Origin of the sequence: Saccharopolyspora cebuensis (assembly GCF_039542665.1) — a bacterium.
Classification (GTDB): domain Bacteria; phylum Actinomycetota; class Actinomycetes; order Mycobacteriales; family Pseudonocardiaceae; genus Saccharopolyspora; species Saccharopolyspora cebuensis.
Map to the genome: position 1 here is coordinate 329446 of NZ_BAABII010000003.1, position 57671 is coordinate 387116.

Genomic DNA, 57671 nt, shown 5'->3' on the forward strand with positions numbered 1-57671 from the left:
CCTCGGCGAGGTGGCGAGCAACCTCAACGACCACGAGCGGACGGTGGAACGGGTGCTCCAGAACATGCCGCACAAGCTGGAGACCATCGGCCGCACCGCCAGCCACGGGTCGTGGTTCAACTTCTACCTGTGCGAGGCGGGCGGCACGGTCGGCGTGGGCGAGCTGAACGTCCGGCTGCCGTTGGCGCCCGTGACCCAGCCGAGGTGTCAGCGATGAAGTCGTTCTCCCAGCGCGATCCGCTCACCATCGGCATCGTCGGCATCCTGGTGCTGGCGCTCGGCTTCGCCTTCGCGATGAACTTCGAGCGGCTGCCGCTGTTCGGCGGCACCGTCTACCAGGCGCACTTCACCGAGGCCGCCGGGCTGCGCGCCGACGACGAGGTGCGGGTGGCCGGGGTCAAGGTCGGCTCGGTGTCCGACGTGGAGCTCGACGGCGGTCACGTGCTGGTGAGCTTCCGGGTCCAGGACGCGTGGCTGGGCGACCGGACCACGGCCGCGATCAAGATCAAGACGCTGCTCGGGCAGAAGTACCTGGCGCTGGACCCGCAGGGCGGCCGGGAGCTGGACCCGTCCGCGCCGATCCCGGTGCAGCGGACGCTGTCGCCCTACGACGTGATCGAGGCGTTCAGCGACCTGTCGACCACGGTGGACCGGATCGACTCCGAGCAGCTCGCGCGGAGCTTCCGCACCCTGTCCGACACCTTCGCGGGCACCCCCGACGACGTGCGCGGCGCGCTCGACGGCCTGTCCGCGCTGTCCGACACGATCGCCAAGCGGGACGCCGAGCTGGACGAGCTGCTGGAGCACACCGCGAAGCTGTCCGGGACCGTGGCCGACCGCAACGCCGAGTTCGAGCGGCTGCTCGCCGACGGCAACCTGCTGCTGCGCGAGGTCCGGGAGCGGCGCGACTCCATCGCCCGGCTCCTCGACGGCACCCGCGCGCTGTCGGCGGAGCTGCGCGGGCTGGTGGCCGACAACGCCGCCCAGCTCGGGCCGACGCTCCAGCAGCTCGACAAGGTCACGTCGATGCTCCAGCGCAACCAGGACAACCTCGACCGCAGCATCGAGATGTTCGCGCCCTTCACCCGGCTGTTCGCCAACGTGCTGGGCAACGGGCACTGGTTCGACACCTACATCTGCGGGCTGCTGCCGCCCGCCGTCGGGCCGATCAACCGGGAGGGGTGCCAGCCGTCATGACCGCGGTCCGCAGCGCGACCCGTCCGCTGGCGCTGGCCATCGTGCTGGTGCTGGCCGCGACCCTCGCCGTGTGGTGGGTGTTCAGCGGCGCCGCCGAGCGCCGGGTCACCGCCTACTTCGGCGCGGCGGTCGGCATCTACCCCGGTGGTGACGTGCGGGTGCTCGGCGTGCCGGTGGGCACCGTCGAGGAGGTGGTGCCCGAGGGCACCCTGGTGCGCGTCGAGCTGGCGCTGGACCCCGAGGTGGAGGTGCCCGCCGACGCCGGGGCGGTGTCGGTGTCGCCCAGCGTGGTCAGCGACCGCTACGTGCAGCTCGCGCCGGTCTACCGGGGCGGTCCGCAGCTCGCCGACGGCGCGGTGATCCCCAAGGAGCGCACCGCCACCCCGGTGGAGATCGACCAGGTCTACCGCAGCCTCAACGACATCACCGCCGCGCTGGGGCCCGAGGGCGCCAACTCCGAGGGGGCGCTGTCCGAGCTGCTCAAGACCGGCGCGGCGAACCTGGAGGGCAACGGGGAGGCGTTGTCCGAGACCATCCGCAACCTGGGCGAGGTGGGCACCACGCTGTCCGGCAACGACGAGCAGCTGTTCGCCACCGTCGACAACCTCCAGCGGTTCACCTCGATGCTGCGGGACAACGACGCGCAGGTGCGGGAGTTCAGCGGTCAGCTGCGCGAGGTCAGCTCCTTCCTGGCGGACGAGCGCGAGGACCTCACCGCCTCGATGGCGGAGCTGGCCATCGCGCTGGGCGAGGTGGAGACCTTCGTGCGGGACAACCGGGAACTGCTGAAGTCCAACGTGGACCAGCTCAACTCGGTCGCCGAGGTCCTGGTGCGCCAGCAGGAGGCGCTGGACGAGTCGCTGCGCAACGCCCCGCTGGCGCTGGGCAACCTGAACAACGCCTACAACGGCGCCAGCGGCACCCTGGACACCCGGGCGAACATCAACGAGCTGAACCAGCCGCCGCTGGTGGCGGTGTGCAAGCTGCTCGACCAGACCAACCCGGTGGACGTGCCCGACGAGCTCGCGGGCACCTGCGACTCGCTGCGCCCGGTGCTGGAGGGCGCGGTCCCGCTGCCCACCCCGGCCGAGACCATCGGCGCGCTGCAGAACGGCGAGCTGCCCGAGATGCCGCTGCCGCTGACCCCCGGAGGTGCGCGATGAGGATGAGAGGTGGGGGTCGGTTCGTTTTGCGGAGCGGTGCGGGTGGCGGAACCTCAGCGGCCTTCTCGCTCCGGGCGCCCTTCTTGATGTATGCCAATACACGGCATCAGGGCGTCCTCGCGAGAAGGCCGCTGAGAACCCGCGGCGGTGCCGGTGGCGAGGGTGGCGGAGCGGCTGCGGCGCTTCCCGGCGGGCGACCTCGGCGGTTCCGGCGGTTCGCCTCGCTCGCGGTGGCGGGGTTGCTGCTGCTCACCGGCTGCGGTTCGCGCGGCGTCTACGACCTGCCGCTGCCCGGCGGCGCCGACCTCGGCGACGACCCGTACCAGGTGACGGTCCGGTTCGCCGACGTGCTCGACCTGGTGCCCAACGCCGGGGTGCGGGTCAACGACGTGCCGGTCGGCCGGGTCTCGGACATCAGGCTGGCCGGGGACTCCTGGCAGGCCGAGGTGGTGGTGCAGGTCAACGGGGACGTCGAGCTGCCCGCCAACGCCACCGCCCGGCTGCGCCAGTCCAGCCTGCTCGGCGAGAAGTTCGTCCAGCTGGCCGAACCGGCGCCGCCGGAGCAGCCGACCGGCAGGCTCGCCGACGGCGCGGTCATCGACGCGTCCCGCACCGGCCGCACCCCCGAGGTGGAGGAGGTGCTCGGCGCGCTGTCGCTGCTGCTCAACGGCGGCGGCGTCGCGCAGATCCAGAGCATCACCCAGGAGCTCAACGCCGCGGTGGACGGCCGCGAGTCCGACATCCGCAGCCTGCTGTCCAACGTGGACGAGCTGGTCGCCGGGCTGGACGCGCAGCGCGGCGACATCGTCCGCGCGCTGGACGCGGTGAACCGGCTCAGCGCCGAGCTCAACGCGCAGCGGGACAGCATCGACGTGGCGCTGCGCGACCTGGAACCGGGGTTGAAGGTGCTCGACGAGCAGCGCGGCCAGCTCGTCACCATGCTCGAATCCCTCGACGAGCTCTCCGGCGTGGCCACCGACGTGGTGGTGCGGTCGCGGGAGGACCTGGTGCACAACCTCAACCAGCTCGCCCCCACGCTGCGCCAGCTCGCCGCCGCCGGGGAGAACCTGCCCAAGTCGCTGGAGCTGCTGCTGACCTTCCCGTTCCCGGACAACGCGGTCGAGGGCATCGGCGGCAGCGACTACACCAACCTCTACGCCAACGTCGACCTCAACCTGACCAACATCCTGGACAACCTCGGCCGCAGCAGGCAGCCGATCGTCCGGCTGCCGGACGCGGTGCGCGAGCCCCCGCTGCCGCTGCCGCTCACCCCGCCGGAACGACCGGCGCCACCGCCGCCGGAGCAGACCCCCGAGCCGGAGCAGGGCGACTCGGGCGGGCTGCTCGACTGGTTGGGAGGCCGCTGATGCTCGTGCGCAGAGTCCGCGTCCAGATCCTCGCCTTCGTGCTGATCGCGCTGGTCGGGGTGAGCTACGCGGGGTTCCGGTACGCGGAGCTGGACCGGCTGTTCGGCTCGCGCGGCTACGAGGTGACGCTGCGGCTCGCCGACTCCGGCGGCATCTTCCAGAACGCCGAGGTGACCTACCGGGGCGTGCCGGTGGGCCGGGTCGGCGAGCTGTCGCTGACCCGCGACGGCATCGAGGTGCCGCTGGACATCGAGGACGCGGCGGAGCCGATCCCCGCCGACGTGGAGGCGGTCGTGACCAACCGGTCGGCGGTCGGCGAGCAGTACGTCGACCTGCGCCCGCGCCGCGACGGCGGGCCGTTCCTGTCCGGCGGCTCGGTGATCGAGCAGGAGGACGCCCGGACGCCGCTGCCGGTGGAGGAGCTGATGCTCAACCTGGACGCCTTCGCCAAGTCGGTGCCCGAGGACGCGCTGCGCACCGTGGTCGGCGAGCTCGGCACCGCGTTCCGGGGCAACGGCGGCAACCTCCAGACCATCCTGGACACCACCCAGGAGTTCACCGCGACCGCGCAGCAGCACCTGCCGCAGACCCTCCGGCTGCTGGAGGACGGCCGGCAGGTGCTGGCCACCCAGAACGAGCAGGGCTCGGCGATCCGGTCGTTCAGCGCCGACCTGGAACTGCTGTCGGCCGAGCTGGCCCGCTCCGACGGCGACCTGCGCGCCCTGATCGAGCGGGCGCCCCCGGCCGCGCGGCAGGTCAGCGGGTTCCTCCGGGAGAACGACCAGCTCGGGCCGCTGCTGGCCAACCTGACCAGCACCTCGCGGGTGCTCTCGGACAACCAGGCGGGCATCGAGCAGCTCATGACCCTGTACCCGGCGGTGGTCGCGGCCAGTGGCACCGTCGTCCCCGGCGACGGGACCGCGCACTTCGGGCTCGTGCTCAACGTGTTCGACCCGATGCCGTGCACCGCGGGCTACGAGGGCACCGAACGCAGGGCCGGCAACGACATGGTGCCGGTGCCGCTGAACACCGAGGCGCACTGCGCCGAACCGCCGGGCAGCGACACGTCGGTGCGCGGCGCGCAGCACGCACCCGGGCAGTGAGGAGGAGACATGCCGACCGCGAGGACCGGCGGCATCGCGACCAGGGCGGTCGCGGTGCTGTTCACGCTGAGCCTGGCCGCCTGCCTGGTGCTCGGGTTCTCCTGGTGGCGGGCGGCCGGTGACCCGGAGGTGGCCTACGCCGCCGAGCGGGACCGGGCGCTGCACGACGGCAGGGCCGCGATCATCAGCTTCAACACCCTGGACCACCGCGACGTGCCGGGCGGGCTGGACCGCTGGGAGCGCGACTCCACCGGCCCGCTGCGGGAGGAGATCAAGCAGGGCCGCCAGCGCTACGCCGAGCAGATCGAGCGGGCCGGGAGCACCACCGAGGCGCAGGTGGTCGACGCCGGGCTGACCCAGCTCGACGCGCGGGCCGGCAAGGCCGAGATGCTCGCCGTCGTGCGGGTCACCGTCACCGTCCAGGGCCAGCCGCCGTCGACCAAGCAGGACCGCTACCACGCCGAGCTGACCCGCGAGGGCGCCGTGTGGAAGCTCAGCAACCTGCAGGCCGTGCCGGTCGGCTGACCGAACCGAGGAGTGGGAGAACCAGTGCCCAGCAACCGCCCGAGCCGCCCCGCCACGCGGCGCACGCGCGTGGCCGGACTGCGCAACCGCGACCAGCGGCCGGTGACCCCCGAGGCGAGCACCACCATCGCCACCGAGGCGAGCACCACCGACGCGACCGAGGTGGACGCGGTCGTGGCCTCCGAATCGGACACTGCCGCCGCCACTGAGACGGGCGCCGCCGATGCGACAGAGGCGAGCGCCGCCGATGCGACCGGGACGAGCACCGCCCTGAACTCCGAGGCGGGCACGGCCGCCGCCGAGACGGACACCGGCGCCGCTTCCGAGTCGGGCTCCGCCGCGACCCGCGAGACGGGCACGACCGCCGCCCCCGAGGCGGCCACGACCGTCGCCTCCGAGCCGAGCACCGCCGCGACTCCCGATGCGGGCACCGGGGACGCGACCGAATCGGGCACCGCGGACAGCGCCCGCACCGAGGAGTCGGAGTACGCCAAGCGGTTGTTCGGTACCGCGAATGGTTCCTCGACCACGCGGATCCCCGTCCCCGTGGTGCAGACCGGTCCCGAGCCCGCCGAGCCGGACGGCCGGTCGTGGGGGCCACGACCGTCCCGCGGCCTCCTCGGCCTGCTGCTGGTGGGAACGGTGCTGTGCACCGCGCTGGCCGGGTGGTTCGGCTACGAGTGGTACGCGGTGCAGCACACCGGCCCGGCCGCCAACCAGGCGCTCGCCTCCGCGGGCACCACCAGCGAGGTCAACGGCCAGATCAGCGACGCCGTGGAGCGCCTGTTCTCCTACGACCACCGCGACACCGCGGCCACCGAGCGGGCCGCCGACGAACTGCTGGTCGGCGACGCGGTGCGCCAGAAGTACGACGAGCTGTTCGCGCCGGTGAAGCAGCAGGCCCCGGTCCAGCAGATCGTCGTCACGGCCACGGTGAAGAACAGCGCGGTCACCTTCCTCCAGGACGACCGCGCCGAGGTGCTGCTGTTCGTCGACCAGCACGCCAAGCGCGCCGCCGACCCGGAACCCAGCATCATCCCCGCCCAGGTCGCCATCGGAGCCGAGAAGCACGGCGACACCTGGAAGGTCCACCGCATCACCCTCCGCTGACCCCACGAGCGCCCCAGCCGAAGCCCCCGCTCACCCGGACGAGCGCTGAGTGAGGGGCACCCTTGCCCAAGTAACTTGGGCAAGGGTGCCCCTCACCTGGGACGCATCACCCGGAAGTGATGGACGACGGTGATCACGGCGTGGTGCCGACGGCTCAGGGTGCGGGGATGGCCGACCGGTGGGCGCGATCCCGTGCGGTGCTTGTGGTCGGTGTTCGTCGTGCGGCGTCGAGGTAGGCGGTGATCAGCGGGATTTCGTCGGTGGTCCAGGTCGACGGGGGCGGCAGCGGTCGTGCGGTTTCGGCGGGTTTGGGTGGGCCGGTGGCGTTCGTGGCTTGGTAGAACTCGCGCTCGGTGCCGCGGGTGGCGACGCAGGATTCGCAGGGCACGTGCTCTCCGGGACGGATCGCGTCGAGCCGAGTGGTGCGCGCCCAGTCGCCCCGGAGCGGGTGTCCGCACACCGCCAAGCCGGGTGTCGTGCTCAGGTGGCACCGCGTCTGGTCCGGCGAGATCACCCAGTACGCGGCTACTCGTTCCGGTTGGGCCACGTGCCCGGATGCCGGTGCGACACTGGGCGGGGGCTGGTCTGGGAGGTGGTGCTCGGTCATGCCCAGCACGAGCGCGATCAGCAGCAGTAGCCCGTCGAAGACGACCAGGCCGCTCATGGCCGTACCGGGTTGCTGTCGATGACCAGCGGGGCGCCGGTTCCGGCGGCCTCGTGCAGCCGGGCCGCCAAGAGTTCGGCGGTGCGGGCCTGTTCGGTGAGTTGCGCCGCGGTGGGCCGGTAGCCGCATTCGAGGTTCTGGGCCATCGCCCCGAGCCCGATCACGGCCGCCTGCATCGTCAGCAACAACCTCCGGAGGTCGTCGCTCATCGCGCACCCGCCCACCGCGACACCACCGCCGGGCCGCTGCCGGGCATCGGCACCCCGGCCAGTTCGTGCGCCTTCACGTCGCACCGCGGGCAGGTCCACCACAACCACGCCTGCGCCGAATCGACCGCCTCCACACCCGCCCCGCACAACGCCACGACCCGCTCGCCGTGGCGCCACCCCGGCGCCGCCGTCGCATGCCGCTGCCCCGCAGCAGGAACCCAGCTGAACGGATAAGGCCGCCACGTTGCGCCCGACGTATTCCAAACCATGCCTGGCACCTCCGCGTGCAGACCGGGACGCGCTTTTTGCGCACGCCTCAACACTGTTCGGACCGGCAGCACGTGCCGATACAGAAGACGGGTCATCCGGAGTCATCGCGGGGCATCACGGGGCAGGACCGACGAAGGTGTCCCTCCTGGTGAATACACTCCGCGCATACGAGGAGGCTTTCCGTGGCCATACCGAACGAGCTTCTCCGCGCGGCACGCGAGTCGTCGCCGTCTCGTATCCTGCCCGGGGAACCGATGTCCCGTTCCGAGCTCGCGGATGCTGCGAACGAGTACCTGTTCACTACGACAGGCGAGCGCTACGACCTCGACCGTCACCAGATCGCGCGCTACGAACGTGGCGAAGTGCGGTGGCCTAGTGCCCCCTACCGGACCGCTCTGCGCGCCGTGCTCGGTGCTGACAACGATGCTTCCCTCGGCTTTACTCGCGGTAGCCGCTCGTCAGCCTCAACAGTCGCCCTGCCAGGCGGGGCAACATCGGAGGGTTGGGAAGCTGCGAGCGTCATCGCGACCGCCGAGGAAATGACGAGGCACGACGTGACGCTTTCCCGACGCCAGGCAATCACCGCCGCCGGTGGATTCGCCGCGGGTGCGGCCCTCACCGACCCGCTGCAAGCGTGGTTGACGCCCCGCGTCGCAGTGGCCAGGGGCACGGTCCGTCTCAACCCTGTCGAAGTCGCGACGTGGGAGGAGATCGTCACCCGCCTCCGTCGTTGGAGCGCGGAACCTGCCGGAATGCTGTTGCGGAAAGCAGCGATAGCGCAGCTCAGCGACGTCAATGACCAACTCCGCGAGGTGGGTTCCGGTCCGGAGGCACGACGAGGATTCCGGGTTGCGGCGGAGTTGGCCAGTATCACCGGCTCGATGTCCTGGGACGCCGGATTGCATCCTGCTGCCCAGCGCTACTACACACTGGCCGTCCAGTACGCGAAGGTCGCCGATGACCCGGCCCTCGCTGCGAGGTGCCTGGCCGCGTTCGCCCGCCAGTGCTTCGACCTCGGACACCCCGATGACGGGCTCGAACTCGTCCAGCTAGCCCAGTATGGAACCCGCAAGGTCGCGGACCCGGGGCTGCGTGCACTCCTGGCAACACGCGAGGCGTGGGCGTACGCCCAGCTTGGACAGCACGCACCATTCCGCCGCGCCGTTCTCCTCGCTGAAGACCACTTCGCGGAGTACACCGAATCCACCGGCGAACGTTCCGCCTACGGGCTCGACCGGGCCGAGCTACACGGCGTGATTGGTGCCCGGTACCGCGACCTTGCCAAACACGAACCCACGCATGCCGAAGAGGCACGCCGCCACATCACGGCCGCCCTGGAACTCCGTGACTCCGGGAGACCACGCAACAGGGCCTTCGATCTGATCGCTCTGGCGCGTGTTCACCTGATCACCGCAGAGCCCGAGCACGCCTGCGAACTGATTCACCAGACCTTGGCGTTGGCCTCGGACTGGTCGAAGGGCAGGGTGGGTACGAAGCTGCGTGACTTCCACGGGGAAGCTGCGCACTTCGGCGCGCTCCCCGCCGTGCGGGAAACCCGCGACCGCATCGCCGCCGTCCTGACCGCCTGACCTGGAGGGAATCCGTTGCCCCGCATCGCCATCACCGGGCACAGCAACCTCACCCCGGACACCGCCGGGCTCGTGCGCGCGGCGCTGGGCCGGGAGCTGGGCCGGTACGACCCGGGTGGGCTCGTCGGCGTCACGTGCTTGGCGCGCGGGGCCGACCAGGTCTTCGCCCGCGCCGTGCTGGACCTGGGCGGTGCGGTCGAGGTGGTGCTGCCCGCCGCCGACTACCGGGCGCGCAAGGTCGGGGCCGACAACGCCGTCGAGTTCGACGCGCTGCTCGGCGCCGCGGCCTCGGTCGTCACCCTGCCGTTCCCCGAGTCGAACCGGGACGCCTACCTGGCGGCGAGCGAGCACGTCCTCGACAGCGCCGAGGCCGTGCTCGCCGTCTGGGACGGCCGACCCGCCGACGGGCGCGGCGGCACCGGTGACGTCGTCGAGGCCGCCCGCGCCCGCGGGCTGCCGGTCACCGTGGTCTGGCCCGAGGGCGCCGAGCGGGGCTAGCCGTCACGGGCCGACGTGGACGTGCCCGGCCCAGCGGGTCGGATCGCCCGGGAACTCGGCGCGCACCCGCTGCGCCGCGCCGTGCAGCGCGAAGGCCGAGCCGTCGGTCTCGAACCCGTCGGAGCCGAACACCTCGGCGTAGACGTCGGCGTGGACCTGCGCCCCGCAGTCCTGCTCGACGTCCCACAGGCTGCCGATGACGTGGGTGAACCCGGCGAAGCCGAGGACGGCGGCCAGCGTGGTCGCCGCGGCCGAGGGCGTCTCGGCGGCGGTCGCGCACCGGCCGAGGTAGGCGAACTCGGAGCGGTCCAGCGCCACCTGCCCCAGCTCCACCGCGCCGACCGAGCGCTGCGGCGGCTCCCGGTCCAGCACCAGCCCGGCGGCCGGGCGGGACGGGAACTGCGAGCTCGGTTCGCAGACGTGCAGCCACGGGTGCTCCGGCATCATCCGCAGCAGCTCCAGGGCGTGCGTGCTCTCCACCGAGGCGATCTCGGCGCCCGGCCAGCGCTGCGCGAGCACCTGGTTCTGCCGGGGCAGCTCCCAGGACACCGCGTTCGCCGACCCGGCGGCCACCAGCGGGCTGCCGCCGTCGGGCAGCGGGCGCGACCGGGCCCGCAGCAGGCAGCTCAGCGTCGGGGTCGACGAGGACACCACCCGGTCCAGCGCCCCCTCGCCGCCGCGCGGGGCCGCGGCGTGCAGCGGCAGGAACGCGGCTTCGCCGAAGGCGCTCCACCACACCCGCGGCCAGCGCTCCCGGGGCGTCCCGAGGTAACCCATCCGGTCCAGCACCGGCCGCACCACGCTCCGCCAGGTCCAGTCGAGCACGTCGGTCGCGGTGCGGGCGTCGCCCTGCTGCGCGGCGGTGAGCAGCGCGGCGGACTGCTCGGCGGCCGACTCGGGGCTCGCGCCCGGCAGCGGCACCAGCAGCACCCGGCCGCCGATCACCACCAGCGCATCGCTGCGGTACCGGCTCAGGTTGAGCAGCACCGCCAAGCCGTCCTCGGCCCCGCCCGCCAGGTCGGCGAACGCGGTGCGGCGCAGGTGGTCCGGTTGCACCGCGCGGGCCTCGGCCAGCAGCGCCTCCCACGCGCGGACCAGCCGGACCCGGTCCGCGCCGTCGCCCGGCTCGCCGACCGGCCGGTCCAGCAACCGGCGCAACCGGACCGCCTCGTCGGCGAGGTCGGGGTGGGTGCGGTGCAGGATGCCCAGCTCCCCACCGGTGGGCAGGTAGTCGGCGAGGATGGCCTCCCGCCCCTGCTCCACCAGCTCCACCGCCCGCTCCGGGTCGCCGCTCTCCACCGCGCAGGCCGCCGCGTCGGCGGTGATCGCCGCCCAGCGCTGCTGCTGCGCCGCCGAGGCGACCACCCGCTTGCCCCGGGTGACCAGGGGCAGCAGGCCGACCGCGGTGCCCAGCGACTCGGTGGCCTCGGCCCAGCGCTGGCCCTGCGCGGCGAGCCGACCGGCCAGCGCCGCCGCCCGCAACCGCTGGTCGGCGGGGGCGGTGGCCTGCTCGGCGGCCTCGGTGAGGACCTTGCGCGCCCACCGGTAGTAGCGGCGCCGCCCGGTCCGGTGGTGCACCGCGCGCAGCGCGCGGCCGAGCTGGATCGCCGCCGGGGCGCGTTCCGGGGCCGACTCCGGCAGCGCCTCCAGCGTCCGGTCCAGCAGTTCGATCGCGGCGTCGAGCTCCCGGGAGCGGCCGGTGGCCTCGTGCCGGTGCACCGCGACGATCCCGCGCTGGGCGTCGGCGGCGAGCCGCAGCGGCGAACCCGCCGGGACGTGCCCGGACACCTGCTCGCAGAGCTCGGCGGCCTGCTCCAGGTCGGCGACCTCGCCGGCGACGCCGAACCGGTCGACGAGCGAACCGGCCAGCGCGCACAGCGCCCGGCCCCGGTCCTCGCCCGCGGGGTCGGCGCCCAGCGCGGACTGCCCGGCGCGGACCGCGGCGTCCAGCGCCTGCGCCCCGCCGCCGTGCTGGTAGTGCCTGCGCAGCAGGGTCCCGTAGGCGGAGAGGGCGACCGCCCGCTCCTCGTCGTCGGCGGTCAGCGCGCGGACCGCCGGGGCGATCGGGCGCAGCACCCGGCGCAGCTGCGTCGGCTCGCCGGTGGCGTCGACGTGCGCGGTGGTGGCGACCGCCAGGTGCCGCACCGCCCGGCCGAGCAGCGGGTGCCCGGCGTCGAGCACCCCGAGCACGCCGAGCAGCTCGCCGATCGCCGCCTCCAGGTCGGCCAGGTCGCCGCTGTGCTCGAAGCGCAGCCGCTGCGCGTGCGCGAGCCGGCACAGCGCGTCCCGCCGGGGTTCGCCGTCGGCCAGCGCGTCGGCGCCCGAGCCGAGGTGCTTGATCGCGTCGTCGAGGTCCTCGGCCCGGCCGTCGCGCTCGTACCGGCGCAGCAGCGCGCCGCCGAGGTTGATCAGCAGGTCGCTGGTGCCGGGCTCGCGGGCGGGGGAGAGCCGGACCGCCTCGCGCAGCACGTCGATGGACTCCTCGTCGGAGGCCGTGTCGGCGGCCAGCCGGGCGTGCTGGGACAGCGCGGTGGCCAGCCGGATCAGCGCCATCACCCGCCGCGGGTCGCGCGCGGACGTGCCGCGGACGGCTTCCCGGGCCACCCGCGCGCTCTCCAGCGCCGCGCCGCGCTGATCGGTCTTGGCGGCCAGGTCGCCCAGCGCGAGGGCCAGGTTGCACCGGTAGAGGACGAGGTCGCGGTCCTCCTCGCGGGCGCCGGTGGCCGCCGAGCGGTAGTAGGCGATGGCGTCGTCGAGGTCCTCCAGGTCGCCGGTGCGCAGGTGGCTGAGCTGGGCGGCGCTGCCGAGGTTGTTGAGCACCCCGGCGCGGGCCGGGTCGCCTTCGGGCAGCACCCCGGCGGTCACCCGGAAGACCTCGGTGACCCACGGCAGCCGGGTGAAGTCGAGGGTGGCGACGATCTCGTTCATCGCCGCGATGGCGTCGGCGTAGCGCTGCTCGGCGGACGGGCGCTGCCCGCCCTGCTGCGGGGGCGGTGGCGGGGTCCCCTGCTGCGGGGCGGGCGGCTCGGGGGCGTCCTGGCCGGGGACCGGCTCCTGCTCGCCGGAGAACCAGCTCGACCCGGAGCTCCCCCGGTCCTGGCCCGACGTCCGGCGCTGGAGCCCGCCGAACCGCTCGCCTGCGCGGCTCGCGTCGTCTGTCATCAGTGGCTCTCCATGACTTCCTGGCGGCACGTGGGTGGCGGTCGGCGGCGGGCGCGGGTGCGGACCGGGCGGTCCCGCGCGCCGCCGGCGGACGCCGACCGGATCTTCCGGTAGCGCCAAGTTACTCCTCGGTCGCGCACCGAATCACCGGATCGCTACTCCCGGCCGAACCGGGCGGCCGAATGGATCAACGGTATTCGCAAGATCATTTCGCGATTCGCCGATCCCGCGGTAGCCGAATGCGACGGATCGTGCCGATTCGGCCACCCGGAGTCGTGGTCGGTCCAGAATCGTCGCGGCGCGCGGGCCGGTCGAATTCCTCCCGCGAATCCGGTTCCGGAGAGGCTCCCCGGAGGTGTGACGCGGTCGACCCGGGGCGCCGCCGAGCGGCCCCCGAGGGGCCCGCCGAAGGGTCTAGCGCGCCTCCCGGGAGTTGTCCAGATCCCGTCCGAAGTTACCTTCTGGTAGTGCTCTGACCAGGTGTTCCGACCCCGTCCGGGGGGTGCTCCGAAGATCGTGTCTTGCGCCACGAGAGTGATCGGAGCCGGATCTCTTGACTGTCGGCTCCAGCGGGGTCACTCTGGTCGTCGACGCGAGGTCGGACCTCCATCGGAGGGTCCCCTCGACAGTCGGCGCGGTTCCGGCTAGACTGCTACTTTGCGCTGCCCTCATACCGTCTGCCCGTGGCGAGCGATCAGCGTCGGGACGGACGGGCTGTGGGCGCCATTGCACCCTTGACAGCCGTGTTAGCGGACCGGCTGGCCTGCCCGTTTCAGGCTCGTCCGCCTCTGACTCGGTTGTAGCCAGTTCAGAGTCCCGGAAGGACGCATCTTGGCAGTCTCCCGCGCGACCAAGGTCTCTGCAGCTTCCAACCACACGTCGGGCATCGCAGGAGCTCCCCGGCGGGTTTCCTTCGCGAACATCCGCGAGCCGTTGGAAGTGCCGAATCTGCTCGACCTGCAGATCCAGTCCTTCGAATGGCTCGTCGGAAACGAGACCTGGTTCCAGCGCCGGGTCGACGCCGGCGAAGAGAACCCCGTAGGCGGCCTCGAAGAGGTCCTGGGGGAGATCTCCCCGATCGAGGACTTCTCCGGGTCCATGTCGCTGTCCTTCTCCGATCCGCGCTACGACGAGGTCAAGGCCTCGGTCGAAGAGTGCAAGGACAAGGACATGACCTACGCGGCCCCGCTGTTCGTGACCGCGGAGTTCACCAACAACACCACCGGCGAGATCAAGAGCCAGACGGTGTTCATGGGTGACTTCCCGATGATGACGGACAAGGGCACCTTCATCATCAACGGCACCGAGCGCGTCGTCGTGTCGCAGCTCGTCCGCTCGCCGGGCGTGTACTTCGACCAGTCGATCGACAAGACCACCGACAAGGACGTCTACAGCGTCAAGATCATCCCCAGCCGCGGTGCGTGGCTGGAGTTCGACGTGGACAAGCGCGACACCGTCGGCGTCCGCATCGACCGCAAGCGCCGCCAGCCGGTCACCGTGCTGCTCAAGGCGCTGGGCTGGACGGCGGAGGCGATCCGCGAGCGGTTCGGCTTCTCCGAGACGCTGATGGCGACCCTGGAGAAGGACCACACCGCCGGGCAGGACGAGGCGCTGCTGGACATCTACCGCAAGCTGCGTCCGGGCGAGCCGCCGACCAAGGAGAGCGCGCAGACCCTCCTGGAGAACCTGTTCTTCAAGGAGAAGCGCTACGACCTCGCGCGCGTCGGCCGCTACAAGCTGAACAAGAAGCTGGGCCTCGGCCAGGCCTACGAGACGGGCACGCTGACCGAGGACGACATCGTCACCACGATCGAGTACCTGGTCCGGCTGCACGCCGCCGAGGACGAGATGCCCGCCCGCGGCGTCGGCGAGGGCGAGACCGTGCCGGTCGAGGTCGACGACATCGACCACTTCGGCAACCGCCGCCTGCGCACCGTCGGCGAGCTGATCCAGAACCAGGTCCGCGTCGGCCTGTCCCGGATGGAGCGCGTCGTCCGCGAGCGGATGACCACCCAGGACGTCGAGGCGATCACGCCGCAGACCCTGATCAACATCCGGCCGATCACCGCGGCGATCCGCGAGTTCTTCGGCACCTCGCAGCTCTCGCAGTTCATGGACCAGACCAACCCGATCGCCGGGCTGACGCACAAGCGCCGGCTCTCCGCGCTCGGGCCGGGCGGTCTGTCCCGGGAGCGCGCGGGCATGGAGGTCCGCGACGTCCACCCGTCGCACTACGGCCGGATGTGCCCGATCGAGACGCCGGAAGGCCCGAACATCGGCCTGATCGGCTCGCTGGCCACGTTCGCCCGGGTCAACCCGTTCGGCTTCATCGAGACGCCGTACCGGAAGGTCGCCGACGGCGTGGTCACCGACCAGATCGACTACCTGACCGCCGACGAGGAGGACCGCTTCGTCAAGGCGCAGGCCAACACCCCGATCGACGAGGAGGGCAACTTCCTCGAGGACCGGGTGCTGGGTCGGCGCAAGGGCGGCGAGGTCGAGCTGCTGGCGCCCACCGAGATCGACTACATGGACGTCTCGCCGCGCCAGATGGTCTCCGCCGCCACGGCGATGATCCCCTTCCTGGAGCACGACGACGCCAACCGCGCGCTGATGGGCGCCAACATGCAGCGCCAGGCGGTGCCGCTGCTGCGCAGCGAGTCCCCGCTGGTGGGCACCGGCATGGAGCTGCGGGCCGCGGTCGACGCGGGCGAGGTCATCACCGCCGACAAGGCCGGTGTGGTCGAGGAGCTGACCGCCGACTTCGTCACGATCATGGCCGACGACGGCACCCGCCGCTCGTACCGGATGGAGAAGTTCTCCCGGTCCAACCACGGCACCTGCATCAACCAGAAGCCGATCGTCAACGAGGGCGACCGGATCGAGGCCGGGCAGGTCATCGCGGACGGCCCGTGCACCCAGAACGGTGAGATGGCGCTGGGCAAGAACCTGCTCGTCGCGATCACCCCGTGGGAGGGGCACAACTACGAGGACGCGATCATCCTGTCCCAGCGCCTGGTGCAGGACGACGTGCTCACCTCGATCCACATCGAGGAGCACGAGGTCGACGCCCGGGACACCAAGCTCGGCGCCGAGGAGATCACCCGGGACATCCCGAACGTCTCCGACGACGTGCTGGCCGACCTCGACGAGCGCGGCATCATCCGGATCGGCGCCGAGGTGCAGGGCGGCGACATCCTGGTCGGCAAGGTCACCCCGAAGGGCGAGACCGAGCTGACCCCGGAGGAGCGGCTGCTGCGCGCGATCTTCGGCGAGAAGGCCCGCGAGGTCCGCGACACCTCGCTGAAGGTGCCGCACGGCGAGACCGGCAAGGTCATCGGCGTCCGGGTGTTCAACCGCGAGGACGACGACGAGCTGCCGCCCGGCGTCAACCAGCTCGTCCGGGTCTACGTCGCGCAGAAGCGCAAGATCCAGGACGGTGACAAGCTCGCCGGCCGCCACGGCAACAAGGGCGTCATCGGCAAGATCCTGCCGGCCGAGGACATGCCGTTCCTCCCGGACGGGACGCCGGTCGACATCATGCTCAACACCCACGGCGTGCCGCGGCGGATGAACATCGGCCAGGTGCTGGAGACCCACCTCGGGTGGATCGCCTCGCAGGGCTGGTCGATCGACGGGGACCCGGACTGGGCCAAGCGGCTGCCCGCCGAGCTCTACGACGTGGAGGCCGGCACGAACACCGCCAGCCCGGTGTTCGACGGTGCCCGCGAGGAGGAGATCACCGGCCTGCTGGCGTCGACGCGGCCGAACCGCGACGGCGAGCGGATGGTCGGCGGCAACGGCAAGGCGCAGCTGTTCGACGGCCGCAGCGGTGAGCCGTACCCGTACCCGATCGCGGTCGGCTACATGTACATCCTGAAGCTGTCGCACCTGGTGGACGACAAGATCCACGCCCGGTCGACCGGCCCGTACTCGATGATCACCCAGCAGCCGCTGGGCGGTAAGGCGCAGTTCGGCGGTCAGCGCTTCGGCGAGATGGAGTGCTGGGCCATGCAGGCCTACGGCGCCGCGTACACGCTGCAGGAACTGCTGACGATCAAGTCCGACGACGTGGTGGGCCGCGTGAAGGTCTACGAAGCGATCGTCAAGGGCGAGAACATCCCCGAGCCGGGCATCCCGGAGTCGTTCAAGGTGCTCCTCAAGGAGCTCCAGTCGCTGTGCCTGAACGTCGAGGTGCTCTCCAGCGACGGTGCGGCGATCGAGATGCGCGACGGGGAGGACGAGGACCTGGAGCGGGCCGCCGCCAACCTCGGCATCAACCTGTCCCGCAACGAATCGCCGTCGGTGGACGACATCGCGCACTGACGCTCGCCGCCGGGCCGCGGGAGCGATCCCGCGGCCCGGCCGACCCAACCTGGCACCCCTGCCGGTCACCCGGCAGACCTTCCGACCAAGGGAGAAGACCCGACGTGCTTGACGTCAACTTCTTCGATGAACTCCGCATCGGCCTGGCCACGGCCGACGACATCCGCCAGTGGTCGTACGGCGAGGTCAAGAAGCCCGAGACCATCAACTACCGGACCCTGAAGCCGGAGAAGGACGGGCTGTTCTGCGAGAAGATCTTCGGCCCGACCCGCGACTGGGAGTGCTACTGCGGTAAGTACAAGCGGGTCCGGTTCAAGGGCATCATCTGCGAGCGCTGCGGCGTCGAGGTGACCCGGGCCAAGGTCCGCCGCGAGCGGATGGGGCACATCGAGCTGGCCGCCGCGGTGACCCACATCTGGTACTTCAAGGGCGTCCCGAGCCGGTTGGGCTACCTGCTCGACCTGGCCCCCAAGGACCTCGAGAAGATCATCTACTTCGCCGCGTACGTGATCACCTCGGTGAACACCGAGATGCGGCACAACGACCTGTCGACGCTGGAAGCCGAGATCACCGCCGAGAAGAAGCGGCTCTCCGACCAGCGCGACTCGGACCTGGAGCAGCGGGCCCAGAAGCAGGAGGCCGACCTCGCCGAGCTGGAGGCCGAGGGCGCCAAGAGCGACGTGCGGCGCAAGGTCAAGGAGGGCGGCGAGCGCGAGATGCGCCAGCTCCGCGACCGCGCGCAGCGCGAGCTGGACAAGCTCGACGAGATCTGGGAGACCTTCACCAAGCTGGAGCCCCGCCAGCTCATCGCCGACGAGGTGCTCTACCGCGAGCTCTACGACCGCTACGGCGAGTACTTCACCGGCGGCATGGGCGCCGAGGCCATCCAGGCGCTGCTGACGAACTTCGACATCGGCGCCGAGGCCGAGGGCCTGCGGGAGACCATCCGGTCCGGCAAGGGCCAGAAGAAGCTCCGCGCGCTCAAGCGGCTGAAGGTCGTCGCGGCGTTCCAGACCACCGGCAACGACCCGAGCGGCATGGTGCTCAACTGCGTGCCGGTCATCCCGCCGGACCTGCGTCCGATGGTGCAGCTCGACGGCGGTCGCTTCGCGACCTCCGACCTCAACGACCTGTACCGCCGGGTGATCAACCGGAACAACCGCCTCAAGCGGCTGATCGACCTCGGCGCGCCCGAGATCATCATCAACAACGAGAAGCGGATGCTCCAGGAGTCCGTGGACGCGCTGTTCGACAACGGCCGTCGCGGGCGTCCGGTCACCGGCCCGGGCAACCGGCCGCTGAAGTCGCTGTCCGACCTGCTCAAGGGCAAGCAGGGCCGGTTCCGGCAGAACCTGCTGGGCAAGCGCGTCGACTACTCCGGCCGTTCGGTCATCGTGGTCGGCCCGCAGCTCAAGCTGCACCAGTGCGGCCTGCCCAAGGAGATGGCGGTCGAGCTGTTCAAGCCGTTCGTCATGAAGCGGCTGGTGGACCTCAACCACGCGCAGAACATCAAGTCCGCCAAGCGGATGGTGGAGCGCCAGCGCCCGCAGGTGTGGGACGTGCTGGAAGAGGTCATCACCGAGCACCCGGTGCTGCTCAACCGCGCGCCCACGCTGCACCGCCTCGGCATCCAGGCGTTCGAGCCGCAGCTCGTCGAGGGCAAGGCGATCCAGCTGCACCCGCTGGTCTGCGAGGCGTTCAACGCCGACTTCGACGGCGACCAGATGGCGGTGCACCTGCCGCTGTCCGCCGAGGCGCAGGCCGAGGCCCGCGTGCTGATGCTGTCCAGCAACAACATCCTCTCGCCCGCCTCCGGGCGGCCGCTGGCGATGCCGCGGCTGGACATGGTCACCGGCCTCTACCACCTGACCCGCCAGGTGGACGGCGCCGAGGGCGAGGGCCAGGCGTACTCCTCGGTCGGCGAGGCCATCATGGCCTACGACCGCGGTGCGCTGGACCTGCAGGCGAAGATCCGGATCCGGCTGCGCGACGTGGTGCCGCCCCGGGAGGCCACGCCGGAGGGCTGGGAGCCCGGTCAGCCGTGGCTGGCCGAGACCACCCTGGGCCGGGTCTGGTTCAACGAGCTGCTGCCCGAGGACTACCCGTTCGTCGACGACCTGCTGCCGAAGAAGAAGCAGGCCGCGATCGTCAACGACCTCGCCGAGCGGTACCCGATGGTCACCGTCGCCCAGACGCTGGACAAGCTGAAGGACGCCGGTTTCCACTGGGCCACCCGGTCCGGCGTGACCGTGTCGATCAGCGACGTGGTCGTCCCGCCGAACAAGACCGAGATCCTGGACTCCTACGAGGGCAAGGCCGACCAGGTCGAGAAGCGCTACCGCCGCGGTGCGCTGTCCTACCAGGAGCGCAACGCCGAGCTGGTCAAGGTCTGGACCGCCGCGAAGGAGGAGGTCGCCGCCGCGATGGAGGCGAACTTCCCCGACGACAACTCGATCAGCGTGATCGTGAAGTCCGGTGCGGCCGGCAACATGACGCAGGTCGTCCAGCTCGCCGGGATGCGCGGTCTGGTGTCCAACCCCAAGGGCGAGTACATCCCGCGGCCGATCAAGGCGAACTTCCGCGAGGGCCTGTCCGTGCTGGAGTACTTCATCTCCAACCACGGCGCCCGCAAGGGTCTCGCCGACACCGCGCTGCGGACCGCCGACTCGGGTTACCTGACCCGGCGTCTGGTGGACGTCTCGCAGGACGTCATCGTCCGCGAGGGCGACTGCGGCACCGAGCGCGGCATCAAGATGCCGGTCGCCGAGCGGCTCTACGACGGCGGCTACGTGCGGCACCCGCACGTGGAGACCAGCATCTACGCGCGGACCGCCGCCGAGGACGTGCTCGACCAGGACGGCAACATCATCGTGGCCCGCGGTGCCGACCTCGGTGACCCGGCGATCGAGCGGCTGCTCGGCGCCAACGTCACCAAGGTCAAGGTGCGCAGCGTCCTGACCTGCGAGTCGGCCTACGGCGTCTGCGCGGTCTGCTACGGCCGCTCGATGGCCACCGGCAAGCTGGTGGACGTCGGCGAGGCCGTCGGCATCGTCGCCGCGCAGTCCATCGGTGAGCCCGGTACGCAGCTGACCATGCGGACCTTCCACCAGGGCGGCGTCGCCGGGGACGACATCACCACCGGTCTGCCGCGCGTCCAGGAGCTGTTCGAGGCCCGCGTCCCGAAGGGCAAGGCGCCCATCGCCGACACCTCGGGCCGCGTCCGGCTGGAGGACAACGACCGCTACTGGAAGATCACCATCATCCCGGACGACGGGAGCGAGGAGATCGTCTACGACAAGCTGTCCAAGCGGCAGCGGCTCGCGGCGATCTCGGTGGAGGGCACCGAGCGGCAGATCTCCGACGGCGACCACGTCGAGGTCGGTCAGCGGCTGCTGGAAGGCGCCGTCGACCCGCACGAGGTGCTGCGCGTGATGGGTCCGCGCGAGGCCCAGCTCCACCTGGTGAACGAGGTCCAGGAGGTGTACCGGTCGCAGGGCGTGGGCATCCACGACAAGCACGTCGAGGTGATCGTCCGGCAGATGCTGCGCCGGGTCATCATCATCGACTCGGGTGCCACCGAGTTCCTGCCCGGTTCGCCGGTCGAGCGCTCGCAGTTCGAGGGCGAGAACCGGCGCGTGGTGGCCGAGGGCGGTGACCCCGCCTCCGGTCGTCCGGTGCTGATGGGCATCACGAAGGCGTCGCTGGCCACCGAGTCGTGGCTGTCGGCGGCCTCCTTCCAGGAGACGACCCGCATCCTCACCAACGCCGCGATCGAGGGCGCGAGCGACAAGCTGGTCGGCCTGAAGGAGAACGTGATCATCGGTAAGTTGATCCCGGCCGGTACCGGCATCAACCGCTACCGCAACATCCAGGTGCAGCCGACGGAGGAGGCTCGGGCCGCGGCCTACGCGATCCCGTCCTACGACGACAGCTACTACACCCCGGATGTGTTCGGCGCCGGAACCGGCGCCGCGGTGCCGCTGGACGACTACGACTTCGGCCGCGACTACCGCTGATCCACCCGCTGAAGGCCCCTGACCGGTACCCCCGGCCAGGGGCCTTCACCTTTTTCGGGGCAGGCCCACCCCAGGCGCCCGCGCCGGGCCGCACCACCCGTTCGTGAACTGAGTGAGGGGCACCCTGTACCAAGTGACTTGGTACAAGGTGCCCCTCACCTGTTGAGGAATCACCCGAACGGGGCGGTGGGGGTGTGCGGGCCGTGCCTTCTCGTTCGGCGGAGGAGGGACGCGTGGTGCTCGACGCGCGCGGCGTGGCTCGGCTCGTGGGTGGCCCGATTCGCGGGCGCGGAGCGGCGGGGACGTGGCGCGGTCCGCGGTGCTCGACGCGCGTGGCGTGGGCCTGGTCCGCGGGCGGACGTGAGCGGCGGGTGCGTGGTGGTCCGCGGGTGGGCGCGAGGCGGTGGTGCGTGACCCTGCTCCCGGTGGCCCGGTTCGCGGTGCGGCTCGTGGGTGGCCCGGGGTGCTGGTGCGCTGCGGGGATGGTGGTGGTGGACCGGTTCGGTGGTTGCCGCGCCGCTGCCGGGTCTGGGAGTCTCGCCGCGGACCCGCGTCCCCGCGCAGTGCTCGGCAATGCTGGTCCTCGGGCGGACGTGCCGTGCCGACGAGGGGCCGGCACGGCACGTCGCGCCGGGTCAGTTCTCCAGTTCCGCCAGCGCCTTGCGGACCCGCTCGACCTCGGCTTCGAGCTCGGCGAGCTTGGCCTCGTGCTGCTCGCGGGCCTGGGTGATCACGGTGTCGATGGTCTCCGAGATCTCCGGGTGCAGTTCGGCGGCGGCCTTGGCCACCGCGGCGGCGGGCACGGACAGGCCCTGCACCACGCGCTTGCCGGAGTGCATCAGGTCGGCCTGCCACTCGCCCTCGGCGGTGCCGGTGACGGTCAGCGTGAGCTCCACCGTGCGGGTCTTGCGCGCGGTGCTCTTGGTGCGCTTCTTCTTCGGCGCGGCGTCCTCGGCCGAGGCGCCGTCAGCGGCGGGCGCCGCGGTGCCGGTCGCCTCCTCGGCCGGGGCGTCGGTGCCGGTGGCCTCGGTCGTGCCGGCGTTGTCCTCGGTGCTCGTTCCGGGTTCGGTCAATGTCGTCTCCTCGCGATGTGTCGCCGGTACTACAAGAATAGAACAGGTGTTCCCCGCGCGTCCGTTCCGGGAAGTCCGCCTCCGGTGCCGCGCGCCCGGCTCGAGGACCGCGGGCCCGACCGTTCGATCACCAACCTAACGCCTCGCCGCGCGCGCCCCTCCGGCCGCTCGTCCGGGTTCAGCGCCGTTCCAGCACCTCGACGAGCGCGCGCAACCCGGGCCGGAACGCGTGCTCGGGCGGCGCGGCGTAGCCGATCACCGCGCCCGGCGCACCGGCGCCCGGGTCGATCCAGAACCGGCCGAGCAGTTCCAGCCCGACCGACGCGCGCTCGGCGCGGACCCGCACCTCCCGCTCGCTCGGACCGGCCGGGTCGAGCTGGATCGCCAGGTGCAGCCCGGCGGCGACACCCGCCGGGTAGGGCCGGTGCCGCGCGCGCATCCCGGCCAACGCGTCGAGCACGATCTCCCGGCGCCTGCGGTAGAGCGCCCGGGAGCGGCGGATGTGCTGGTCGTAGTCGCCGGAGCGGATCAGCTCGGCGAGGGTGAGCTGCTCGAACAGCGGCGCGTGCAGGCCGCTGTGCTCCTGCGCGGTGCGCACCGGTTCGACCAGGTCCGGTGGCAGCGCCAGCCACGCCAGCCGCAGCGCCGGGGCGAGCGTCTTGCTCGCGGTGCCGGCGTAGGCGACCCGGTCGGGCGCGAGCCCTTGCAGCGCGCCGACCGGTCGGCGGTCGAACCGGAACTCGCCGTCGTAGTCGTCCTCGACGATCACCGCCCCGGACTCCCTGGCCCACCGCACGAGTTCGGTGCGGCGGCCGGAGGCCAGGGTGCCGCCGAGCGGGAACTGGTGCGCCGGGGTCACCACGGCGGCCGGGCCGCGCAGCGCGGCGACGTCGATGCCCTCGCCGTCGACCGGGACGCCGCGCACGGTCAGCCCGAGCCCGGCCGGGATGGCGCGCAGTTGCGGCAGCGACGGGTCCTCGAAGTCGATCGACGTCGCGCCGCGTTCCACCAGGGCCTTGCTGAGCAGCGCCAACGCCTGGCTGTAGCCGTTGCAGATGACGATCCGGGCGGGGTCGACGGCCACCGCGCGGGCCCGGGCCAGGTAGTCGGCGAGGGCCTCGCGCAGCGCCGGGTGCCCCTGCGGATCGCCGTAGTCGAGGTCACCCGCGCGCAGTTCGCCCAGGGCGCGGCGCCCGGCGGCCGACCAGTCGCGGCGCGGGAAGGCGCTGAGGTTCGGGCGTCCGGGGCGGAAGTCCCAGCGCGGGGCGGGATCGGGCGGTGCCGCCGGGGAGCCGGGCTCGTCGCGGGTGGTGAGGCGGTCGGCGACGGTGGTGGGCGCGCCCTGCCTGGCCAGCAGGAACCCCTCGGTGACGAGCTGGTCGTAGGCGCGGGTCACCGTGCCGCGCGCGACGCCGAGGTCCTGGGCCAGCGCGCGGGTCGAGGGCACCCGGCCGCCGGCGGGCAGCCGGCCGTCGCGGATCGCGGTGCGCAGCGCTTCCGCGAGCCGCCGGCTGTCGGGCCGTCCCGCCCAGTCCAGGTGCAGGTCCAGCGACCGTCCCACCGCCACGGCCGCCGACCCTACCGGGCGGAACCGGACCACGGGACCGACGGCGCACTGGACCACCGCGCGGCGCGCTCGGCGCCCTAGCGTGGGGCCGTGACCGAGATGCGCATCGACCTGCACCAGACCGACCCGGCGACCAGCCGCGCGATGTTCGCCCTGCAACGCGCCGCGGCGCAGGCGTGGGAGGCCGCCGGGCTCGACGAGGAACTGCACGAGCTGATCAAGATCCGCGCTTCGCAGCTCAACGGCTGCTCGTTCTGCCTGGACATGCACACCCGCGAAGGCCGGGCCCGGGGCGTCGGCGAGCAGCGCCTGGACCTGGTCGCGGTGTGGTGGGAGACCGACCTCTACACCCCGGCCGAGCGCGCCGCCCTGGCGCTGGCCGAGGCGATCACGAAGCTCTCCGAGCACGGCGTCCCGGACGAGGTGTGGGACGCGGCGGCGAGCTTCTTCGACGAGGCGCAGCTCGGGGCCCTGACCTGGGCCGCGACCACGATCAACGCCTGGAACCGGCTCGGCGTCACCGCGCGGCGCCCGATCGCGCCCCGGGAGTGATCAGGCGAACACCGGTCCGATCTCGCTGATCCCCGCCGGGCGGCGCTGCTGTGTTGGTAGCGTTCGCCCGGCGATCGAGGGGGGTGACCGGTGCCCGAGGACATCAGGGCCGTCGAGCAGATGGTGCGGCAGTGGCAGGACCGGGCTGCGGAGAAGGCCGAGCGGTTCGGCCGGATGCAGTCGCGCGTCGAGGACATCCAGGTCACCGAGTCGTCCCGGGACGGCGCGGTGCGGGTGACCGTGTCGTCGAGCGGGATGCTCCAGCACCTCGAACTGGCCGAGAGCGCCGGGAACCGGCCGATGGCCGCGCTGTCGGCCGAGATCATGCGCACGGTGCAGGCCGCGCAGGCCCGGATCCCGGAGCTGATGCAGGAGGCGGTCGCCGAGACGGTCGGCCTGGAGGACTCCGCCGCCCAGCACGTGCTGGGGGAGGCCCGCCGCCACTTCCCGGAGCCGCCGGAGGAGCCCGAGGACGAGCCGCCGTCGCGCCGCCCGGGCCTGCGGGACATGGAGATCGAGGTCGAGGAGGACGCCGAGGCGCCGCCGCCCGCCCGTCCCCAGCCGCCGAACCCCCAGCCCCCGAAGCCCCCGCCGCCGAGGCCGCGGCCGAGCGGGCCCGACGATGACGACGACGGCGACTTCAGCGACGAGTCGTTCCTGCGCTGAGAGGGGAAGCCGTCGTGGCCGACGAGATGAACGTCGTGGTGGAGAGCCTGCGCGCGCACGCGTCCGCAGTGGACGGTGTGGTCGACCAGCTCGGCACCGCGGTCGACGCCTCGCAGCAGGTGTCGCTGGACAACGACGCCTACGGGATCCTGTGCCGCCCGTTCGCGTGGATGATCGACCCGGTGGAGCAGCAGGGCATCGAGGCCCTGAAGAAGGCCGTCGAGGCGATGCGCGAGACCGCCGACAACATCCGGGCCACCGCTGAGGACTACGAGTCCGTCGACGAGGACAACAGCGACGGGTTCGAGGGCATCGAGGTATGAGCAATCCGCTCGTCGTCCAGCAGCAGGAGAACCCCGACGGGTACGGGATCTTCACCGCGGGCACCGGGGAGGCGGGCTGGGCCACCGGCATCGGGATCGCCGAGTCGGTCAACGACGTCAGCTCGCTCAACGACGGGTCGAGCTGGGTCGAGAGCGGCCTGGCCTACGGCGGCATGGCGATGGAAGGCCTCAGCATGGCCGTCGATCCCATCGGCACCCTGCTGTCCTACGGCCTGTCCTGGCTGATCGAGCACGTCGAACCGCTCAAGGAGGCGCTGGACTGGTTCGCCGGCGACCCCGACGGCGTCCGCGCGTACGGCGAGACCTGGGCGAACGTGTCGCAGGCGGTCGGCGCCGCCGCCACCGGGTACGCCGACGCGGTCAAGGCCCACACCGGCGAGTGGACCGGCGCGGCCGGTGACGCCTACCGGAAGCAGGCGGGCAAGCACGGCGAGGCGCTGACCGGGATGGCCGAGCTGGCCAACACGATCAGCACCGTCGTCACGGTGATGGGCGAGGTCGTCTCGTTCGTCCGCGAGTTCGTCCGGGACCTCATCTCCGACTGCATCTCCCGGCTGATCAGCTTCGCGCTGCAGGCCGTGCTCCCGCCCGTGGCCTCGCTGGCCTGGGTGGTGCCGAAGGCGGTCATGTTCATCGGCAAGACCGTCGCCAAGGTCGCCGAGATCGTCACCAAGCTGACCACGACGATCGCCAACGTCTCGCCCAAGCTCGCCAAGATGGTCGAGGTCTTCGGCGAGGTCATGCAGGCCCTCGGCAAGCTCGGCGGGAAGGCCGCCGACGCGGTCGGCACCGCCGCCGCGGCCGTCGGCAAGGCCGCGGACAAGATCGACATCTCCGGCAAGGTCGCGGACAAGGTCGCCGAGAAGGCCTGGGGCAAGTTCGACGACACCTTCGGCACCGACGTCGTCGGCCGCAGCCGCGCCGGCACCGGCGGCGACCCCGGCGGCGGCGACCCCGACGAACCGACCCGCACCCCGGGTGACCCCGCAAGCACCACCCCGCGCACCTCGAACGACCCCGCCACGGCGTCACCCGGCACCGCCCCACCCGGCACCGCCTCACCGGGCACGGGCCCGAACGGCACCGGCCCCACCCCGAACGGCGCGGACGGGCCGTCCCCGCGCAGCGCGACCGCCACCGATGCTCCCGGCCCCGGCACGTCGAGCCCCTCCCCGGGCACGCCGAGCCCGTCGTCCCCGGACGCGCCGTCGTCGCCGGGTGCGTCGAGCCCGTCGGCTCCGGACGCGGCGTCGACCTCCACGCCCTCGGCTCCGGACGCTCCCGCGTCGCCCGGCAACTCGACGCCGCAGGCCCCGCAAGCCTTCAACGCATCCACATCGGACGTTCCGTCGCCCGCGTCCACCGCGTCGCCAGGAACCGCGCCGTCGAGCCCGGACGCGCAGCAGAGCACCGCATCGCCGAGCGCCCCGTCGCCGGGTACCGCGCCGTCGAGCCCGGACGCGCCGCCGAGCACCGCGTCGCCGGGTACCGCGCCGTCCACGCCGAGCCCGTCACCGTCCACTCCGGAGGGTTCCTCGACCGCGAGTCCCGCACCGCCGACGGGCGGCGCGTCGACCGCCCCGGGTGCGATGCCCGGACCGCCTCGGGACGCCGGTCCCGAGGTCCCGAACCGCCCGTCGAGCACGTCCTCGGCGAGCGTCGACGCCCCGGTCCGCCCACCGGAGGCGGGCGCTGCGGGCCCGGTGGCTCCGCCGCCCCCGCGCACCGATCCCACGAGCGGCGGCGGTGCGTCCGGTGGCGGTCCCGGTGCCTCGCCGGGTACTGCGCCGGGCGCCTCGTCGCCGGGATCGCCCCAGGCCGGGAGCCCGGGACGTTCCGGCGGCGGCTGGACCGGCACCCCCGGCAGCCCCGGCGCCGCCGGGCGGCGCGGACCGGATGCCGCGCCACCCCGAGGCCCGAGCGCCCCCCGTTCGCCCGAACGCCCGGGACCGCCGCCAGGAGGCCCGGCGCGTCCCCCGGCGGGACCGCCGCAGCAGAACGCTCCGGTGCGTCCGAACGCCGCCGGTCGCCCGGATGCGCCGCCGCGCCCGCCCGCCGCGTCGTCCCCGCAGCCGTCGGGCCGTCCGGACGCACCGGCGCCGAACGCCCCGGCCCGCCACGACGCGCCCGCCCGCCCGGACGCACGGCCCCCGCACGCCCCGGCCCGTCCGGACGCACCACGATCGGACGTCCCGCCCCGGCCCGCGCCGAACGCTCCAGGTGCGCAGTCCCCGAACGTCCCGCCGCGGACCGCCGCACCGGCTCCGAACGCACCGGGGCGCTCGGGCGCCCCGACGCCGCAGGGCCCGCCCCGCGTACCGCCGGGGGCTTCCGCGCCGCCGCCCCGTGCCCCCGGTCGCCCGGACGCCCCGGCACCGAACGGTCCGGCCCGTCCGGACGCCTCCCGCCCGACGGTCCCGCCCCGGGACTCCGCACCGGCCCAGGGCCGACCGGACACCCAGGGCCGACCGGACACCCAGGGCCGACCGGACACCCAGGGCCGACCGGAAACCCCGTCGCCGAACGGTCCGAGCCGTCCGGACGCCCCGAGCCCACACGCCCGCCCGGACGCTCCGACGCCGAACGGCCGCGGCGGTCCCGAAGGACCGGCGCACCGCCCGGCCGCGCAGGTCCGGCACGCCGATGCCGACCGCTACCCGTGGGCGGACGTGACCCACGACAGCTTCGCGCACGTCAAGGGCGAGGGCTTCCGGCACTGGGGGCCGGGCTGGCAGCAGCGGGTGGCCGAGGACGCGGCCATCCGGGCCGAATCCCTCGGTCACCACGAGCGTCCGGACGCCCCGCCGGAGGAGCCGGAGGGCCCGCCGCGCTCCACACCGGAGTCGATGGCCGCCGAGCTGCCGGTGGAGGCCCAGTTCTCGAAGCGGGACGGCTGGGCGCTGGGCGTGCACCCGAACAAGACGCCCGCGATGTCCGACGAGCTGCGGGCGAAGCTCGGGGCGGAGAACATCCGCGAGATCCGCAACGTCGACTCCGGGTTGTCGATGGCGGCGCACCCGTCCACGCCGTACTACGGCAGCGCCGCCCACGCCCGGAGCAGGCCGTGGGCGGCCGTGGACCCGAAGCGCTTCACCGTCGAGGTGCACGGCTCCCCGAACGGCGTGCGGATGGGCAGCACCGAGCTCAACGCGAAGGAACTCGCCGAGATCATCCGGGGAGCGCCGGGCTACCAGCCGGGCTCCCCGGTCCGCCTGCTGGCGTGCCGGACCGGTGGCGACACCGGGGACGGCTCGCCGAACTTCGCCGAGGAGCTGGCCCGCGAACTCGACGTCGAGGTGCTCGCCCCGAACACCGACGCCTGGGTCGACAACCACGGCAACATGTACGCCAGCGGCAGCCGGGCGAGCTTCGACGTGGACGCCTCCGGCACGCCGCAACCGCACTTCGACGAACCCGGCACCTGGACGAGCTTCCACCCCGACGGCAGCACCGCCGTCCACGACAGCCCGTTCCCGCCGGGCCACCGGCCGGAGTGGGTCAAGTTCGGCCACTGGGCCGATGCCGCGTCGCGGCGCGGCTACGAGAACCCACCGCCGGAGTTCCTGCACCCCGGCGGCCCCGCGTTCAGCGGAGGGCTGCAGCACCGCCCCGACGACTACGGCACGCTGATACCCGGCCACCTCGGGCGGTCCGGCGAGTTCGTGCCGCACGCGACCCTGGACCAGTTCGGCCGGTGGGTCCCGCACGGCCAGGTCGACGGGTTCGGCCGCTGGGTCCCGGGCCACTACGAGCCCAACGGCAACCTGGTGCCCAACGGCCACTACAACCAGCGCGGCGAGTGGATCGCGCACGGCCGCGCCGACGAGCTCGGCCGCTGGGTCCCCGTGCACCGCGACAGCACCGGCTACCACGACCTCGGCCGCTACCACCCGCAAACCCACCAGTGGGAACCCCTCGGCCGAGTCGACCCCAGCACGGGCCAGTTCGTCCCCAACACCCCGCCCCAGACCCCGCCACCGCAGCAGGCGGCGCCGAACCACACGGCGCCGAACCAGGCACCGATGCCGCCTCCGGCCCATCCGGGTCCCGCTGGGCCGACCGGCGGCCCGACCCAGCAAGCCCCGGGGCCCCACGCGCAGCCTGCCTCTCCGCCGCGTCCAGCGGGTGCGCCGCAGAACCCGCCCGGTGCTCCGCAGGTTCCGCACAACGCGCCCGATCCGCGAGCGCCGCGCGGGCCGGTGGCTGGTCAGCAGGGGCCGGGCGCTCCACAACGACCGGGCCCCGGCCATCAACAACCGAACCCGGGACCGCCGCCGCGCACACCGCAGCAGCAGCCTGCCGGGCCTCCGCCGAATGCTGCCCGGCAAGGCCCGCCACCCGGAACTACGCATCCAGCCGGTCGCCCACCAGCACAGCACCCGACGCCCGACTACAGCGCTCAGCCGCCGCACGCCCCGCGCCCCGGCGAGGGGTTCGGTCCGCAGGGCTTTGGTGGTCGTGCGGATGGTGGTTTTGGTCCGCAGGGTTCTGGTGGTCGTGCGGATGGTGGTTTCGGTCCGCAGGGTTCTGGTGGTCGTGCGGATGGTGGTTTCGGTCCGCAGGGTTCTGGCGGCCGTGCCGATGGCGGTTCCAGCCCGGCGAACCCCGGTCGAGGTGCCAAGCGCGACTTCGATCCGTTGGGCGTCGGTGATGGGCGCGCCAAGAACGGCTACGTTCCGGCGGACCCGAACTCAACGCCGGAAGCGCGGGCGAAAGTCCGGGAAAAGTACGAGAAGATGCTGGGTGACCACCTCGAACCCGGGGACATTGAATGGGTCGAGCAGCGAGTCGATGAGGAGCTCGGGCCGAGGAAGCGGCAGCCCCCGCTGCACAATTTCAGGATCGACGAGTCTGTCCAGGCGGTCGCCGCGCCGGACGGAAATGATGCGTTCGGCAGCCTCCCGGACAGCGCCGGATGGGATCAGAAGGCCATCGAGGACGACCTCAACGATGGTCGGCAGGACAGGTATCTGCACTGGCGCACCGACACCGATGTGCTGTACCGCAGCGATCTCCGGCATCCCAACGAGGTCTGGGGCGAACAGGTGGGTTTCCAGGCGAGGAGCAAGGACCTCAGCCTGGACAAGCACTTCGACGGAAACCGCGGTCAAGGCGGCGGCCTGGTCTCCACCACTCGCGACGAGGACTACGCGCGCGATCGGGCCCTCTCCACGGCGAAGGGGAGCGGCAAGAAATTCGCGTTCGTGTACCAGATCGACGCGGGGGGCGGCATCGATATGAACATGTCTTCGGAGAACCTGGGGCACGACACGCGTGAATCCGAAGTGGGCTTCGTCGGTGGAATCGATTTCCGATACGTGCCGAGCTGCGATGTCTACGACGTGGAGACCGGGGAACTGCTCGGAACCTTCCACAACCCCTACTACTACAAGAATCTCCAGGGCTGATGAGCATGTCGGAAAACGAGCAGAACGGCGTGCCGCCGATCACGCCTGCGTTGCGGGAAGCGGCCAGGCGGCAGGCCGGGGGCTTTTTGTACGTGATCGATCGCATGTACGACCCGGACGGTGATGTTCCGGCGCATGCGATCAAGGGTGCTTTCGCGGTTGACGGCCAGGGCGAGATCGGGGAGTACCAGGCCAATCCCGACTACCAGCCGTCGCTGGTCGAGCAGGGGATTCCGTGGGCGAACTGGCTCGATCGCGGAATGCGTCGGACGATGGCCGGCCAGATCGACCAGCACACGTTCCTCCGGATCATCGCCAAGGCGGTGTTGCCGGTCGTGGTGACACCCGAGGGGCATCTCATGATGCTCCAGACCTCGGGCGGTCCTCGTCTGACGGCTCACCTGGCGTCCAGCCTGGTGCCTGAGGGCGTGCACGCGAAGTTGATGTACCTGCCCAGGTTGCTGCGGATGCTCCCGCCGGAGGCGTCCCTGGTGGTCAACGGGAGTGCGGGGTTGCAGGCGCAGTTCCCGGTCTCGGACCTGGTCGCCGCGCTGCGCGAGATGCACCTGCTCGTGGACAGCCCGTCGGGCGGGCTCGACGTCGGCCCGACGTTCTGGGTGCAGCACAGCGCGCGGCTCGCCGAGTTCGTCGACGAGCCGACGTTCTCGGTGATCGAGCAGGCGCTGGCCCAATGGGGGTATCTCAGCGAGGCCACGCCCAAGCGCGGCCGCCAGGTCGAGATCGGGATCACCGCCGTCGGAGTGCTGGTCGAGGGTGGCATCACAGATCCGGACGTGCTCGCGGCAGCGGCGGTTTTCAACGCCGTCGACCCGGTGTCCAGTGGCGGCGGTCGTACCCGGGTGATCCACCCGGACGAGGAGGACACGCGGGTGCTGGCGATCCTGCGGTCGGCGACGAGTCCGCTGAATCCGTCCGAGGAGGAGCCGGACTGCCCGGAGTTCGATGGAGACCTCCTGTACCACGTCTACGTGGAACACCTGCGCACCTTGCCCTGGCAGCCCCGTGCTGTCGTGCTCGCCAACCGGATCGCCGACATGATCACGCCGTGGACGAATGCCGAGGTGCGCGATCATCGGAAGGGGGACCTCGCGCAACCACTGCGGTCGTGTGCGAGGGACCTGCCGAAGGCCCTCCGAATGCGGATCCTCGAGTCCTGGGGTGCCGACCCGCTCCACCTCGCACCGTGGAAGCTGGACCCGGAACCGCGGGTCGTCATCACCTCGCCCGCCCAGGCCATCGATCGAGCGCGAGCCGTCGTCGGAGAACTGGCCGATCCGGTCCACGTGGAGGACATCGGGCGGACGTACCTCGTGCGCTCCGAGAGCGCGCCGGGTCGCGTGCACTTCGTGCACAAGGTGTGGGAGACCGTCGTCAGCGATGCGGACGACGGGAACGCCATCGACTGGTATCGCGCCAGGTTCGACCTGTTCCCGTTCGAAGAGCAGCGACCCGGGGGACCGCTCGAACCCCAGGAGCGGTTCGTGGGGGCGATGCTCGCCGGAGCGATCGGCGACTGCCTGGGCTTCCCCTACGAGACCGGTGACATCGGGCAGATCCGGGACCGGGAAGGGCACCTGGGGATCACCGAACCGCGGCGGATCATGCAGAACGGCGCGGAGGTCTCCGATGACACGCAGATGATGCTGTTCACGCTCGAAGGGCTGATCAGGGCGCACGTCGCCCGGCGGATGAACCCGGTGGACAACGATCCGGTTCCCGAGGTGCAGCACGCCTACCAGCGGTGGTTGCACACGCAGGACCAGCCGTGGGCGCAGGTCGGTGGCCCCTTCGCGCTGCGCCTGCCTGCCCCGGACGGGTGGCTGATCACGAACCCGGAGCTGTTCAAGGTTCGGTCTCCGAGTATCACCTGCCTGGTGGCGTTGGAGGAGTTCGCGCAGACGAACCTGTTCGCCACCCCGCAGCGGAAGGTCAACGACTCCAAGGGGCGCGGCGGGGCGGTGCGGGCCGCGCCGGTCGCGGTGTGGTCGAACGATCCGGCGGAGGTGTTCCACGCCGCGGTCGGTACCGCGGCGCTCACCCAGGGCCACCCCAGCGGCTACCTGTCCGCCGGGGTGCTCGCCGTGATCGTGCACCAGCTCATGCGGGATGTCCCGCTGCTCGATTCCGCGCGCGTGGCGCGGGAGTTGCTCACCCGGTGGCCGGGGCACGAGGAGCAGCTGCGCGCCCTCGACACCGCGGTCGAGCTGGCGAAGAACGGGCCGGTGACCCCGGAGCAGCTCACCGACGCCCTCGGGCACGGCCGGACCGGTGAGGAAGCGGTCGCCATCGGCCTCTACGCCGTGCTGGCCACCGACGACCTGCGGGAGGCGCTGCTGTTGTCGGTGAACCACTCCGGGAACTCGCCGTCCACCGGGATCGTGTGCGGCGCCATCGGCGGTGCTCTCCACGGCGCGCGGGCCATTCCGGAGGCGTGGCGCGGGTTCGTGGAGTTGGGCGAGATCATCGAGCAGCTGGCCCGGGATGCGTTGGCCGAGTTCAGCCCTGGCCCACCGAATGATGAGGCGTGGTTGCGCCGCTACCCGGCGTGGTAGCCGGGTGTCCGGTGCGGGGCCGCGCCGCCGAGCCGGTCGCCGAGCCGACGTGCACGGTGCTCGGTCCCGCGGCCGGGAGGTCGTCGGCGGAAGGGCGATAGGGCTGTGATGGGCGGAGCGGGGAAGCCAGGTGGCGCTGTGGCCCGAGATGGTCGGCGCAGGATGACGGCGCTGCGCGCGGAGGACGAGTTCCTCGCGGAGCGCAAGGACCGCTTCAGCGGCGCCGTGATCGGAGCGCTGGCCGGTGATGCGCTGGGGCGTCGAGTGCGGCATCTGCCGTGGTCCGCGATCGAGGAGGCCTTCGGGCCCCGCGGCGTCACCGAGCTGGCGGGGAGTCCGCCCGGGGAATCGATGTCGGACGGCGCGGTCGCGATGGCGCTGACCCTCGACGGGATGATCAAGGCGGACCGCGCTCTGCTCGCGGGCGCACCGGACCCGCTGATCGAGCTGGGTCGCGTGTACGAGGCGTGGGCGAGCGGCGGTGCGGCAGCGGGGCGGCTGGCGTCTCAGCTGCCGGAGCACCTGGTGGGTTCGCGGTACCTCCCGCAGCTCCGGGAAAGGCTCGGGCAGGAGGATCGCTTCCGGAGCGATCTCCCGGAGGTGAGCCCGCTGTACTCGGCGATCCCGATGGGGTTGTGGGGGGCGCATCCGGTGGCCGTCTTCGAACTCGTCGACCGGGTCATGGGCTTCACCGGTGAATCCGAGACGACGGTGGGCGCGTCCCGAGCAGCCGCGGTCCTGATCCAGCAGAACATCATGACCGGGCAACACGTCCGCGGTTTCGGGCAGGTCCTCGAAGCGGACCGGCGCCACTACCCCGCATCGCTGCGGAAGTCGCTGGAAGCAGCGGAAACGCTGGCGCGTCGCGCCATCACGCCGGAGCGGATCGAGAGCCTGGGGACCGGCGAGGACCCCGAATCGGCGCTCGCGATCGCCGCGTGCGCGGTGCACGCCGCCGAGATGGACTTCGACGAGGCGGTGCGCATCGCGGTGAACCACTCCGGCGACAGCGCGATCACCGGCGCTTTGGCCGGGGCGATCATGGGGTCGAGCTTCACGGGGCAGGACAGGATCCCGGTCCACTGGGCGAGTGGATTGATGAGTGCGAAGGTGCTCGTCAAGCTGGCCAACGACGCTGGTGAGCAGTTCGCGGAGAATCCGCGGGACGACGCCGAGTGGCACCACCGGTACCCGACCACGGCGCAACCGCCGGAAAGCCCGAGGCGCGAGGTGCGGGTCTCGGAGCGGGAGGAGTTGTTCCTCCGGCACTGGCGGGACTTCTGGTGGAGCGGCAAGCCGTTCTCCGGGTCGGATGCGGGCGACGCGTTCCCGCGTCTTGCTGAGGAGGCCCTCGGTCGGGAAGCCCTCCTCGTTCGACACCACAGGGTGCGCGAGCTGTGGGAATCGCGGCGGGCACAAGGGCTGCCGTCGCCCTCGGAACTTCCGACGGAGCAGGTCGTGCCCACCGTTCCCAAGCCGGGGGAGGTGACGGGGGATGAGGAGCGCGTGCTCGCGGCGTTCCGGGAGTTGATCGGCGATCCGCTCCGGCACCTCCGGAAGGACGTCGGCTTCCTGCGGTTCTTCGGTGGTCCTCACGAGCCGGAAGTCGGCTCGGAGGACGACCGCATGCCGTTCTGGGACAACTGGCCGGAGTCGGCGATCGGGTTGCGCGGCATGTTCTTCGGCGGGGCTGCCGGGGACGCGTTCGCCACGGCGGTGGGTGATGCGCCGCTGGAAAGCCTGGTCGCCGAGCACCGCGCGGGCGCGCTCGCTGCCACTGCCCTCGGGGCGACGACCTCCCGGACCCGGCTCGTGCTGTTCATGGCGGAGGCCATGAACCGGGGGCATGCCACTGCGAGGATTGCGGGCCACGCGGACATCGACCGGCTGGTAGGCGACGCTTATCGGCGGTTCCTGCAGGTCGCGGGGCGACGTGCGGGGAGCGGTGGTGGCTGGTTGGTGGACAACGAGGTGGTCCGCCAGCCGCATCCGGTGGATGCGGAGTTCGTCGACGCGTGCCTGGGTTTCGTCGAGTCGCGGGACTTTCCGGGAGTGGGCTCGGCTGCCGGTGTTCTGACGTACGCGGCGCCGCTTTCGCTGTTCTGGGACCGGATGCTCGGCAAGTCGCGAACCCCCGACGGGCGTCATGAGAAGCTGCGGATCTTCGCGCACGCGGTAGCGTCGCTCACGCACGCGTCCGAGGTCGAACGGCTCGCGGTCGCCGTCCTGAGCGCGCTGGTCCGGATATCCTCCTCACCGCATCCGCTGCTGCGTTCGGTGGGGATCATGCACGGCGATCTGCGGGGAGTGGCCGAGTACGCACCCGTGTGCGACGTGCTGGACCGCGTGGTCCGACTCCACTCGGATCCGGACCGCGACCCGGTCGGGGACGTCGCGGTCCTGGCCGACCACTACGATTCGACGACCGCGCTCGGCGCGCTTGCGATCGGCTTGTACGCGGGCGTCCACGGAGCGCGCCAGCGAGAAATCGCCGACGCGTTGCCCGAAGCATTCGCGGTGTCGGCACTGCACGACGGGGACCGGCATGCGACCGCAGTGGTGTGCGGGCAGGTCCTCGGGATGGTCCGCGGCCCAGGTGCGCTGCCTCGCCGGTGGATCGACCAGCTCGACCTCCGCGACGTGCTCGCGGAAATGACCGATGACGTGATCGTCGGCGCCGGTCCTCGCGAGCCGGGGGAGCAGTGGTACGCCCGATACCCCGTGGCGGCGAAGGATTTCTCGGGAACAGATGCGGGATCGCCCGAAGAGTGGGGACGGCGCGTGCCCACCGAGCCCGCGGCGTTGCCGCGCGAGGTTCGGGTGGTCGTCGAGCGGTTGGGCGGGCCTGCTGCCGCCGATTCCGGGGCGGGGCGGAACCCGTGGGACCTGGCGTTGGTGCGGCGGGCGTTCGGGCGCAGCGGTGATGGGTTCTGCGAGCCCGTGAAGGGTTCCGCGCCGCGCCTCGGTGATGTGGCGCTGGTGCACGGCGTCCGCGCGCACTTCGGGGCTTCGGTGCGGGCCGCTGCCGCCGCCGACCGGCTCGCCCGGGGCGGGGCGGGGACGTCCGCGCCGGTGGGGATGCTGGTGTTCTGCCTGGACGCCTTGGTGCGCGCGGAGACGCGGCAGCGGACCGAGGGGATCGTCGATCCGCGCGGCACGGCGCTGTTCGGGTTGCTGCGCTGGCGGCACGCGCTGGGCGTGCCGTGGGAGCGGGTCGCTCCCGGCGCTGCGGAGCCGAGCGGGTGGCTGCCGTCCCGGGCGGTCGCTCCCGGTGATCCCGATCCGGTGTGCGAAGGGGCCTTGGCCGAGTTCGCCGCGGGCGGCGGGACGCTGCGGCGGCCCGTGAACCGCGCCCGCTCGTCCTCGGCGGTGCTGCGCGCGCTCGGTCTCGCGACCTGGTCCGACGAGCCCGGCGAGGTGTTCGCGGAGGCGGTGGCCAACGCGCTGCTCACCCACGGCCACCCGGACGCGTTCCTGAGCGCGGGGGCGTTCGCCACCACCGCGCAGGTGCTGCTCGCCGGCGGGGACCTCGACGACGCGATCGCCGTCGTGGCCGACGAGCTGACCAGCTGGCCCGGGCACGAGGACGTCCGCCGGGCGCTCGACGGCACCGCACCGCACGGCGACGGCGCCGCCCCGGACGTGCTCGCGGTGGCGCTCGGCGCGGCGCGGGAGCGGTTCGACGACGCCGAGGCCGCCGTCCGGCGGGCGATCGAGCTGAACCCGGCCGCCGCGCCCCTGGTGGGTGCGATGCTGGCCGCGAGCCGGGGCGAGCCGGAGGGGTGGCGCGTGGACGCGTCCCTCCGCGAGGTGCTCGACCGGCTGGCCGCCGACGTCGTCGCGACCCGCGTCGGCTCGCCCGACCGGCGCTGGGACCAGAGCTGGGTCGCCGACTACCCGGCGACGTGAACGAAGGTGGGGGAATGGACCGGCAGGCAGACCAGCGGCGATTGCTCCGGGCGTGGGAGGAGATCACCGCGCGTCCGGCGCTGCTGCCGCTGACCTGGTTCCAGCACGTCGACGAGGTCGACCGGAACGCGGCGGCCCGGGAGGCGTTCCGGCCCGGCGGACGGCCGCCGGAGCCCGCTCCGCGGGAGCAGTGGGACCGGACCCGCTGGGGCCGGGCGCTGGGGATGCTCGTCGGCGGCGCCGTCGGTGACGCGCTCGGCTCGCTGGGCCCGGCGTCGACGCCGGAACTGCTGGACGCCGTGCGGGCTCGGCGCGGTGCGTGGATGGGAACGGGCGAGGGCTTCGGCGCGGTGCTGGCCGCCGCCCGGTCGGCCGTCGGCGGCGAGGCCCCGGCGGCCGGGGCGCTGGTCGCGGCGGTGCCGGTGGCGCTGGCCGGGGCGGGGCTCCCGGAGGAGGAGGTGTTCCGCCGGGCGCTGGCCGCCGCGCGGCCGTGGGGCGAGGACGCCGCTAGCAGCGCCGTGCTGGCCGTGGCGCTGGCGGGCGCGCTCGCCGACGGCGGTACCAACCTGGCGCGGCTCACCCGGGCGCTGCTCGCCGAGGAGCACGTGGACGGCGGCCTCCGCGACCGCCTCGACGCGCTGGCCGAGATCGGTCGCCGCTGGGACGCGTGGTCGCTGGACGAGGCCCTCGCGCGGCTCGGCGACGGGACGTCCGGGGCCGAGGTCGTGACCCGGGCGCTGCTGCTCGCCCACCGGGTGCCCAACGGCGGTCGCGCCGTGCTGCACGCCGCGACCCTCGGCGGACCCGACGCGCTGATCTGCGGGCTGCTCGCCGGTGCCCGCGCCGGATCCGGCACCTTCCCGCACCTGTGGCGCCGCGCGCTCGCCCGCGGCGCCGACGTCGAGGCGGTGGCCGCCGACCTGTTCGCCGCCTTCGGCCCCGACGGTCCTCGGCCGGCGGAACCGTCGCCGAGCGCGCCGGAACCGCAGGGGACGCGGGGAACAGCACCGCAGCCGGAGGGGGATATGAGTCAACCGCAGGGTACGGAGATGACCGCGCTGGAGCAGGCGATCGCTCGGTTCGCCGAGCAGGCGCCGATCGAGGACGTCTACCGGGAGTTCCTGGTCGCGGATCTGCTGGTGGTCACCGGGCCGGGTTCGTCGCATCCCGCGGACTTCCAGTTGGAGGGGCAGCAGAAGCCGCAGATCTGGGTCTGCACCGGCCCGAGCGCCGTACCGGACATCGGGGGTCCGGGCTCCGGCCCGGAGACCGCCCGGGCCACCGGGTACCGGCTGCTGCCGCTGCTCGCCGAGCGGAACGTGCGCATCCATACCCAGGGCGACCAGTCGGACCTGGTGATCGCCGGCTCGCGGGCCATCGAGGTGTCCGCGCCCGAGATCACCGATGCGCTGCGAGCGGCGGCGGGCCGGGGGCCGGGGAGCTGGCTCCCGGTGCCGGACCCGATGTATCGCGATGCGGCGCAGGAGGACGTCCCCGGGTACGCGGTCGTCGGCGAGTTCTGGGTCGCCGAATCGGGCGTGGTCACCGACCGGTACCGGCCGAACCCGGACTACCGGCCGAGCCCCGCCACCCTGGGCTTCCCGCAGCCGGAGAACGAGCTGGAGAAGGTCCTGCACCTGTGGGCGACCGGTCATGCGTCCGACAGGTCGATGCTCCTGGCGGTGGCGCAGTCCGAAGTCGTGTTCCTCGCGCACGAGGACGGAGTCCCGGCGGCCTTGCCGTTCGGCGGGAAGTCCGCGCTGGCGGCGGGCTCCAGCGCCAAGTACATCCCCGCCGCCGAACCGAAGGTCGGGGCCGCCGTCGCCCAGCTCAAGCGCGCCTTCGAGGACGTCGACCTGGTCATCGACGTGGGTACGCGCCACCAAGCCGACATCGGGGGGACGGTGCTCCTGCGGGCCTTCGACGAGCTCGCGGCCGAAGAACCCCGGCCGACCAGCGCTCCGGCGCAGCCCGCCCCGCAGCAGTCCGCGCCGCAGCCGCCGCCGGATGCGCACGAGCGGTTCATCGGGTCGATGGTGGCCGGGGCGATGGGGGATGCCCTCGGCTACGCCGTGGAGTTCCACGACATCGGGATGATCCGGCGGCAGCACGGGGAGTCCGGGGTGACGGGGCCCGTCCTGCGGGACGGGGTGGCGGAGATCTCCGATGACACGCAGATGATGTTGTTCACGTTGGAGGGGCTGATCCGGGCGCACGTGGCGCGGCGGATGGAGCCGGTGGACAACGACCCGGTGCCGGAGGTGCAGCACGCGTACCAGCGGTGGTTCCACACCCAGAACCAGCCGTGGGAGCGGGCGGCCGGGCCGTACGGGGTGCACCTGCGGGTGCCGGACGGGTGGCTGATCGGCACCGAGGGGTTGTTCCGGAACCGGGCGCCGGGGAGCACCTGCATGGCCGCGTTGGCGCGGTTCGCGCAGACGCACCAGCACGCGTCGCCGCGGCACCGGATCAACGATTCCAAGGGCTGCGGTGGGGTGATGCGCGCCGCGCCGGTGGCGGTGTGGTCGAACGACCCGGCGGAGGTGTTCCACGCGGCGGTGGGGACGGCGGCGCTGACCCACAGCCACCCGAGCGGGTACCTGTCGGCGGGTGTGCTGGCGGTGATCGTGCACCAGTTGATCCGGGAGGTGCCGCTGCCGGAGTCGGTGCGGTTGGCGCGGGAGCTGCTGCTGCGGTGGCCGGGCCACGAGGAGCAGTTGGCGGCGCTGGACGCGGCGGTGGAGCTGGCGCGGCGCGGTCCGGTCGCTCCGGAGGAGCTGACCGAAGCGCTGGGGCAGGGCTGGGTCGGCGAGGAGGCGCTGGCGATCGGGTTGTACTCGGTGCTGGCGACGGGCGATCTGCGGTCGGCGCTGCTGCTGTCGGTGAACCACTCGGGGGACTCGGATTCGACGGGGATCGTGTGCGGGAACATTGCCGGGGCGTTGTACGGGGCGCGGGCCGTTCCTGCGGAGTGGTCGGCGTCCCTGGAGCTGCGGGCAGTGGTGGAGGCGGTGGCTGGTGATGCGCTGGCCGAGTTCAGCCCCGGTGCGCCGACCGACCCGGAATGGACCCGCCGCTACCCCGCCTGGTGACCACGAGGAGACATCGCGATGACCGACGCTCAACCCGGCGTCCGGCTGACCTGGGCCGACCGATTCCGCGGCGCGATGCTCGGCGGTGCGGTCGGGGACGCCCTGGGCTCCGGCGTGCGGACCGCGACGACCGGGGAGATCCAGTCCTGGTTCGGCCCGCACGGCGTCGCCGACTACCTGCCGGTGTACGGCAGGCGCGGCGCCGTCACCGACGTGACGCAGCTCGGCGTGTTCACGCTCGAAGGGCTGCTGCGCGCGAAGGCCGCCAACCCGGGCGGTGCGGCGCTGAACGCCGCGTTCGTGCTGACCAACCACCTGCGCTGGCTGCACACCCAGGGCGTGCCGTGGGAGTTCGCGATGCGCGGCTGCCTGCCGAGCGATCCCGCGCCGAGCGGGTGGCTGCTGGAGCGGCCCGAGCTGTACTCCACCCGCAACCCCGCCGGGTCCACGCTCGCGCTGTTCGGCCGGATGGCCGACCGGTCCCCGTTGGCCGGCCCCGACGGCCTGCTGCGCCCGGTGGCGCACGTGGACGGCCTCGCGGAGGCCGCGGCCTGGTCGGGTGCGGCGGCGGTGTGGTCCACCGCGCCGGAGCAGGTCTACGCGGCGGGCGCGTTGATCGCCAACCTGTCCACCTCGGGCCCGAACGCGGTGGGCGCCGCGGGGCTGCACAGCGACGTGCTGGGCCAGCTCGTCCGGGGCGTCCCGCTGTGGGACGCGGTGGGTGCCGCGGACCAGCAGCGGCTGGGCCGCGCGTACCCGATCCAGGGGGTGCCCGCCGACGTGCGGCGGACCGTGCACGCGGCGATGTTCGTCGGCCAGCGCGGCGCCGTGCCGATGCCGAGCGACCTCGACGTCGAGTTCGACCTCGCCGACAAGCCCGGTGAGCTCGGCATCGCGCTGGCCGCCGTGGGCAGCACCCGGACCTTCGCCGACGCGGTGCGGGTGGCCGTGAACCACTCCGGCGACAGCGCGGTCACCGGCGCGCTGGCCGGTCAGCTCGCCGGGGCGCTGCACGGCCCCACCGCCATCCCGCCGCGCTGGCTCGACGAGCTGGAGCTGCGGGAGGTCATCGAGGTCCTCTGCCAGGACGCCGCCGAGGCGTTCGCCCCGCCCCGGCCGCCGCAGTGGGCGCAGCGCTACGTGCCCGGACCGGTCGGCGGTGTCCCCGGCCTCACCGCCGGATCGCCGGGCACGGTCGAGGGCTCGGCGGAGCGGACCACCGTGCTGCCCGCGATCGGCGCCGAACCGCAGGCCCCGGAGGACGACGCCCCCACCCCGCCGCGCGGGATCGGCGCGCCGACCTTCCCGGCCCGGCGCGGCGCCGCGGACGTCGAACCGTCCAGCACCGGCCCGATCCCGGTGCCGTGGCTAGGCCGCGAACCCGCGGACGCCACCACGGTGATCCCGATCGTCGACGAGGCGCCGGACGTCGCGGAGCCGTCCGCCCGGATGCCGATCGACCTCGCCCCCGAACCGGACCCCCGGCCGTCGTGGACCGAACCCCCGGCGGCCTCGGACGCGCCCGCGCCGCAACCGGCCGAGGACGACGGCGCGAGCGACGCACCCGGGGAAGCGGCCGGGGACGACGTCGGGGAGGCGGTCGCCGCCGCGCGGGAGCCCGTCGTGCCGGTCGTGGGCTGGGACGCGGCCTCGGTGCCGAGCGCGCCGCCCGCTGACGAGCCCGACGAGCCCGCGCCGTCCGTGGCGCCGTGGCGGACGCCCCCCGCCGGTGCGGCCGAGCGGAGCCGGGAGGAACCCGCGCTCGCGGTGGTCGGCTGGGACCCGTCATCGCCGGTGCTGCACCAGCCGTCCGCCGAGGACGGGCCGGCCCCGGAGGGGTCCGCGCCGTCGGTGGCGGACCGGGCGCCGGGCGAGCGGTTCGCGGAGGCCGGGCTGAGCGCGGCGGAACCCGTCCGGCCGGTGGTCGACTGGGCATCGGGTGAGCCGTCCGTGGCGGCCGAGTCCAACCCGGAGGAGTCCGCCCGGTCGGCGGTGGACCGGTCGCGGGAGGAGCCGTCCGCGGCGGCCGACGCGGCGGAGTTCGCGTCGTCGGTGCCCGGCCGGGTGCCGGGTGAGCCGTCCGCGGAGGTCGGGCTGAGCGGGGAGGAGTCCGCTCGGCCGGTGGCGGACCACGCGCCGGGTGAGCCGTCCGCCGAGGCCGGGCCGCCCTGGGCGGAGCCCGTCCTGCCGGTGGTCGGCTGGACGTCGGGTGAGCCGTCCGCGGCGGCCGACGTGGCGGAGTTCGCGTCGTCGGCGGTGGACCGGGCGCCGGATGTGCCGTCCGCGGAGGCCGGGTCGGCCCCGGAGGAGCCTGCCGGGTCGGTGGTGGACTGGGCGCGGGAGGTGCCGTCCGCGGCGGCCGACGTGGCGGAGTTCGCGTCGTCGGCGGTGGACCGGGTGCCGGGTGTGCCGTCCGCGGAGGTCGGGTCGGCCCCGGAGGAGCCCGCCGGGTCGGTGGTGGACCGGGTGCCGGAGGTGCCGTCCGTGGAGGCCGGGCCGCGCTGGGCGGAGCCCGCCCCGCCGGTGGCGGACCGGGCGCCCGGTGAGCCGGTCGCCGGGTCGTCCCCCGAGGAGCCGAACCGGTCGGTGGCGGAGGAACCGCGTGCCGAGGCCGAGCCGGACCACGAGCCCGCGGCGGAGTCGTCCGCCGGGGCGGACGAGCCGAGCCGGGAGGAGCCCGCGGTGCGGGCCGAGCCGGACGGGTCGACGCCGGTCCCGCCCGCCGAGCCCGCGGCGGAGCCGTCCACCGAGGCCGAGCAGGACGTCCGGCCCGAATCGTGGCCGACCGGCGCGGCACCGGACCCGGTGGAGGAGCCCGCTCCGGAGCCGCCCGCCGCCGAGCCCGAGGGCCCGGCGGAGCCGTCGGTCTGGTCGGCACCGGCGTCGAGCGCCGAACCCCGGCGCGCGGCGGAGTCCGACCGGTCCTGGTTCGACCCCCCGGCGGACCCCCCGGCGGACCCCCCGGCGGACCCCCCGGTGGAGGCCCCGGCGGAGGCCGCGGTCCCGCCGATCACCCGCGGCGGGCATGCCAAGGCCGAGGGACCGGACGCCGCGGCGCCGTCGCTGACCGAACGCGTGCTGGGCTGCTTCCTGGGCGGCGCGCTGGGCGATGCGCTCGGGGCGGACCTGGAGTTCCGCACCGCCGAGGAGATCGGCGCCCGGTTCGGCCCCGAGGGGCCGCGCGGGCTGCCCGAGTCCTACGGGGTGCGCGGGGCCTTCACCGACGACACCCAGATGACGCTGTTCACCGCCGAAGGGCTGATCCGGGGCAGCGCCGCCCGCCGGATGCTCGACGTCGCCGACCCGCTGCCCGAGGTCCAGCACGCCTACCAGCGCTGGCTGCACACCCAGGGCGTCGACTGGGACGCCGCCGCCGGGCCGTTCCTCGCCGAACGCCCGGTGCCCGACGGCTGGCTGATCGAGGTCCCGGGCCTGTTCAAGACCCGCGCGCCGGGCAAGACGGTGTTCCGCGCGCTGACCCGGTTCGGCGACGGGCACCCGCCGGGCTCGTTCACCGAGCCGGTCAACGACTCCAAGGGCTGCGGCGGGGTGATGCGCGCCGCGCCGGTCGCGCTGTGCTCGACGGACCCGGCCGAGGTGTTCGAGCTGGCCGCGCGCACCGCGGCGCTCACCCACGGCCACCCGGCGGGCTTCCACTCGGCCGGGGCGCTGGCGGTGATCGTCCAGCAGGCGCTGCTCGGCCGGACCCTCGACGACGGGGTGTGGCTGGCCTTGCAGGTGCTGGAGACGTGGCCGGACCACGAGGAGACCAGCGCGATGCTCAAGGCCGCCGTGGACCTCGCCGGGTCCGGGGTGCCGACCCCGCGGCAGGTCGCCGAGGTCCTCGGCGGCGGCTGGGTCGGGGAGCAGGCGCTGGCCATCGCGGTGTGCGCGGCGCTGGTCGGCGGCGAGGACGTGGCGCTGGCGCTGCGGGTCGCCGTGCACCACGACGGCGACAGCGACTCGACCGGGGCGATCTGCGGCAACATCGTCGGCGCCCTGCTCGGCGTCGGCGCGCTGCCGGTGGACTGGCTGGCCGAGCTGGAGCTGCGCGACGTGGTGGAGCAGATCGCGCTGGACTGCGTGGCGGAGTTCGGCCGGGACGCCTTCCAGCCGGGGCACTCGGCGATCGACCCGCCGACCGACGAGGACTGGCAGGAGCGGTACCCGGTGCGACCGCAGTGGTCGGCGCCCGCGGAACCGGCCCCGGCGGCCGAGTTCCCGGCGCCCAAGCCCGCGCCGCGCCGGATCAACGGCGTCGTCTACCACGACGCGTTCGAGGGGGAGAAGCAGTGATCCTGGGCACGGTGATTCCGGGCGCGTACGGCTACAGCGCCGCCGCGGGGGAGCCGCGGCCGTTGCTGGAGATCCGGGACGGCGCGGCGGTGGTGGAAGGCGATCCGGAGCCGGATCCGCACAACTCGGTGATCTTCGTGGAGCAGGCCGAGCCACCGCGCCCGGTCCGCTCCCGGTTCCCCGCCCGCGCGGGCTTCGGCGAGGTCCCGGACCGCTCGGCGGCGCACGACGGGCTCGTCGAGCAGCTCACCGAGGCGGTGCGCGCAGAGCTGCCCAGCGGAGCGGTGGCTGCGGGGGTGGAATGCCTGGCCCTGGGCACCCGCATCGAGGTCACCGGCGAGATCCACGCCGATGGCGAGGTCCACCCGTGGGTGGTGCCGCAGCAGGTCGTCGACCTGCTCCGCGCGCTGCGCGCCGTCGACCACCGGCCGGACACCGGGGCCTGGACCCGGGCTTCGCTCGTGCTCGATCCCCACGACCCCGGCCTGCGCACCGACGCCCCGGCGGTGCAGTGGAAGGGGAGGCCGCTGGACGGCCGCGACTGCTACGAGGAGCTGCGCTACTTCCCCCGGCTGGACGCCCCGGCGTGGCTGCTCGAACGGGCCTGGCGGTACTTCTGGGAGCACCGCCACGACGAGCCGGAGCCGGAGCCGGTCCGGATGGTGCGGGTCTTCGAGGGCCGCGACGCGAGCGGTCGCCCGGTGGCGCACCGGCCCGCGCTGCCCTGGACGGAGAAGCAGCAGGTCCTCGACTACCTGCACGACGGCCAGGTGCTGCTCAGCGCACCCGGCGGCGCCGAGGACGAGCTCGACCCGGAGCAGCCGCCGGTGGTGCCCAAGCAGTTCCACACCGACGGCACCTGGGTGTGGCCGCTGGCGATGGCGCACTACCTGGCGAACCACGACGTCGCCCCGCCGCGCGACTTCCTCGACCACATCCGGCACGCCGGCTACCGGGCACCCGAGGTGGTCGCCGAGCGGGCCGCCGCCGAGGCGAAGGCGCTGGTGCTGGGCACCGAGGTGCAGGAGGCGGTCGACCCGGCCGAGGTGATGGGGCTGGCCCAGGACTTCATCGGCGTGATGGGCATGGGCCGCCGCTTCTACAGCTTCGAGGGCCCGGTGGAGGGCGGCTGGAGCATGGTGCGCGGCGCCGACGGCTGGTGGCAGGTGTTCTGCACCCACCAGGGCGAGCGGCAGCTCGAATCGCGGTTCCCCGACGTGCACCCCGCCGCCGCGCACCTGGTCGGCGCGATGGCGCTGGGCCGCCCGCAGTTCCTGCGCGACCCGGAGGAGCCGCTGGAGGACTTCGAGTGCACGGTCCGGCCGCTGCCGGGGGAACCGCCGCTGGCCGCCCTCGACCGGAAGTTCGAGGTCGTGCTGCGCGCCGGGGGCGAGGTGGACCGCTTCGGGCCGCCCACCGGCAACACCGCCTTCGCGGCGGGCACCACGCTGCCGCAGCGCAGCGCACCGCCGGACCGGCAGCCGGGGGAGTACCGGCGGTACCGGGTGGTCGAGGCGCTCACCGCGGTCACCGGCACGGTCCGACCCGACCACGGCCAGGTCGGCGGGGGCACCGCCTACGTGCTGCCGCGCTCGATGGCGGAGCTGGTCGAAGGCGGCTGGCTGGCCGAGCTCTGAGCCTGGACTCCGAGCCTGGGCCGGGCGTCCTCGCGCGCGGACCCGCGGTGCCGGACACCCCCGCCGACCCGCGGCGCCGAGCGCCGGACCGGGTCGGCGTGGCGTTGCTCACCCGCGCCGGTCCGGGCCCCGGGGCGGGTAGCATGGCGGGTGCGCCGACGGCGGGTCTTCGACGCCGGGGTGATCGAGCAGGTCAAAGGACCCCCCGTTTTGACCCTCTGAAAGTCGGCCCGGTATCTTTGTTCATCGGACCCGACACCATATCGGGTCGATCCGCATGCCCGTGCGTGGCGTGGCCGTGGCGAGCGTTGTCTCGTTCGTGGTCGCGGCTGCTCAGGCGGGACGTGTGGAACTCTCCTGAGCCCACTGGGGTCATTCCCGTTGGGACGCCACCAGCGCCGCGAGGCCGCGCCGCAAGGCCGAGGAGTGGGCGACACGCCCGACCTCGTGGTACGGGAGGGGTCCAAGTACACAGTGCCTGACAGGTGCTCGACGCCAGGGCACGCCGAAGCTCGAACGAGCGCTGCTTGGACGAGTACCCAGAAGACGCGAACGCTGACAGAAAGCCGGTCCATGCCCACCATCCAGCAGCTGGTCCGTAAGGGCCGCCAGGACAAGGTCGCGAAGACCAAGACCGCGGCGCTCAAGGGGAGCCCGCAGCGGCGTGGCGTGTGCACCCGCGTGTACACCACCACCCCGAAGAAGCCCAACTCGGCACTCCGCAAGGTTGCCCGTGTCAAGCTCTCCAGCGGCATCGAGGTCACGGCCTACATCCCGGGTGAGGGGCACAACCTGCAGGAGCACTCGATCGTGCTCGTTCGCGGCGGCCGTGTGAAGGACCTCCCCGGCGTCCGCTACAAGATCATCCGCGGTTCGGCCGACACCCAGGGTGTGAAGAACCGCAAGCAGGCCCGCAGCCGGTACGGCGCGAAGAAGGAGAAGAGCTGATGCCCCGCAAGGGTCCGGCCCCGAAGCGGCCGCTGCACGCCGATCCCGTGTACGGCTCGCCGCTGGTGACGCAGCTGGTCAACAAGGTCCTCACGGACGGCAAGCGCTCGCTGGCCGAGCGGATCGTGTACGCCGCCCTGGAAGGCTGCCGGGACAAGACCGGTACCGACCCGGTCGTCACGCTCAAGCGCGCCCTGGACAACGTGAAGCCGACCCTGGAGGTCCGCAGCCGCCGCGTCGGTGGCGCGACCTACCAGGTGCCGATCGAGGTCCGCGCCGGCCGCTCCACCACCCTCGCGCTCCGCTGGCTGGTCAACTACTCCCGCGCCCGTCGGGAGAAGACGATGGTCGAGCGCTTGATGAACGAGCTGCTTGACGCGAGCAACGGCCTCGGGGCCAGCGTCAAGAAGCGCGAAGACACGCACAAGATGGCGGAGTCCAACAAGGCCTTCGCGCACTACCGCTGGTGACGTCGGGTCGGCTCCTGCCCGCCTCGGCCCACCGATTCGACGGCTTGCATCCGCTGTAGGAACGGGGAACAAACTCGTGGCACGCGACGTGCTGACAGACCTGACCAAGGTCCGCAACATCGGCATCATGGCTCACATCGATGCGGGCAAGACCACCACCACCGAGCGGATCCTGTACTACACGGGGATCACGTACAAGATCGGTGAGGTCCACGACGGCGCCGCGACGATGGACTGGATGGAAGAGGAGCAGAAGCGGGGTATCACGATCACCTCGGCTGCTACCACGACCTTCTGGGGCGACAACCAGATCAACATCATCGACACCCCCGGGCACGTCGACTTCACCGTCGAGGTGGAGCGGTCGCTGCGGGTGCTCGACGGTGCGGTCGCGGTCTTCGACGGCAAGGAAGGCGTCGAGCCGCAGTCCGAGCAGGTCTGGCGCCAGGCGGACAAGTACGAGGTCCCGCGCATCTGCTTCGTCAACAAGATGGACAAGCTCGGTGCGGACTTCTACTTCACCGTCAAGACCATCGAGGAGCGCCTCAACGCCCGCCCGCTGGTGCTGCAGCTGCCGATCGGTGCCGAGTCCGACTTCCAGGGCGTCGTCGACCTGGTCCGGATGAAGGCGCTGACCTGGCGCGGTGAGGTCAAGAAGGGCGAGGACTACGCGGTCGAGGAGATCCCGGAGGACCTCGCCGAGCTCGCCGCGACCTACCGCGAGCAGCTCGTCGAGGCCGTCGCGGAGTCCGACGAAGAGCTGATGGAGGCCTACTTCGGTGGTGAGGAGCTGACCACCGAGCAGATCAAGGACGGCATCCGCAAGCTCACCGTCAACCGCGAGGCCTTCCCGGTCATGTGCGGTACCGCGTTCAAGAACAAGGGCGTCCAGCCGATGCTGGACGCGGTGGTGGAGTACCTGCCGTCGCCGCTGGACGTGCCCGCGGTGCAGGGCCTGCTGACCGACGGTGAGACCACCGCCGAGCGCAACCCGAACACCGAGGAGCCGTTCTCGGCCCTGGCGTTCAAGGTCTCGGTCCACCCGTTCTTCGGCAAGCTCACCTACGTCCGGGTCTACTCGGGCAAGATCGCCCAGGGCGCCCAGATCGTCAACTCCAGCCGGGGCCGCAAGGAGCGCATCGGGAAGCTGTTCCAGATGCACTCCAACAAGGAGAACCCGGTCGACGAGGCCCAGGCGGGGCACATCTACGCCGTGGTCGGTCTCAAGGAGACCACCACCGGTGACACGCTGTGCGACGCCCAGAACCAGATCGTCCTGGAGTCGATGACCTTCCCGGCGCCGGTCATCGAGGTGGCGATCGAGCCCAAGACCAAGGCGGACCAGGAGAAGCTCTCCACGGCGATCCAGAAGCTCGCCGAGGAGGACCCGACCTTCCAGGTCAACCAGGACGACGAGACCGGCCAGACCATCATCAAGGGGATGGGCGAGCTCCACCTGGAGGTCCTGGTCAACCGGATGAAGACCGACTTCAAGGTCGAGGCCAACATCGGCAAGCCGCAGGTCGCGTACCGGGAGACCATCCGCAAGACGGTCGAGAAGTACGAGTTCACCCACAAGAAGCAGACCGGTGGTTCCGGTCAGTTCGCCCGGGTGATCATCGCGCTGGAGCCGATCGAGCAGACCTCGGAGAGCGCCACCTACGAGTTCGAGAACAAGGTCACCGGTGGCCGGGTGCCGCGGGAGTACATCCCCTCGGTGGACCAGGGCGCCCAAGACGCCATGCAGTACGGCGTGCTGGCCGGCTACCCGCTGGTCGGCGTCAAGGTGACCTTGCTCGACGGCCAGTACCACGAGGTCGACTCCTCGGAAATGGCCTTCAAGGTCGCGGGTTCGATGGCGATGAAGGAGGCCGCCGCCAAGGCGTCCCCCGCGCTCCTCGAGCCGATGATGGCGGTCGAGGTGACCACGCCCGAGGAGTACATGGGCGACGTCATCGGCGACCTGAACTCCCGCCGCGGGCAGATCCAGTCCATGGCGGAGCGCAGCGGAACCCGCGTCGTCAGCGCACTCGTCCCGCTGTCCGAGATGTTCGGGTACGTCGGCGACCTGCGTTCGCGGACGCAGGGGCGGGCGAACTACTCGATGTCCTTCGACTCCTACGCCGAGGTTCCCTCGAACGTGGCGAAGGAGATCATCGCGAAGGCGACGGGCGAGTGAGGATCCGCGCGGGGAGGGGCTGCCGTCACCAGCGGCGCCCCCGCCGCGCGGGTTCTGCGCCCTCGGGGCCACGCGCCCAACGCTGAGCAGTCGAGTCATCGCTGCGAAGGCGACCGGGGAGCAATCCCCTCAGTTCGGCGGTGGACGGGCCGCCTCCCCGACGCGGGGAGCGGCCCTTCCGCCACCTACCCGACAGGACTCCGCCTGGCACATCAAGTCGTACGGCGGAAAGTCAACAAGTCCAGGAGGACAATCCAGTGGCGAAGGCGAAGTTCGAGAGGGACAAGCCGCACGTCAACATCGGGACCATCGGTCACGTTGACCACGGCAAGACCACGCTCACCGCGGCCATCACCAAGGTGCTGCACGACAAGTACCCGGAGCTGAACCCCTTCACGCCGTTCGACGAGATCGACAAGGCGCCGGAGGAGAAGGCCCGCGGCATCACGATCCAGATCGCGCACGTGGAGTACCAGACGGAGAACCGTCACTACGCCCACGTCGACGCCCCCGGCCACGCCGACTACGTGAAGAACATGATCACGGGTGCGGCGCAGATGGACGGTGCGATCCTCGTGGTCGCGGCGACCGACGGCCCGATGCCGCAGACCCGCGAGCACGTGCTGCTCGCCCGGCAGGTCGGCGTCCCCTACATCCTGGTGGCGCTGAACAAGTCGGACATGGTCGACGACGAGGAGATCATCGAGCTCGTCGAGATGGAGGTCCGCGAGCTGCTGTCCTCGCAGGAGTTCCCGGGCGACGACGTGCCGGTGATCCGCGTCTCCGCGCTGAAGGCGCTGGAGGGCGACGAGACCTGGGCGCAGCGGATCCTGGACCTGCTCGACGCGTGCGACGCGAACATCCCGGACCCGCAGCGGGACGTCGAGAAGCCGTTCCTGATGCCGATCGAGGACGTCTTCTCGATCACCGGCCGCGGCACCGTGGTGACCGGCCGCATCGAGCGCGGCGTCATCAACGTGAACGAGGAGGTGGAGCTGGTCGGCATCAAGGACAAGTCGACCAAGACCACCGTCACGGGCATCGAGATGTTCCGCAAGCTGCTGGACAACGGTCAGGCCGGTGACAACGTCGGTCTGCTGGTCCGCGGCATCAAGCGCGAGGACGTCGAGCGCGGCCAGGTCGTCGTGAAGCCGGGCACCACCACCCCGCACACCGAGTTCGAGGCTCAGGTCTACATCCTGAACAAGGACGAGGGCGGTCGGCACACCCCGTTCTTCAACAACTACCGTCCGCAGTTCTACTTCCGGACCACCGACGTGACCGGCGTGGTGACCCTCCCCGAGGGCACCGAGATGGTCATGCCGGGCGACAACACCGAGATGTCGGTGCAGCTCATCCAGCCGATCGCGATGGAGGAAGGCCTCCGCTTCGCGATCCGCGAGGGTGGTCGCACGGTCGGCGCGGGTCGCGTCGTCAAGATCAACAAGTGAGTCGGTAAGGGGCCCGTCCCCCCTCGCGGGGGACGGGCCCCTTGCGGTTCGCCGGGGGCTCCGCCGCCGGTGGACCACCCCCCGAGTGGGAGCGGCGTACCAGGTATGCCATCCTGTACGGGTTGCTCGTTGTAGGGCGGTCGGATTCGTCCGGCCCGGCTCCGGCCCCGGTCTTCGACCGGACGGGGCTCGCGCCGCCGCCCGACCCGGCTTGAGTTCATCTCGCGTCGGGCCAGGGTCCGGCCGCACTGCTGCGAGAGCCTCCACGCCCTGAGTTCGGGTCAGGAACGCCTACCGCGCTCCTGCCGCCGCCGGTGGTTCCCGGTGGTGCGCCGAACGGGGTGGCACAAGAAGGTGTACGGGCCTCGGCCCATCTCGGCGGCGACGTTCGCCGGGACCGGTGCGCGGTAGCAGGGCGACACGCCCGACCGCGGGTACCGGGCACCAGATACCTGAACAGGGGCGGACGAGGGCTGTGGTGCTCTCCGGCCGGGTTTCCGGCGCTGAGAGCGGCCACACGGCTGAGGCCGCGTGGGCATGCCGTCTGCGAGGACGTGCGAGCCCGCTCCCACAACGAAACCGCGGCACGAGACTAGAGGAACGGCAAGCCACCATGGCGGGACAGAAGATCCGCATCCGGCTCAAGGCCTACGACCACGAGGCGATCGACGCGTCTGCGCGCAAGATCGTCGAGACCGTGACGCGCACCGGCGCTCGGGTCGTCGGGCCGGTGCCGCTGCCCACGGAGAAGAACGTCTACTGCGTCATCCGCTCCCCGCACAAGTACAAGGACTCGCGGGAGCACTTCGAGATGCGGACGCACAAGCGCCTCATCGACATCCTCGAGCCGACGCCGAAGACGGTGGACGCGCTGATGCGCATCGACCTGCCGGCCAGCGTCGACGTGAACATCCAGTAGGCGGAGAGATCGAGACTCATGTCTGACAGGCAGATCAAGGGGATTCTGGGCACCAAGCTCGGCATGACCCAGGTCTTCGACGACAACAACCGGGTCGTGCCGGTGACCGTCGTGCAGGCCGGGCCGAACGTGGTCACCCAGATCCGCACCCCGGAGAAGGACGGCTACGCGGCCGTGCAGCTCGCGTTCGGCGCCATCGACCCGCGCAAGGTGAACAAGCCCAAGGGCGGCCACTTCACCAAGGCCGGCGTCACCCCGCGCCGCCACCTGGTCGAGCTGCGCACCACCGACGCCGGTGAGTACGAGGCGGGCCAGGAGATCACCGCCGAGCTGTTCGAGGCCGGCGCGGTGGTCGACGTGGTCGGCACCAGCAAGGGCAAGGGCTTCGCGGGCACCATCAAGCGGCACGGCTTCAGCCGCCAGGGCGAGAGCCACGGTACGCAGGCCGTGCACCGCAAGCCGGGTTCCATCGGCGGCTGCGCCACCCCGGGCCGGGTGTTCAAGGGCATGCGGATGGCCGGCCGGATGGGTTCGGCCCGCGTCACCACCCAGAACCTCAAGGTTCACAAGGTGGAGGGCGAGACCGGCCTGCTGCTGATCAAGGGCGCCATTCCGGGTCCCAAGGGCGGACTGGTGCTGGTGAAGAGTCCCGCGAAGGGTGGTGCGTGATGAGCTTGACGCTCGACGTCCGTACCCCGGACGGCAAGACCGACGGCACGGTCGAGCTGCCCGCCGAGATCTTCGACGCGAAGGCCAACGTGGCCCTGCTGCACCAGGTCGTGGTGGCCCAGCTCGCCGCCGCGCGCCAGGGCACGCACGCGACCAAGACCCGCGGTCAGGTCTCCGGCGGCGGCAAGAAGCCGTACCGGCAGAAGGGCACCGGCAACGCCCGGCAGGGCTCGATCCGGGCCCCGCAGTTCGCCGGTGGTGGCACCGTGCACGGGCCGCAGCCGCGCGACTACACGCAGCGGACCCCGAAGAAGATGAAGCTCGCCGCGCTGCGCGGTGCGCTGTCCGACCGGGTGCGCGCGGGCCAGCTGCACGTCGTCACCCACGTGGTCGGCGCGGAGCAGCCGTCCACCAAGCAGGCCAAGACGGCGCTGCGCACCTGGACCGAGGCCAAGCGGGTGCTGGTCGTGCTCGACCGCTACGAGGAGGAGAACTCCTGGTTGAGCCTGCGGAACCTGCAGCACGTGCACCTGATCGACCCGAGCCAGCTCAACACCTACGACGTGCTGGTCAACGACGACGTGGTGTTCAGCAAGGCCGCCTACGAGCGGTTCGTTGCGGGCCCGGCGAAGGGCCGTTCGGTCAAGGCCGCCGCGTCTTCGGCAGAGGAGGCAGAGCAGTGAGCGCCGACCCGCGGGACATCATCCTCGCGCCGGTGATCTCCGAGAAGAGCTACGGGCTCCTCGAGGAGGGCCAGTACACCTTCCTGGTCCGCCCCGGCTCGAACAAGACCGAGATCAAGATCGCTGTCGAGAAGATCTTCGACGTCAAGGTCACCAACGTCAACACGATCAACCGCCCCGGCAAGCGCAAGCGGTCCCGCACGGGATACGGCAAGCGCAAGGACACCAAGCGGGCGATCGTCACCCTGTCGCCGGAGAGCAAGCCGATCGAGATCTTCGGCGGAACGGCCTCCTGACCGGAAGCTGATGAGGACGAGGTTGCGTTAGAGATGGGCATTCGCAAGTACAAGCCGACGACGCCGGGCCGTCGCGGCTCCAGCGTGTCCGACTTCGCCGAGATCACCCGGTCGGAGCCGGAGAAGTCGCTGCTGCGCCCGCGCCCCAACCGCGCGGGGCGCAACGCGCAGGGCAAGATCACGACGCGGCACAAGGGTGGCGGTCACAAGCGGATGTACCGCGTGATCGACTTCCGCCGCAACGACAAGGACGGTGTGCCGGCCAAGGTCGCGCACATCGAGTACGACCCCAACCGCAGTGCGCGGATCGCGCTGCTGCACTACCGGGACGGCGAGAAGCGCTACATCATCGCCCCGAACGGTGTGAAGCAGGGCGCCATCCTGGAGAGCGGGGTGCGCGCGGACATCAAGGCGGGCAACAACCTGCCGCTGCGCAACATCCCGACCGGCACCGTGGTGCACGCGATCGAGCTCCGCCCCGGCGGCGGCGCCAAGATCGCGCGCTCGGCGGGCGCCCGGGTGCAGCTCGTGGCCAAGGACGGCCCGTACGCCCAGCTGCGGATGCCTTCGGGCGAGATCCGCAACGTGGACGCCCGGTGCCGCGCCACGGTCGGCGAGGTCGGCAACTCGGAGCACGCCAACATCAACTGGGGCAAGGCCGGCCGGATGCGGTGGAAGGGCAAGCGCCCGACCGTCCGCGGTGTCGTCATGAACCCGGTCGACCACCCGCACGGTGGTGGTGAGGGCAAGACCTCCGGTGGTCGCCACCCGGTCAACCCCAAGGGCAGGCCCGAAGGCCGCACCCGCCTCCGCAAGGAAAGCGACAAGCTCATCGTCCGCCGTCGCCGGACCGGCAAGAAGCGCTGAGCAGGGAGGTAAGAACGCATGCCACGCAGCCTGAAGAAGGGCCCGTTCGTGGACGACCACCTGCTCAAGAAGGTGGACGCGCTCAACGAGTCGGGCAAGAAGACGGTGATCAAGACCTGGTCGCGCCGGTCGACGATCATCCCGGACATGATCGGGCACACCCTCGCGGTGCACGACGGCCGGAAGCACATCCCGGTGTTCGTCTCGGAGTCGATGGTCGGGCACAAGCTCGGCGAGTTCGCCCCGACGCGGACCTTCAAGGGACACGTCAAGGATGACCGGAAGTCGCGGCGCCGCTGAGCGGGTCTGTGACACGAACGAGTAAGAGCAAGGGGTAGCAGGATGACAGCCCGTTCCGACGACGCTGCCGCGGAGGAGAACCCGCGCGCAGTGGCGCGGGCCCGGTTCGTCCGCGTGTCGCCGATGAAGGCGCGGCGCGTGGTCGAGCTCATCAAGGGCCGCAGTGCCGCCGACGCCCTGGCCGTGCTCCAGTTCGCGCCGCAGACCGCCAGCGGTCCGGTGTCGAAGGTGCTCGCCAGCGCGATGGCCAACGCCGAGAACAACCTCTCCCTCGACCCGGAGACGTTGTTCGTCGCCCACGCCTACGTGGACGAGGGTCCGACCCTGAAGCGGTTCCGGCCGCGCGCCCAGGGCCGCGCCTACCGCATCCGCAAGCGGACCAGCCACATCACCGTCGAGGTGGAGTCGCGGCCGCAGGCGGCCAGCAAGTCCCGAAAGAGCCAGAAGGGGAGTGCCCGGTAGTGGGTCAGAAGATCAACCCGCACGGCTTCCGACTCGGCATCACCACGGACTGGAAGTCTCGCTGGTACGCCGACAAGCAGTACTCGGAGTACGTCGCGGAGGACGTCAAGATCCGCCGTCAGCTCTCCCGCGGCATGGAGCGCGCCGGGATCGCCAAGGTGGAGATCGAGCGCACCCGTGAGCGGGTGCGGGTGGACATCCACACCGCTCGGCCGGGCATCGTCATCGGCCGCCGCGGTGCCGAGGCGGACCGCATCCGCGGTGCGCTGGAGAAGCTGACCGGCAAGCAGGTCCAGCTCAACATCCTCGAGGTCAAGAACCCCGAGGCGGACGCCCAGCTCGTCGCGCAGGGCGTGGCGGAGCAGCTGTCCAACCGCGTGTCCTTCCGGCGCGCGATGCGCAAGGCCATCCAGTCGGCCATGCGCTCGTCGCAGGTCAAGGGCATCCGGGTGCAGTGCTCGGGTCGCCTCGGCGGTGCGGAGATGTCGCGCACCGAGTTCTACCGCGAGGGTCGCGTCCCGCTGCACACGCTGCGCGCGGACATCGACTACGGCTTCTTCGAGTCCCGCACCACCTTCGGGCGCATCGGCGTCAAGGTGTGGATCTACAAGGGCGAGCTGGTCGGCGGCCTGAAGCAGAAGCAGCAGGAGTCCGAGGTCCGCCCCCCGCGCGGTGGTGAGCGCGGTGGTGGTCGTCCGGAGCGCGGCGGTCGCCGCCGGGCCGGCGGGGACCGCGGCAAGGGCTCGGCCCAGTCCCCGGAGCAGGCGCAGACCGCAGGTGATGTGGCCGCCGCCAACGCTCCGGCCGTCGCTGAGCCGCAGTCCGAAGAGAAGACGGAGGGCTGACACGTGCTCGTCCCACGCAGGGTGAAGTGGCGCAAGAGCCACGCGCCGAAGCGCTCGGGCATGGCCAAGGGCGGCACTCGGATCAACTTCGGCGAGTACGGGATCCAGGCCGTTGAGCACGGCTACGTGACCAACCGCCAGATCGAGTCGGCCCGTATCGCCATCACCCGGCACGTCAAGCGCGGCGGCAAGGTCTGGATCAACATCTTCCCGGACCGCCCGCTGACCAAGAAGCCGGCCGAAACCCGTCAGGGTTCCGGTAAGGGTTCGCCGGAGTCCTGGGTCGCCAACGTCAAGCCCGGTCGCGTCATGTTCGAGTTGACCTTCCCGAACAGGAAGACCGCGATCGAGGCGCTGACCCGCGCGTCCCACAAGCTCCCGATGAAGTGCAAGATCGTGTCCCGCGAGGGTGGTGACTTCTGATGGCAGCGGGTGTCACCGCGGCGGAGCTCCGGGAATTGACCGACGAGGAGCTCGTCGATCGCGTCAAGGAAGCCAAGGAGGAGCTGTTCAACCTCCGCTTCCAGATGGCCACCGGGCAGCTCCAGAACAACCGGCGGCTGCGCGTGGTCCGCAAGGACATCGCCCGGATCTACACCATCATGCGTGAACGCGAACTGGGCCTGACGGTTACGACCGAAGGCGCCGAGGAGGGCGCGGCATGAGCGAGAAAGGACAGGGCGTGGACCGCAACCGCCGCAAGGTCCGCGAGGGGTACGTCGTCTCCGACAAGATGGACAAGACCATCGTGGTCACCCTCGAAGACCGCAAGAAGCACGCCCTCTACGGCAAGGTCATGCGCCAGACCACCAAGGTCAAGGCGCACGACGAGGCCAACACCGCCGGCATCGGCGACCGGGTCCTGCTGATGGAGACCCGGCCGCTGTCGGCCAGCAAGCGCTGGCGGCTCGTCGAGGTCGTGGAGAAGGCCAAGTAGGACGGGGACTCGGGTCCGCGCGGCTGGTTCGTGCGGGCCCGGTTCCGGTGCGCGGGCATTCGGCGGCCGGTGGGGAGCAGTCCCCGCCCGGCCGGTCCGCGCACCTGGTGTGACCGCGCGCGTCAGGTCGGAAATTTGGCGCGCCAGAGTGTGCCCGGGCGGAGAGGTCCGGGTACTTAGGGTCAGGGAGTCAGACGTGATCCAGCAGGAGTCGCGACTTCGCATCGCCGACAACACCGGCGCCAAGGAGATCCTCACCATTCGGGTTCTCGGCGGCTCGGGTCGGCGGTACGCGGGACTCGGGGACATCATCGTGGCGACCGTGAAGG

General features: G+C 72.1%; 42 protein-coding genes (2 of these 42 only partly in view). 36 read left to right on the forward strand and 6 right to left on the reverse strand.

Translation table 11 applies throughout. From position 1 onward, the window contains the following. The 7 genes from ABD976_RS04425 to ABD976_RS04455 form a co-directional block, all read left to right on the forward strand. Nucleotides 1–217: the 3' portion of an MCE family protein gene (locus ABD976_RS04425; protein ID WP_345357491.1), read on the forward strand. It extends 809 nt beyond the left edge of the window; only the last 217 of its 1026 coding nucleotides appear in the window; its start codon lies off the left edge, out of view; it ends in the stop codon at nt 215–217. Continuing rightward, nucleotides 214–1197, forward strand: coding sequence for an MCE family protein (locus ABD976_RS04430; protein WP_345357494.1), 984 nt, complete (start codon nt 214–216; stop codon nt 1195–1197). The genes ABD976_RS04425 and ABD976_RS04430 overlap by 4 nt, the downstream gene beginning before the upstream one ends. Next, a complete protein-coding gene (locus ABD976_RS04435) occupies nt 1194–2360 on the forward strand; it encodes an MCE family protein (RefSeq protein WP_345357497.1) in 1167 nt (388 codons plus the stop codon). The genes ABD976_RS04430 and ABD976_RS04435 overlap by 4 nt, the downstream gene beginning before the upstream one ends. 230 nt (nt 2361–2590) lie before the next feature. Then, complete coding sequence (locus ABD976_RS04440; RefSeq protein WP_345357500.1) at nt 2591–3727, forward strand: MCE family protein; 1137 nt, start codon at nt 2591–2593, stop codon at nt 3725–3727. Then, nucleotides 3727–4830 (forward strand): MlaD family protein, encoded by a 1104-nt coding sequence (locus tag ABD976_RS04445; protein WP_345357503.1) that lies wholly within the window; start codon nt 3727–3729, stop codon nt 4828–4830. The genes ABD976_RS04440 and ABD976_RS04445 overlap by 1 nt, the downstream gene beginning before the upstream one ends. 9 nt (nt 4831–4839) lie before the next feature. Continuing rightward, entirely contained in the window at nt 4840–5355 is a 516-nt protein-coding gene (locus tag ABD976_RS04450) for a hypothetical protein (protein WP_345357506.1), read from the forward strand. Between the two features lie 24 nt (nt 5356–5379). Then, nucleotides 5380–6465, forward strand: a complete 1086-nt coding sequence (locus tag ABD976_RS04455) for a hypothetical protein (RefSeq protein ID WP_345357509.1) — start codon at nt 5380–5382, stop codon at nt 6463–6465. Between the two features lie 154 nt (nt 6466–6619). Here the strand turns inward: ABD976_RS04455 and ABD976_RS04460 are convergent, their stop codons facing one another. From ABD976_RS04460 to ABD976_RS04470, 3 genes are read right to left on the reverse strand one after another with little or no spacing between them, the layout of a single operon-like run. Further along, nucleotides 6620–7129, reverse strand: coding sequence for a hypothetical protein (locus tag ABD976_RS04460; RefSeq protein WP_345357512.1), 510 nt, complete (start codon nt 7127–7129; stop codon nt 6620–6622). After that, a complete protein-coding gene (locus tag ABD976_RS04465) occupies nt 7126–7338 on the reverse strand; it encodes a hypothetical protein (protein WP_345357515.1) in 213 nt (70 codons plus the stop codon). Before ABD976_RS04465 ends, ABD976_RS04460 begins: the two co-directional genes overlap by 4 nt. Then, nucleotides 7335–7703 (reverse strand): HC3 family zinc finger protein, encoded by a 369-nt coding sequence (locus ABD976_RS04470; RefSeq protein WP_345357518.1) that lies wholly within the window; start codon nt 7701–7703, stop codon nt 7335–7337. The genes ABD976_RS04465 and ABD976_RS04470 overlap by 4 nt, the downstream gene beginning before the upstream one ends. Before the next feature lie 87 nt (nt 7704–7790). Here ABD976_RS04470 and ABD976_RS04475 point away from each other — a divergent pair, with 87 nt between their 5' ends. Then, nucleotides 7791–9197, forward strand: a complete 1407-nt coding sequence (locus ABD976_RS04475; protein WP_345357524.1) for an NsdA family TPR-like regulatory protein — start codon at nt 7791–7793, stop codon at nt 9195–9197. A 15-nt stretch (nt 9198–9212) separates the two neighbouring features. Further along, nucleotides 9213–9695 (forward strand): hypothetical protein, encoded by a 483-nt coding sequence (locus tag ABD976_RS04480; RefSeq protein WP_345357526.1) that lies wholly within the window; start codon nt 9213–9215, stop codon nt 9693–9695. 3 nt (nt 9696–9698) lie between these two features. Here ABD976_RS04480 and ABD976_RS04485 read toward each other — a convergent pair whose 3' ends face one another. Next, nucleotides 9699–12857 (reverse strand): CHAT domain-containing protein, encoded by a 3159-nt coding sequence (locus ABD976_RS04485; protein ID WP_345357528.1) that lies wholly within the window; start codon nt 12855–12857, stop codon nt 9699–9701. Nucleotides 12858–13688: 831 nt separating this feature from the next. On the opposite strand from ABD976_RS04485, the gene rpoB reads away from it, so the two are divergent. Together rpoB and ABD976_RS04495 are read left to right on the forward strand one after the other, a co-directional pair. After that, on the forward strand, nt 13689–17183 hold the full coding sequence (gene rpoB / locus ABD976_RS04490) for a DNA-directed RNA polymerase subunit beta (RefSeq protein ID WP_345357530.1): 3495 nt from the start codon (nt 13689–13691) through the stop codon (nt 17181–17183). A 104-nt stretch (nt 17184–17287) separates the two neighbouring features. Beyond that, the gene (locus ABD976_RS04495; protein WP_345357532.1) at nt 17288–21199 is read left to right on the forward strand and encodes a DNA-directed RNA polymerase subunit beta'; all 3912 of its coding nucleotides are present in this window, start codon (nt 17288–17290) and stop codon (nt 21197–21199) included. A gap of 635 nt (nt 21200–21834) precedes the next feature. Here ABD976_RS04495 and ABD976_RS04500 read toward each other — a convergent pair. Beyond that, entirely contained in the window at nt 21835–22272 is a 438-nt protein-coding gene (locus ABD976_RS04500; protein ID WP_345357533.1) for a DUF6319 family protein, read from the reverse strand. A 178-nt stretch (nt 22273–22450) separates the two neighbouring features. Beyond that, entirely contained in the window at nt 22451–23839 is a 1389-nt protein-coding gene (gene pdxR, locus ABD976_RS04505) for a MocR-like pyridoxine biosynthesis transcription factor PdxR (RefSeq protein WP_345357536.1), read from the reverse strand. 99 nt (nt 23840–23938) lie between these two features. Between pdxR and ABD976_RS04510 the strand changes: the two genes are divergently transcribed. The 25 genes from ABD976_RS04510 to rplN form a co-directional block, all read left to right on the forward strand. Then, a complete protein-coding gene (locus ABD976_RS04510; protein WP_345358718.1) occupies nt 23939–24391 on the forward strand; it encodes a carboxymuconolactone decarboxylase family protein in 453 nt (150 codons plus the stop codon). A 90-nt stretch (nt 24392–24481) separates the two neighbouring features. Further along, nucleotides 24482–25057 carry a YbaB/EbfC family nucleoid-associated protein gene (locus ABD976_RS04515; RefSeq protein WP_345357539.1) on the forward strand — a complete coding sequence of 192 codons (576 nt, stop codon included), beginning with the start codon at nt 24482–24484 and terminating at the stop codon, nt 25055–25057. A gap of 14 nt (nt 25058–25071) precedes the next feature. Further along, nucleotides 25072–25380 carry an ESX-1 secretion-associated protein gene (locus ABD976_RS04520; protein ID WP_345357542.1) on the forward strand — a complete coding sequence of 103 codons (309 nt, stop codon included), beginning with the start codon at nt 25072–25074 and terminating at the stop codon, nt 25378–25380. Then, entirely contained in the window at nt 25377–30809 is a 5433-nt protein-coding gene (locus tag ABD976_RS04525; protein WP_345357545.1) for a scabin-related ADP-ribosyltransferase, read from the forward strand. Before ABD976_RS04520 ends, ABD976_RS04525 begins: the two co-directional genes overlap by 4 nt. Next, nucleotides 30809–33382: an ADP-ribosylglycohydrolase family protein gene (locus ABD976_RS04530; RefSeq protein ID WP_345357548.1), complete on the forward strand. Its 2574-nt coding sequence runs from the start codon at nt 30809–30811 to the stop codon at nt 33380–33382. Before ABD976_RS04525 ends, ABD976_RS04530 begins: the two co-directional genes overlap by 1 nt. Nucleotides 33383–33520: 138 nt before the next feature. Continuing rightward, a complete protein-coding gene (locus ABD976_RS04535; RefSeq protein ID WP_345357551.1) occupies nt 33521–37291 on the forward strand; it encodes an ADP-ribosylglycohydrolase family protein in 3771 nt (1256 codons plus the stop codon). 14 nt (nt 37292–37305) lie between these two features. Then, the gene (locus tag ABD976_RS04540) at nt 37306–40383 is read left to right on the forward strand and encodes a type VII secretion system-associated protein (RefSeq protein ID WP_345357554.1); all 3078 of its coding nucleotides are present in this window, start codon (nt 37306–37308) and stop codon (nt 40381–40383) included. 18 nt (nt 40384–40401) lie between these two features. After that, nucleotides 40402–44679, forward strand: coding sequence for an ADP-ribosylglycohydrolase family protein (locus ABD976_RS04545; RefSeq protein WP_345357557.1), 4278 nt, complete (start codon nt 40402–40404; stop codon nt 44677–44679). Nucleotides 44680–44690: 11 nt separating this feature from the next. Continuing rightward, the gene (locus tag ABD976_RS04550; RefSeq protein ID WP_345357560.1) at nt 44691–46316 is read left to right on the forward strand and encodes a TNT domain-containing protein; all 1626 of its coding nucleotides are present in this window, start codon (nt 44691–44693) and stop codon (nt 46314–46316) included. Between the two features lie 573 nt (nt 46317–46889). Continuing rightward, nucleotides 46890–47264: a 30S ribosomal protein S12 gene (rpsL, locus tag ABD976_RS04555; protein ID WP_188986588.1), complete on the forward strand. Its 375-nt coding sequence runs from the start codon at nt 46890–46892 to the stop codon at nt 47262–47264. Continuing rightward, entirely contained in the window at nt 47264–47734 is a 471-nt protein-coding gene (gene rpsG, locus ABD976_RS04560; RefSeq protein WP_345357568.1) for a 30S ribosomal protein S7, read from the forward strand. The genes rpsL and rpsG overlap by 1 nt, the downstream gene beginning before the upstream one ends. A 76-nt stretch (nt 47735–47810) precedes the next feature. Further along, nucleotides 47811–49913: an elongation factor G gene (fusA, locus tag ABD976_RS04565; protein WP_345357571.1), complete on the forward strand. Its 2103-nt coding sequence runs from the start codon at nt 47811–47813 to the stop codon at nt 49911–49913. A 257-nt stretch (nt 49914–50170) separates the two neighbouring features. After that, nucleotides 50171–51364, forward strand: a complete 1194-nt coding sequence (gene tuf / locus ABD976_RS04570) for an elongation factor Tu (protein WP_345357574.1) — start codon at nt 50171–50173, stop codon at nt 51362–51364. Between the two features lie 613 nt (nt 51365–51977). Beyond that, a complete protein-coding gene (rpsJ, locus tag ABD976_RS04575) occupies nt 51978–52283 on the forward strand; it encodes a 30S ribosomal protein S10 (protein ID WP_009948626.1) in 306 nt (101 codons plus the stop codon). 18 nt (nt 52284–52301) lie between these two features. Then, complete coding sequence (gene rplC, locus ABD976_RS04580) at nt 52302–52952, forward strand: 50S ribosomal protein L3 (RefSeq protein WP_345357578.1); 651 nt, start codon at nt 52302–52304, stop codon at nt 52950–52952. Continuing rightward, on the forward strand, nt 52952–53635 hold the full coding sequence (gene rplD / locus ABD976_RS04585; RefSeq protein ID WP_345357581.1) for a 50S ribosomal protein L4: 684 nt from the start codon (nt 52952–52954) through the stop codon (nt 53633–53635). The genes rplC and rplD overlap by 1 nt, the downstream gene beginning before the upstream one ends. Then, nucleotides 53632–53931, forward strand: coding sequence for a 50S ribosomal protein L23 (rplW, locus tag ABD976_RS04590; protein WP_345357584.1), 300 nt, complete (start codon nt 53632–53634; stop codon nt 53929–53931). The genes rplD and rplW overlap by 4 nt, the downstream gene beginning before the upstream one ends. Before the next feature lie 33 nt (nt 53932–53964). Further along, nucleotides 53965–54798 (forward strand): 50S ribosomal protein L2, encoded by an 834-nt coding sequence (gene rplB / locus ABD976_RS04595; protein ID WP_345357587.1) that lies wholly within the window; start codon nt 53965–53967, stop codon nt 54796–54798. Between the two features lie 18 nt (nt 54799–54816). After that, nucleotides 54817–55098, forward strand: coding sequence for a 30S ribosomal protein S19 (gene rpsS, locus ABD976_RS04600; RefSeq protein ID WP_345357590.1), 282 nt, complete (start codon nt 54817–54819; stop codon nt 55096–55098). Between the two features lie 42 nt (nt 55099–55140). Further along, nucleotides 55141–55560, forward strand: coding sequence for a 50S ribosomal protein L22 (rplV, locus tag ABD976_RS04605; protein ID WP_345357593.1), 420 nt, complete (start codon nt 55141–55143; stop codon nt 55558–55560). After that, nucleotides 55560–56405 carry a 30S ribosomal protein S3 gene (gene rpsC, locus ABD976_RS04610; RefSeq protein ID WP_345357596.1) on the forward strand — a complete coding sequence of 282 codons (846 nt, stop codon included), beginning with the start codon at nt 55560–55562 and terminating at the stop codon, nt 56403–56405. The genes rplV and rpsC overlap by 1 nt, the downstream gene beginning before the upstream one ends. A 3-nt stretch (nt 56406–56408) precedes the next feature. Then, complete coding sequence (gene rplP, locus ABD976_RS04615; RefSeq protein ID WP_345357599.1) at nt 56409–56828, forward strand: 50S ribosomal protein L16; 420 nt, start codon at nt 56409–56411, stop codon at nt 56826–56828. Beyond that, on the forward strand, nt 56828–57070 hold the full coding sequence (gene rpmC, locus ABD976_RS04620) for a 50S ribosomal protein L29 (RefSeq protein WP_345357602.1): 243 nt from the start codon (nt 56828–56830) through the stop codon (nt 57068–57070). The genes rplP and rpmC overlap by 1 nt, the downstream gene beginning before the upstream one ends. Then, entirely contained in the window at nt 57067–57342 is a 276-nt protein-coding gene (gene rpsQ / locus ABD976_RS04625; RefSeq protein ID WP_345357605.1) for a 30S ribosomal protein S17, read from the forward strand. The genes rpmC and rpsQ overlap by 4 nt, the downstream gene beginning before the upstream one ends. Nucleotides 57343–57538: 196 nt before the next feature. Beyond that, nucleotides 57539–57671 carry the 5' end (the start) of a 50S ribosomal protein L14 gene (gene rplN, locus ABD976_RS04630; RefSeq protein WP_345357608.1) on the forward strand. Its footprint extends 236 nt past the window's final position, so 133 of the gene's 369 nt are visible here — the first part of the coding sequence; the start codon lies at nt 57539–57541; the stop codon falls past the right edge of the window.

What these genes read in the sequence shown, in the direction of transcription:
- ABD976_RS04445 (WP_345357503.1), top strand. Translation starts at nt 3,727, where the DNA reads ATGCTCGTGCGCAGAGTCCGCGTCCAGATCCTCGCCTTCGTGCTGATC.
- rpsJ (WP_009948626.1), top strand. Translation starts at nt 51,978, where the DNA reads ATGGCGGGACAGAAGATCCGCATCCGGCTCAAGGCCTACGACCACGAG.
- ABD976_RS04510 (WP_345358718.1), top strand. Translation starts at nt 23,939, where the DNA reads ATGCGCATCGACCTGCACCAGACCGACCCGGCGACCAGCCGCGCGATG.
- ABD976_RS04545 (WP_345357557.1), top strand. Translation starts at nt 40,402, where the DNA reads ATGACCGACGCTCAACCCGGCGTCCGGCTGACCTGGGCCGACCGATTC.
- rpsS (WP_345357590.1), top strand. Translation starts at nt 54,817, where the DNA reads ATGCCACGCAGCCTGAAGAAGGGCCCGTTCGTGGACGACCACCTGCTC.
- ABD976_RS04530 (WP_345357548.1), top strand. Translation starts at nt 30,809, where the DNA reads ATGAGCATGTCGGAAAACGAGCAGAACGGCGTGCCGCCGATCACGCCT.
- ABD976_RS04435 (WP_345357497.1), top strand. Translation starts at nt 1,194, where the DNA reads ATGACCGCGGTCCGCAGCGCGACCCGTCCGCTGGCGCTGGCCATCGTG.
- ABD976_RS04540 (WP_345357554.1), top strand. Translation starts at nt 37,306, where the DNA reads ATGGACCGGCAGGCAGACCAGCGGCGATTGCTCCGGGCGTGGGAGGAG.
- ABD976_RS04460 (WP_345357512.1), bottom strand. Translation starts at nt 7,129, where the DNA reads ATGAGCGGCCTGGTCGTCTTCGACGGGCTACTGCTGCTGATCGCGCTC.
- ABD976_RS04465 (WP_345357515.1), bottom strand. Translation starts at nt 7,338, where the DNA reads ATGAGCGACGACCTCCGGAGGTTGTTGCTGACGATGCAGGCGGCCGTG.
- rplV (WP_345357593.1), top strand. Translation starts at nt 55,141, where the DNA reads ATGACAGCCCGTTCCGACGACGCTGCCGCGGAGGAGAACCCGCGCGCA.
- ABD976_RS04470 (WP_345357518.1), bottom strand. Translation starts at nt 7,703, where the DNA reads ATGACCCGTCTTCTGTATCGGCACGTGCTGCCGGTCCGAACAGTGTTG.
- rpsL (WP_188986588.1), top strand. Translation starts at nt 46,890, where the DNA reads ATGCCCACCATCCAGCAGCTGGTCCGTAAGGGCCGCCAGGACAAGGTC.
- rplB (WP_345357587.1), top strand. Translation starts at nt 53,965, where the DNA reads ATGGGCATTCGCAAGTACAAGCCGACGACGCCGGGCCGTCGCGGCTCC.
- ABD976_RS04485 (WP_345357528.1), bottom strand. Translation starts at nt 12,857, where the DNA reads ATGACAGACGACGCGAGCCGCGCAGGCGAGCGGTTCGGCGGGCTCCAG.
- ABD976_RS04430 (WP_345357494.1), top strand. Translation starts at nt 214, where the DNA reads ATGAAGTCGTTCTCCCAGCGCGATCCGCTCACCATCGGCATCGTCGGC.
- rplD (WP_345357581.1), top strand. Translation starts at nt 52,952, where the DNA reads ATGAGCTTGACGCTCGACGTCCGTACCCCGGACGGCAAGACCGACGGC.
- rplC (WP_345357578.1), top strand. Translation starts at nt 52,302, where the DNA reads ATGTCTGACAGGCAGATCAAGGGGATTCTGGGCACCAAGCTCGGCATG.
- rpsQ (WP_345357605.1), top strand. Translation starts at nt 57,067, where the DNA reads ATGAGCGAGAAAGGACAGGGCGTGGACCGCAACCGCCGCAAGGTCCGC.
- ABD976_RS04525 (WP_345357545.1), top strand. Translation starts at nt 25,377, where the DNA reads ATGAGCAATCCGCTCGTCGTCCAGCAGCAGGAGAACCCCGACGGGTAC.
- rpsG (WP_345357568.1), top strand. Translation starts at nt 47,264, where the DNA reads ATGCCCCGCAAGGGTCCGGCCCCGAAGCGGCCGCTGCACGCCGATCCC.
- ABD976_RS04450 (WP_345357506.1), top strand. Translation starts at nt 4,840, where the DNA reads ATGCCGACCGCGAGGACCGGCGGCATCGCGACCAGGGCGGTCGCGGTG.
- rpmC (WP_345357602.1), top strand. Translation starts at nt 56,828, where the DNA reads ATGGCAGCGGGTGTCACCGCGGCGGAGCTCCGGGAATTGACCGACGAG.